This window comes from Amycolatopsis sp. WAC 01375 (assembly GCF_003947325.1).
Lineage (GTDB): Bacteria > Actinomycetota > Actinomycetes > Mycobacteriales > Pseudonocardiaceae > Amycolatopsis.
This window is the reverse complement of sequence record NZ_QHHW01000013.1, coordinates 1-57,671: the sequence shown is the minus strand read 5'-3', so window position 1 is coordinate 57,671 and position 57,671 is coordinate 1. Positions and strand designations below refer to the sequence as shown.

General features: G+C 71.1%; 37 protein-coding genes (1 of these 37 running past the window's edge). 16 read left to right on the top strand and 21 right to left on the bottom strand.

The window, feature by feature from the left end; all coding sequences use genetic code 11:
- The 9 genes from DL991_RS04640 to DL991_RS04600 form a co-directional block, all read right to left on the bottom strand.
- Positions 1 to 5,773, bottom strand: partial view of a non-ribosomal peptide synthetase/MFS transporter gene (locus DL991_RS04640; protein WP_125781285.1) — the 5' portion only. The gene continues 1,142 nt to the left of window position 1, outside the view; 5,773 of the gene's 6,915 nt are visible here — the first part of the coding sequence; it begins with the start codon at positions 5,771 to 5,773; its stop codon lies off the left edge, out of view.
- Entirely contained in the window at positions 5,770 to 7,293 is a 1,524-nt protein-coding gene (locus DL991_RS04635) for a non-ribosomal peptide synthetase (protein ID WP_233598675.1), read from the bottom strand. The genes DL991_RS04640 and DL991_RS04635 overlap by 4 nt, the downstream gene beginning before the upstream one ends.
- Complete coding sequence (locus DL991_RS43200) at positions 7,176 to 13,724, bottom strand: non-ribosomal peptide synthetase (RefSeq protein WP_158634384.1); 6,549 nt, start codon at positions 13,722 to 13,724, stop codon at positions 7,176 to 7,178. The genes DL991_RS04635 and DL991_RS43200 overlap by 118 nt, the downstream gene beginning before the upstream one ends.
- Before the next feature lie 115 nt (positions 13,725 to 13,839).
- Positions 13,840 to 16,287 (bottom strand): tetratricopeptide repeat protein, encoded by a 2,448-nt coding sequence (locus DL991_RS04625; RefSeq protein ID WP_125781279.1) that lies wholly within the window; start codon positions 16,285 to 16,287, stop codon positions 13,840 to 13,842.
- A gap of 133 nt (positions 16,288 to 16,420) precedes the next feature.
- On the bottom strand, positions 16,421 to 19,813 hold the full coding sequence (locus DL991_RS04620; RefSeq protein ID WP_125781277.1) for an ALF repeat-containing protein: 3,393 nt from the start codon (positions 19,811 to 19,813) through the stop codon (positions 16,421 to 16,423).
- 49 nt (positions 19,814 to 19,862) lie between these two features.
- Positions 19,863 to 21,722, bottom strand: coding sequence for a S1 family peptidase (locus DL991_RS04615; RefSeq protein ID WP_125781275.1), 1,860 nt, complete (start codon positions 21,720 to 21,722; stop codon positions 19,863 to 19,865).
- A gap of 38 nt (positions 21,723 to 21,760) precedes the next feature.
- The gene (locus DL991_RS04610) at positions 21,761 to 22,273 is read right to left on the bottom strand and encodes a hypothetical protein (protein ID WP_125781273.1); all 513 of its coding nucleotides are present in this window, start codon (positions 22,271 to 22,273) and stop codon (positions 21,761 to 21,763) included.
- Positions 22,270 to 22,728, bottom strand: coding sequence for a helix-turn-helix transcriptional regulator (locus DL991_RS04605; RefSeq protein WP_233598664.1), 459 nt, complete (start codon positions 22,726 to 22,728; stop codon positions 22,270 to 22,272). The genes DL991_RS04610 and DL991_RS04605 overlap by 4 nt, the downstream gene beginning before the upstream one ends.
- Before the next feature lie 165 nt (positions 22,729 to 22,893).
- On the bottom strand, positions 22,894 to 23,766 hold the full coding sequence (locus tag DL991_RS04600; RefSeq protein WP_233598663.1) for a peptidoglycan DD-metalloendopeptidase family protein: 873 nt from the start codon (positions 23,764 to 23,766) through the stop codon (positions 22,894 to 22,896).
- Positions 23,767 to 24,772: 1,006 nt separating this feature from the next.
- Here DL991_RS04600 and DL991_RS04595 point away from each other — a divergent pair.
- Positions 24,773 to 25,036: a hypothetical protein gene (locus tag DL991_RS04595; RefSeq protein WP_125781272.1), complete on the top strand. Its 264-nt coding sequence runs from the start codon at positions 24,773 to 24,775 to the stop codon at positions 25,034 to 25,036.
- A gap of 139 nt (positions 25,037 to 25,175) precedes the next feature.
- Here the strand turns inward: DL991_RS04595 and DL991_RS04590 are convergent, their stop codons facing one another.
- Genes DL991_RS04590 through DL991_RS04575 form a run of 4 tightly spaced genes read right to left on the bottom strand, consistent with a single transcriptional unit; the run spans position 25,176 to position 28,598 of the window.
- Complete coding sequence (locus tag DL991_RS04590) at positions 25,176 to 26,369, bottom strand: ABC transporter permease (protein WP_125781270.1); 1,194 nt, start codon at positions 26,367 to 26,369, stop codon at positions 25,176 to 25,178.
- The gene (locus DL991_RS04585) at positions 26,369 to 27,031 is read right to left on the bottom strand and encodes an ABC transporter ATP-binding protein (protein ID WP_125781269.1); all 663 of its coding nucleotides are present in this window, start codon (positions 27,029 to 27,031) and stop codon (positions 26,369 to 26,371) included. Before DL991_RS04585 ends, DL991_RS04590 begins: the two co-directional genes overlap by 1 nt.
- Positions 27,028 to 28,095 carry a peptidoglycan-binding protein gene (locus DL991_RS04580; protein WP_199753830.1) on the bottom strand — a complete coding sequence of 356 codons (1,068 nt, stop codon included), beginning with the start codon at positions 28,093 to 28,095 and terminating at the stop codon, positions 27,028 to 27,030. Before DL991_RS04580 ends, DL991_RS04585 begins: the two co-directional genes overlap by 4 nt.
- Positions 28,092 to 28,598 (bottom strand): hypothetical protein, encoded by a 507-nt coding sequence (locus DL991_RS04575; protein WP_125781267.1) that lies wholly within the window; start codon positions 28,596 to 28,598, stop codon positions 28,092 to 28,094. The genes DL991_RS04580 and DL991_RS04575 overlap by 4 nt, the downstream gene beginning before the upstream one ends.
- A gap of 88 nt (positions 28,599 to 28,686) precedes the next feature.
- On the opposite strand from DL991_RS04575, the gene DL991_RS04570 reads away from it, so the two are divergent.
- Positions 28,687 to 29,343: a response regulator transcription factor gene (locus DL991_RS04570; RefSeq protein WP_125781265.1), complete on the top strand. Its 657-nt coding sequence runs from the start codon at positions 28,687 to 28,689 to the stop codon at positions 29,341 to 29,343.
- Positions 29,340 to 30,515, top strand: coding sequence for a HAMP domain-containing sensor histidine kinase (locus tag DL991_RS04565; RefSeq protein ID WP_125781263.1), 1,176 nt, complete (start codon positions 29,340 to 29,342; stop codon positions 30,513 to 30,515). The genes DL991_RS04570 and DL991_RS04565 overlap by 4 nt, the downstream gene beginning before the upstream one ends.
- Positions 30,516 to 30,583: 68 nt before the next feature.
- Here DL991_RS04565 and DL991_RS04560 read toward each other — a convergent pair whose 3' ends face one another.
- The gene (locus DL991_RS04560; protein WP_199746334.1) at positions 30,584 to 30,955 is read right to left on the bottom strand and encodes a helix-turn-helix domain-containing protein; all 372 of its coding nucleotides are present in this window, start codon (positions 30,953 to 30,955) and stop codon (positions 30,584 to 30,586) included.
- 144 nt (positions 30,956 to 31,099) lie between these two features.
- Between DL991_RS04560 and DL991_RS04555 the strand changes: the two genes are divergently transcribed.
- Positions 31,100 to 32,014, top strand: coding sequence for an alpha/beta fold hydrolase (locus tag DL991_RS04555; RefSeq protein WP_125781259.1), 915 nt, complete (start codon positions 31,100 to 31,102; stop codon positions 32,012 to 32,014).
- A 169-nt stretch (positions 32,015 to 32,183) separates the two neighbouring features.
- Here DL991_RS04555 and mftD read toward each other — a convergent pair whose 3' ends face one another.
- The 6 genes from mftD to mftA are packed head-to-tail and all read right to left on the bottom strand — an operon-like array spanning position 32,184 to position 37,061.
- Positions 32,184 to 33,344 (bottom strand): pre-mycofactocin synthase MftD, encoded by a 1,161-nt coding sequence (gene mftD, locus DL991_RS04550; RefSeq protein WP_125781257.1) that lies wholly within the window; start codon positions 33,342 to 33,344, stop codon positions 32,184 to 32,186.
- Positions 33,345 to 33,346: 2 nt separating this feature from the next.
- Positions 33,347 to 34,738: a mycofactocin biosynthesis glycosyltransferase MftF gene (gene mftF, locus DL991_RS04545; protein WP_125781255.1), complete on the bottom strand. Its 1,392-nt coding sequence runs from the start codon at positions 34,736 to 34,738 to the stop codon at positions 33,347 to 33,349.
- A complete protein-coding gene (locus DL991_RS04540; protein WP_125781253.1) occupies positions 34,735 to 35,508 on the bottom strand; it encodes a mycofactocin-coupled SDR family oxidoreductase in 774 nt (257 codons plus the stop codon). The genes mftF and DL991_RS04540 overlap by 4 nt, the downstream gene beginning before the upstream one ends.
- Complete coding sequence (gene mftC / locus DL991_RS04535; RefSeq protein ID WP_125781251.1) at positions 35,505 to 36,698, bottom strand: mycofactocin radical SAM maturase; 1,194 nt, start codon at positions 36,696 to 36,698, stop codon at positions 35,505 to 35,507. Before mftC ends, DL991_RS04540 begins: the two co-directional genes overlap by 4 nt.
- On the bottom strand, positions 36,695 to 36,967 hold the full coding sequence (gene mftB / locus DL991_RS04530) for a mycofactocin biosynthesis chaperone MftB (RefSeq protein WP_370305560.1): 273 nt from the start codon (positions 36,965 to 36,967) through the stop codon (positions 36,695 to 36,697). Before mftB ends, mftC begins: the two co-directional genes overlap by 4 nt.
- On the bottom strand, positions 36,957 to 37,061 hold the full coding sequence (gene mftA, locus DL991_RS04525) for a mycofactocin precursor MftA (protein ID WP_199746336.1): 105 nt from the start codon (positions 37,059 to 37,061) through the stop codon (positions 36,957 to 36,959). The genes mftB and mftA overlap by 11 nt, the downstream gene beginning before the upstream one ends.
- Positions 37,062 to 37,305: 244 nt before the next feature.
- Here mftA and DL991_RS04520 point away from each other — a divergent pair, with 244 nt between their 5' ends.
- The 6 genes from DL991_RS04520 (at position 37,306) to DL991_RS04495 (ending at position 45,309) form a co-directional block, all read left to right on the top strand.
- Positions 37,306 to 38,892 (top strand): acyl-CoA carboxylase subunit beta, encoded by a 1,587-nt coding sequence (locus tag DL991_RS04520; RefSeq protein ID WP_125781246.1) that lies wholly within the window; start codon positions 37,306 to 37,308, stop codon positions 38,890 to 38,892.
- Positions 38,889 to 39,068, top strand: a complete 180-nt coding sequence (locus DL991_RS04515; protein ID WP_125781244.1) for an acyl-CoA carboxylase subunit epsilon — start codon at positions 38,889 to 38,891, stop codon at positions 39,066 to 39,068. The genes DL991_RS04520 and DL991_RS04515 overlap by 4 nt, the downstream gene beginning before the upstream one ends.
- A 30-nt stretch (positions 39,069 to 39,098) precedes the next feature.
- Positions 39,099 to 39,860 (top strand): thioesterase II family protein, encoded by a 762-nt coding sequence (locus tag DL991_RS04510; protein WP_125781242.1) that lies wholly within the window; start codon positions 39,099 to 39,101, stop codon positions 39,858 to 39,860.
- Positions 39,857 to 40,009, top strand: a complete 153-nt coding sequence (locus tag DL991_RS43195) for a hypothetical protein (protein ID WP_158632608.1) — start codon at positions 39,857 to 39,859, stop codon at positions 40,007 to 40,009. The genes DL991_RS04510 and DL991_RS43195 overlap by 4 nt, the downstream gene beginning before the upstream one ends.
- A 1,254-nt stretch (positions 40,010 to 41,263) precedes the next feature.
- Complete coding sequence (locus DL991_RS43935) at positions 41,264 to 41,440, top strand: hypothetical protein (protein ID WP_158632609.1); 177 nt, start codon at positions 41,264 to 41,266, stop codon at positions 41,438 to 41,440.
- Positions 41,441 to 42,588: 1,148 nt separating this feature from the next.
- Positions 42,589 to 45,309, top strand: coding sequence for a LuxR family transcriptional regulator (locus DL991_RS04495; protein WP_125781238.1), 2,721 nt, complete (start codon positions 42,589 to 42,591; stop codon positions 45,307 to 45,309).
- An 18-nt stretch (positions 45,310 to 45,327) separates the two neighbouring features.
- On the opposite strand, the gene DL991_RS04490 is transcribed toward DL991_RS04495, so the two are convergent.
- Positions 45,328 to 45,594 carry a PqqD family protein gene (locus tag DL991_RS04490; protein ID WP_125781236.1) on the bottom strand — a complete coding sequence of 89 codons (267 nt, stop codon included), beginning with the start codon at positions 45,592 to 45,594 and terminating at the stop codon, positions 45,328 to 45,330.
- Positions 45,595 to 45,850: 256 nt separating this feature from the next.
- On the opposite strand from DL991_RS04490, the gene DL991_RS04485 reads away from it, so the two are divergent.
- The 6 genes from DL991_RS04485 to DL991_RS04460 all read left to right on the top strand — a co-directional run.
- Positions 45,851 to 46,720 carry a mycofactocin-coupled SDR family oxidoreductase gene (locus DL991_RS04485; RefSeq protein ID WP_233598662.1) on the top strand — a complete coding sequence of 290 codons (870 nt, stop codon included), beginning with the start codon at positions 45,851 to 45,853 and terminating at the stop codon, positions 46,718 to 46,720.
- A gap of 92 nt (positions 46,721 to 46,812) precedes the next feature.
- Positions 46,813 to 48,321, top strand: coding sequence for an AMP-binding protein (locus DL991_RS04480; RefSeq protein ID WP_199753823.1), 1,509 nt, complete (start codon positions 46,813 to 46,815; stop codon positions 48,319 to 48,321).
- Entirely contained in the window at positions 48,318 to 49,574 is a 1,257-nt protein-coding gene (locus DL991_RS04475) for a type III PLP-dependent enzyme (RefSeq protein ID WP_125781232.1), read from the top strand. Before DL991_RS04480 ends, DL991_RS04475 begins: the two co-directional genes overlap by 4 nt.
- A 26-nt stretch (positions 49,575 to 49,600) precedes the next feature.
- The gene (locus DL991_RS04470) at positions 49,601 to 50,104 is read left to right on the top strand and encodes a cobalamin B12-binding domain-containing protein (RefSeq protein WP_233598661.1); all 504 of its coding nucleotides are present in this window, start codon (positions 49,601 to 49,603) and stop codon (positions 50,102 to 50,104) included.
- Positions 50,101 to 51,420 carry a methylaspartate mutase gene (locus DL991_RS04465; RefSeq protein ID WP_125781230.1) on the top strand — a complete coding sequence of 440 codons (1,320 nt, stop codon included), beginning with the start codon at positions 50,101 to 50,103 and terminating at the stop codon, positions 51,418 to 51,420. Before DL991_RS04470 ends, DL991_RS04465 begins: the two co-directional genes overlap by 4 nt.
- Positions 51,421 to 52,219: 799 nt before the next feature.
- Positions 52,220 to 57,671 (top strand): type I polyketide synthase (locus DL991_RS04460; RefSeq protein WP_125781228.1); only part of this gene is annotated, 5,452 nt, incomplete at its 3' end.

Here is a 57,671-nt window from a genome sequence, read left to right as displayed (position 1 = left end):
AGGCGAGGTCGACGACGCGGCCGCTGAGCTGGTAGGCCCAGACGCCGAGGGCGAACGCGCTCAGTTCGTTGCCGATCATCGACACGGCCTGGCCACCCGCCACGGTGTAGAACGCACGCAGCCCGCGCCGGGTCGCGGTCGCGGCGACCGGGACGTCGTGGACTTCGGGCGGCAGGTCTCCGGCGGCCCACCGGGACAGCCGGTCATGCAGCAGTGCGGCGACCTCGGTGGCCTGGTGGCGCAGGAAGTAGTGCCCGGCCTTGGGCAGCACGGCCAGTTCGACGCGATCGGCGAACACGCCCCACTCGCGGTACCGCTCCTGGTACAGCTCGGTCGCCGGGTCGCTCGACCCGACCACGCACAGGACCGGAGCCGTGAGGCGGGGTTTTCCACCGGCGTCCGGGTCGAGTGCGCGGCCGAACCACGCCTGTGCCTGTCCGGCGTCGTGCCGCAACGCCCGCAGCATCGCCGCGCTCGCGGCCTCGTCCATGTCGTCCAGCAGTCCGCCGGTGGCCCGCAGGGTGTCCCGGTAGAGCCGGTCCGCCACCCAGCGTTCGCGCGGGAATCGGCGTTGCAGCCAGGCAGAAAGCTTGCCCGGCAGGCGTGCGGAGGGGAAGCTGCCCGCCACGACCACTCCGGCCACGGTGCGGCCGTCGGCTTCGAGCCGGGCGGCGAGCGCGGTGGCCACCGCGGAGCCGACGCAGTGCCCGTACAGCGCGACCGGGCCGGTGACGGTCCGGGCGATCTCGTCGGCCAGCAGGTCCACGATCTCGTCGACGGTGCGGAACGCCTCGTCGGGCCGGGCCACGTCGTGGCCGGGCAGTTCGACGGCGAGCAGGTCGATGTCCGGTGTGGCGGCGGCGAGTTCGGTGGCCAGCGGCTGGAACACCGCGGCCGAGCCGCCGCCGTAGGGCACGCAGACGAGCGTCACGTCCGGTGTGCCCGCGCGGGCGGGGGAGAGGCGGTGCAGCAGGCGCCCGTCGGCGGTCTCCTGACCGGCGTCGAGGTGGGCGGCCAGTTCGCGGACGGTCGGGTGCAGGAACAGGTCGATGACCCGAAGCCGCTCGTCGATCAGCCGGACCGCGCGGACCGCGGTGAACGAATGGCCGCCGAGGGCGAAGAAGTCGTCGTCCGCGTGGACTTCGGGCACATCGAGCACCTGTGCCCACACCTGGGCGACGCGGTGCTCGGTCGGCGTTTCCGGCGCACGTGAACCCTTCACCGGCACGGGAATGGGCTCGGTGACCGGGCGGGACCCGGAGCGGGCCGGCCCCACCGCGGCGACCGGCTGGTCCACATCGGACAGTAAACCGGTCAGGAGTGACTGGAAGTCGGCGACGATCCCGTCGGCGGTGCCGGCGTCGAACAGGTCGGCCCGGTAGGCGAGGCCGCCGAGGTAGGTGTCGCCGTCGTTGACCAGCACCATGCTGAGGTCGAACTTCACCTGCTCGCCCGCGTCGCGGACGGCCGTCACCTCGACGCCCGGGATGGCCGGCGGCGTCGCCGGCTGGTCGAGGACGTTCAGCAATACCTGGAAGATCGGCGTCGCGGCCACGGACCGCTCCGGCCGCAGCCGCTCGATGATCCCTTCGAGGGGAGTCTCGGCGTGCGCGAACGCACCGAGCACGGTCTCGCGGGACCGGCCGAGCAACTCCCGCACGGTCGGGTCGCCGCCGAGGTCGGTGCGCAACACGAGCGTGTTCACGAAACAGCCCACCGTCGACTCGGCGTCCGGGTGGTGCCGCCCGGATTCCGGCACGCCGACCGCGACGTCGTCGGTCCCGGCGCGGCGGCCGAGCAATTCCTGCCAGCAGGCCAGCAGCACCATGAACGGCGTCACGCCCGCCTCGGCCGCGACCTGCCGGACGCGTGCGGTGAGCGCGGCGGGGAGGGCGAACCGGACGTGCCCGCCGGACCAGTCGGCCACCGCCGGGCGGGGCCGGTCGGTCGGCAACGTGAGCAGCGGCGGCAGCCCGGACAGGCGGTCGCACCACCAGTCCAGGTCCTCGTCGCGCCCGCGGGCGGCCAGCCAGGCGGCGTAGTCCGCGTACTGGACGGGCAGGGCCGCGGCCGGTGCCGATCCCGCGAGCCGCGCGGCGTACGCGTCGGCGAGGTCCGCGCCGATGACGCCGCGCGACCAGTTGTCGGTCGCGATGTGGTGCACGGTGAGCGCGAGCACGTGCTCACCGGCGGCGATCCGGAACAGCGAGGCCCGCAGCGGCGGCTCCCGGTCGAGCGCGAACGGCCGCGCCAGCTCCGCCCGGCACGCCGCGTCCACCCGGTCGGCGGCCATGTCCACAATGGACACCGGAACGCGGTCGGCGGGAACCGGAACGGCCACCGGGGTACCGTCCCGCTCCTCGATGACGCTGCGCAGGACGGTGTGCCGAGCGGCGACGTCCCGCACCGCGAGCGCCATCGCCGCCGCGTCCAGCGGCCCACGCAGCCGCAGCACGAGATCGGCGTGATAGGCCGACCCCGGACCGAGCAGTTCGAGAAACCACAGCCGCGCCTGCGCGGACGACAACGGCGCGGGCGCTTCGGGGTCCGGCCGCACGGGGATGGGCGCGCCGCCGAACACCCCGCCCGGGTCGGCGGACAGTACGGCGGCGAGATCGGCCAGCACCGGATGCTCGAACACCGTGCGCACGGCGACGTCGCGGCGCAGCGTCTCGCCCAGCCGCCCCGCCACGCGCACCGCGGCGAAGGAATGACCGCCCACGGCGAAGAAGTCGTCGTCAGCGGAGATGTCGGCGTTCCCGAGCACATCGCCCCAGACCCGCGCCACGAGCCGCTCGGCCGGGGTCGCCACCGGCCTCCGCGCGGCGGGCTCCCGCTCGGCGACGTCCGGCAGCGCGGCCCGGTCGATCTTGCCGTTCGCGTTGAGAGGCAAGCGATCCAGCACGGTCAACGAGGCGGGCACCATGTAGTCCGGGAGGCGCTCTCGCAGCGTCCGGCGCACGGTCGCCACATCGAGCCCCGGTCCGACCAGCCAGGCGGCGAGCCTGCGGTCCAGGCCGGTGCCGACCGGCAGCACCACGGCCTCGGCCACCCCGTCGACGTCGCGGAGGGCGGCGGTGACCTCGCCCAGTTCCACCCGGTGGCCGCGCACCTTGACCTGGTCGTCGGCTCGGCCGAGGAACTGCACGGCGCCGTCGGCCCGCACCCGTAACAGATCGCCGCTGCGGAAGCACCGCACGCCGGTGCCCAGCGGGTCGGGCACGAACCGGGCCGCGGTCTGCGTGTCGTCGCCGAGATAGCCGCGGGTGATCTGCGGCCCGCCGATCACCAGTTCACCGGTCATGCCTTCGGGGACGACCGCGCCGCGCGCGTCGGCGAGATGACCGACGACCCCGGGCAGCGGCGTGCCGAGCGGCACGTATCCGGTGCGTTCGTGCGGCGGGACGGCCGCCACGTCGCACGTCATCGAGATCATCGTGCTCTCGGTGTGCCCGTAATGGCTCTGCACCCGAAGGCCGGGACGGGCCGCCTCGACCCGCTCGACGAGCGACCACGGGCACGCCTCACCGGCGAGGATCAGCAGCCGCCTCGGCAGCACGGTGGCCAGATCCCCGTGCCGGGCAAGGAGTTCCAGGTGACTGGGCACGCACTTGAGCACGTCGACCGGGTGCTCGGCCAGGTACCCGGCGAAGGACTCCGGGTCCATCGCGGTGTCCCGCTCGACCAGGTGGACGGTGCCGCCGGTGGTCAGCGCGCCGTACACGCAGGTGAGGCCGAAGTCGGCCGCCGGGGTGGAGACGACCGCGAACGACGCGCCCGCCACGTCGCCGAGCCGGGGCAGCATGCCCGACAGGTAGTGCGCGACGTTGCGGTGCTCGACCGCGACTCCCTTCGGCGCACCGGTCGAACCGGACGTGAAGATCACGTGGATCAGGTCGTGGCCCGCGACCGGGACGTCCGGCCGGGTGCCTGGCCGGGCAGCGACCGCGTCGTCGACCGTCAGGACGGTGACGCCGGGAACGGTGATGTCGAGGCCGGGTTCGGCGAGCAGGATCCGCGCGCCCGCGGTGGCGAGGATGGCGGCCACCCGCGCCTGCGGGTAGGTGGTGTCCATCGGCAGGTACGCGCCGCCGGACTTCATGATGCCCAGTACCGCGCACGCCACGTCCGTGCCCTGTTCGAGCAGCAGTCCGACCGGCTCGTCGGCGCGCACGCCGAGCGCCCGCAGCCGGTGCGCGATCCGGTTGGCGCGTTCGTCGAGCTGCCGGTAGGTGAGCGTGCCGGTCGCGCCGACCACGGCGACCCGGTCCGGGCAGCGGTCGACGGTGTCTTCGATCAGCATGTGCACCGGGCGGAGCTCCGTCCGCTCCGGGGCCGGTCCCGCCAGCACCGGGGCGGTGACGACTTCGATCGGCACCTCGGCCACCGGCCGGTCGAGGTCCGCGGTGATCCCGTCGACGAGCGTGACGAACCAGCGGGCGATCCGGTCCGCGGTGCCCCGGTCGAACAGGTCGGTGCGGTAGGCGAGCCCGCCCGAATAGCCGTCGCCGGATCGGGACAGCGCGAGGTTCAGGTCGAACTTGACGCCGCGCACCGGCGGTTCGGTGACGCGGGTCGCCAGTCCGGGCAGCTCGGGTGCCCGCGACGGTTCGTCGAGCACGTTGAGCATGACCTGGAACACCGGCGACGCGTCGAGCCCCCGTCGGGGCGCGATCCGCTCCACGATCCGCTCGAACGGCACGTCCGTATGCGCGAACGCGTCGAGCACCGTGTCCCGGGCGGCTGCCAGCAGCTCGCGGCCGGTGGCCGCCCCGGCCAGGTCGGTGCGCAGCACCAGCGTGTCGACGAAGCAGCCGACGACCCGTTCGGCGTCCGGGTGGCGCCGTCCGGACTCCGGCACACCCACCGGCACGTCGGTCGTCCCGGCCAGCCTGGAGAGCAGGGTCTGCCAGCACGCCAGGAACACCATGAACGGGGTGGTGCCGGTGGTGCGGCCGATCTCCCGAAGCCGCGCGGTGAGCGCGGCGGGCACCTCGACACGAACCTCGGAGCCCTCGTCCCCGGCCACGGCCGGACGAGGCCGGTCGGTCGCCAGCTCCAGCACCGGTGGGAGCCCGGCGAGCCGTTCGTGCCACCAATCCAGGTCGGCCTCGGCGGTGTCCGGCCTGGAACCGTTCCACGCCACCAGGTCCGCGTACTGAAGAGCCGGTGGCGGCGGCACGTCGCGGACGCCGAGGCGGGCCGCGTAACAGGCGGCGAGGTCGTCGAGCACGACGGCGACCGACGGGGCGTCCATCGCGATGTGGTGGAACGTCAAGGACAGCACCCGCCGATCGGCGGTGACCCGGAACACCACGGCCCGCATCGGTGGCCCGTCCTCGAGCGCGAACGGACGGATGGCCTCGGCGGCCACCGCGGCGTCCAGCTCCTCCGCCGTGACGTCCACAGTGGACACCGGGACGGCGGGCCCGGCGCACCGCATCGGCTCGCCGTCGATCTCCCGGTACACGCCGCGGAGCACGTCGTGGCGGTCGGCGACGTCACGGACCGCGGCGAGCAGAGCGGATTCGTCGGCCGGGCCCGTCAGTTCGAGCACGAGCGGCAGGTTGTAGGCGTGGCCGCCGGGTTCGAAGCGGGCCAGGAACCACAGCCTGGCCTGCGCGGGCGACAGCGGCACCGGCGACCCGTCACGGGGGAGCCGGGGGATGGCGGGCTCCGCGGTGGGGGTGCCGCCACGCAGTGCGGCGGTGGCGCGGTCGGCGAGCAGCTCGCGCAGGCGTCGCTGTGCGGGGGTGACCAGTGAATCCGTCATGCCGTGCTCCCTGCCGGGACATCGGCGCTGTCGTCCGCCAGTGCGGTCATCGCGATCCGTTCCAGTTCCTCGGCGAACTCCCGCAGCACCGGCCGGTCGAACAGGCACCGCACCGGGACGGGGAAACCGAGCGCCTCGCCGAGGCGGCCGACGACCTTGGTCGCGGCGAGCGAATGTCCGCCGAGGCCGAAGAAGTCGTCCAGCGCGCCGACCCGCTCGCGGCCGAGAACGTCCGCCCAGGTCATCGCGATGAGTTCCTCGACCGCCGACGCGGGCGGGCTGTCCGGCCGCGCCGGTGCCGAAGGTGCGGGCAGTGCGGCGCGGTCCACCTTGCCGGTCGCGGTGACCGGGAACGCGCCGAGCGAAACCCACCGATGCGGCACCGCGTAGTCGGGCAATCGGCCGCGCAGCAGGGCCGCCACCGTCTCGGTGTCCACAGTGGACGGGGTGAGGTAGCCGACGAGATGCGGTTCGCCTTCCCCGGCGCGCACGACGACCACCGCGTCGGTCACTCCGGGGACCGTGCGCAGCACGTGTTCCACCTCGCCGAGTTCCACCCGGTTGCCGCGGATCTTCACCTGGTGGTCGGCGCGGCCGTGGAACTCCAGCACGCCGTCGGCGCGCCAGCGGACCAGGTCGCCGGTGCGGTAGGAACGGGCCCCGTGCACCGGGTCGATGCCGAAGGCGGCCGCGGTCAGCTCGGGGCGGTCCCGGTAGCCCGGTGTCACGCCGGCGCCGCCGATGCGCAACTCGCCGACCGCGCCGGGAAGCGCGGCCTGGCCGAACGGGTCGGCCACCGTGAGCAGCGTGCCGCCGATCGGTCCGCCGATCGGGATCGGCCGGTCGGCCGCCAGGTCGGCGGTGGTCACGAGATGGGTGGTCGCGGTGATGGTGGTCTCCGTGGGGCCGTAGCAGTTGCGCAGGCTCGCGACCCGGGCGGTGAGCTGCCGCGCCAGTGCGGCGTCGAGGGCTTCACCGCCGGAGAACACGTGCAGTCCCGGCAGATCGGGAAGTCCGGCGGCGATGAGCATCCGCAAGGTGGTCGGTGTCGGGTTGAACCGGGTCGCGCCGGTCGCGACGAGCCGCTGCACCAGGGCGTGACCGTCGACGGCGCAGTCCCGGTCGGCGATCGCGCAGTGCGCGCCCGCGGTCAGCGTCGTCCAGATCTCGCCGGTGGCCGTGTCGAACACGAGCGGCGCCACCGCGAGCCACGTGTCGGCAGGCCGCACGTCGGTGACTTCGCGGAAGGCGTGGACCAGCGCGGCGAGGTTCCGGTGCGTGACCGCGACGCCCTTCGGCTTGCCGGTCGAGCCGGATGTGTAGAGGACGTAGGCGAGATCGTCCTGGCTTGGCTCACGCAGCGCGCGGGTGTCCGTGCCGGGGGCGTCGAGGTCCACGACGGTCAGGTGCGGCAGCGCGGCGCGGGCGACGTCCAGCGCGTGGCCGCGGGCGGCGACGACCCGGACCCCGGCGTCGGCGGCGAGCGCCGCGATCCGGTCGGCGGGATGGCCGGGATCCAGCGGCAGGGACGCCCCCCCCCCCCCCGCCACACCGCGAGCAGCCCGGCGGGCAGGTATTCGTCGCGGGGCAGGCAAACGCCGACCACATCACCGGTGGTGACACCCGCGGCGAGCAGACCGCGGCCGCCCTGTGCCGACCAGGTGGCCAGTTCCGCATAGGACAGTCGCCCGGCAGGCGACGACGTCGCCACCGCGTCCGGCCGTTGCGCGAGCACATCGGTGACCACGGTTCGCGTGGCGGGCAACGGTTTTCCGGTGCCCCAGGCGAGCAGCGCGGCACGGTCCGCGTCGTCCAGGATGTCCAGTGTGGACAGTGCGGCGCCCGGATCGGCGGTGAGCCGGTCCAGGAGGGTGCCGTACCAGCGGGCCCAGCGTTCGATCGTGGTCCGGTCGAACAGGTCGCTGCGGAACACGAGCCTGCCTGTGTAGCCGTCCCCGGTGCCGGCGAGGTCCAGGTTCAGGTCGTACAGCGCGGTGGCGACCGGTTGCGGCAGCACCGTCACGGCCAGGTCGCCGAGCGCCGCGGTCGCCTGCTCGTCGAGGACGTTCATCATCACCTGGCACACCGGGGTGCTCGCCGCGTCCCGCTCCGGTGCGAGCCGCCGCACGACCTCGTCGAACGGCACGTCGGCGTGCGCGAACGCGTCGAGTACCGCGTCGCGCGCCCTGGCCGCGAGGTCGAGGCCCGACCGGACGCCGGCCCCGAGGTCGGCACGGACGGCCACGGTGTTGACGAAGAAGCCGACCATCCCGGCCAGTTCGGCGGAGCGGCGACCACTGTGCGGCACCGCGACCGCGAGGTCCCGTACTCCGGCCAGCCGTGCGAGCAGCAGCTGCCAGGCCGCGAGCAGGATCGTGAACGGGGTGGTCCCGGCGTCGTTCGCCAGTGCGCGGATCCGGTCCGCGATCGCCGATGGCAGTCGCACCGGGACCTCGTCCGCGGTCCAGTCGGCGATGGCGGGGCGGGGCCGGTGGGCAGGCAGCCGCAGCGCGGGCAGGTCCGCGAGCCGCCGCTCCCACCGGTCGAGCCCCTCGGATCGGTCCCGTTCGCGTTCCCCTGTGGCGTGGTCGGCGTACTGGAGTGCCGGTGGTGCCGGCCAGTCGTCGGGTTCGGTGCGGTAGAAAAGGTCCACTTCGGACAGAAGGAGCTGTTGGGAGACCGCGTCGGTGGCGATGTGGTGGCAGGTGAGGGTCAGCACGTGGTGGTCCGGTGCGAGCCGGAACAGGACCACGCGCAGCGGTGGCGCGGCGTCCAGCGTGAACGGCCGCCGGATCTCGGCCGCCACCGCCGCGTCCGTCTCCGGCTCTCCGATGTCTACAGTGGACACCGGAACGGTATCGACCGGGCCGAGGAGCGCGACCGGCTCCCCGTCGATCTCGGTGAACCGGCTGCGCAGCACGTGGTGGCGCGCCGTGAGCGCACGGACCGCGCGGTACAGCCGCGACTCGTCCAGTGCGCCATGGATCCGCAGCACGGTGGGGGAGTTGTAGGCGGCGCTGCCCGGGTCGAGCTTCGCCGCGAACCACAGCATGCGCTGCGCCGGCGACAACGGTGCGGGCGCGGCCGGGTCCGCGCGGGCGACGAGCGGGCGTTCGTCGAAGGTGACTTCCTTCTCGAGCCGTGCGGTGAAGTCGGTGAGCACCGGGTGGTCGAACACCATGCGGACGGTGATCCGGCGTCTCAGCCGGGTGCGCAGGAGGCCGACCACCCTGGTCGCCGCCAGCGACCGGCCGCCGAGCGCGAAGAAGTCGCTGTCCGGGCCGATCGCCTCGTCGAGTTCGAGGCATTCCCGCCACACCCGCGCGACCACCGCCTCGGCGTCCGACAGCGCCGCGGCCGCGGCCGGTGGGGCGACGGGCACCGGCGGTAGCGCGCGCCGGTCGAGCTTTCCGTTGGGCAGCAAGGGGAGCGCGTCCAGGGTGCACCACGAACTCGGCACCATGTAGACGGGTAGCAGCCGCCGCAGCTGTCGCTCGACGGCCGCCGCGTCGACGGTCGCGGGAGTGAGGTAGCCGATCACGTGCGCGTCCACGCCGTCCGCGTCCACCGCCACCGCCGCGTCGTCCACATCGGACAGTCCACGAAGGATGGACTCGATCTCGCCCGGTTCGAACCGGTTGCCGCGCACCTTCACCTGGTCGTCGGCGCGCCCGAGGAACTCCAGTGTCGCGTCGGGACGCCACCGGACCAGGTCACCGGTGCGGTAGCAGCGCTCGCCCGGCCGCACCGGGTCGGCGACGAACGCGGACGCGGTCAGCTCGGGCCGCTTCCGGTAGCCGGTCGCGACACCGGCGCCACCGATCCACAGCTCACCGATCGCGCCGGGCGGCGCGAGCCTGCCCGCCTCGTCCATGACGTACAGCAGGGCTCCTGGCGTCGGCGAACCGATCGGGACCCGGTCCCGGTCGTGGCCGGTGACCCGGTGCGCGGTCGCCGCGACCGTGGTCTCCGTCGGGCCGTAGCCGTTCCACAGCTCGCCGACCAGCGGCAGGGCCCGCGCGGCGAGGTCGGGGTCGAGCACCTCGCCGCCGAGCAGCAGCCGCAGCCCGGGGTCACCCGGCCAGCCCGCGGCGAGCAGCATCCGCAGGCTCGTGGGGGTCAGGTCGACGACCGTGACGCCGCTCTCGGCGATCCGCCGCGCGAGCCGGTGACCATCGACGGCGGTGTCGCGGTCGGCGACGACGCAGCGCGCGCCGGTGGTGAGCGGCCACCACAGTTCCTCGGCGGACACGTCGAAGGCGAGCGGTGCGAGCGCGAGCATCGCGTCGTCCCGCGTCATGCCGGGGCGGAGTCCGCGGGACCGGACGAACGCGTGCAGGTTCGCGTGGCTGATCTCGACACCCTTGGGCCGCCCCGTCGACCCCGAGGTGTACAGCACGTAGGCGAGCGCGTCGCCGTCCGGCAGCACCGGCTCGAAGGGTGCTCCGTCGGTTCGGTCGGCATCGACCACGCGCAGGTCCTGTACGGCGTCGGCGACCTCTGACGCCATCGGCTGGGCGCTGCCCCGCGTGAGCACGACGCGCAGCCCCGCCTCACTCGCGAGCTGGGCCAGTCTGGCGACGGGTTGCTCGGTGTCGAGTGGCAGATATCCCGCACCCGCCCGCCACACGGCGAGCAACGCGGCGGGCAGGAACTCGTCGCGCGGCAGGCACACTCCGACCGTGTCCCCGGCCGCCACCCCGGACGCGGCGAGTACGCGCGCGATCCGATCGGCGTGGCCCACCAGTTCCGCGTACGTCAGCTGCCCACCCGCAGCCGACACCGCGACCGCGTCCGGTGTCCTCGAAGCGTTGCGCCACACCGCTTCCGGCACGCCACCCGCGTCGTCGGCGGGCAGGGCGGGGCCGGTTCCCCACGTCGTCAGCTCGGCGAGTTCCCCGTCCGCCGCCGGTGCCGGCGCGGACAGGGCGATGTCCGGTGTGGACACCGCGGCGTGCAGAAGGTGCAGCAGGGAACGGGTGAACCAGCGGGCGCGCGCGGGGGCGAGCCACGACGGGTCGTGCTCGACGATCAGCTCGGCGCCACCGGCGTGGGCGTTCACGAACACCGTCAGCGGAGTGTGGCTACCGCCGGTCGGCAGCTCGCCGAGCAGGTCCAGTCGCGTGTCCGGCCCGTGCGCCGACAGCGGGATGCCGTCCGGCTGCACCGCGATCGACACCGGCGTGAGCGGTACCCCGGCGGGCCGGTCGCCGCCCCACAACTCGGCGAGTTCACCGCTGGGCAGGCCCCGATGGTCGATGGCGTGCGCCGCCGTGGTCATGGCCGCGCGCAGCAGGTCGCGGAACGACGTGTCCGCCTCGAGCCGTAACCGGACCGGCAGGACGTCGACCAGCGGCCCGACGGTGTGTTCGAGCTCGGGCAGGTCCCGGTGCGCGGCCGCCATTCCCAGCAGCACGTCCTTGCCCCGCACCAGTTCGCCGACCAGCAGCCCCACCGCCGACAGGTACACCGCGAACGGTGTCACCCCGGTCGATTCGGCGAGCGCACGCACGGCCGACCCCAGCGACTCGGGCAGTGGCGTGCTGATCCGCTCCCCTTCGAAACGCCGCCGACCGTGCACGACGCGGTCGAACAGGGCGTCCGGCGGGATCGCTCCCGCCAGCTCTCCCGACCAGTACGCCGCCAGCCGGTCTCGTTCACCGGGTACCTCGGCGAGCGAGTGTTCCCGCAACGCCACCGCACCGACCTGCGCGAAGGGGGCCGCGGGCGCACCGGCCAGTTCCGCCATGAGCACGCCGATGGACGCGCCGTCGGTGGCGATGTGGTCGGACACGACGACCAGGTCGGCCACGTCGTCAGCGAAGCGGAGCAGCGTGATCCGCAGGAGCGGCGTGTCCTGGGTGAGGTCGAACGCGTGCCGGGCGGCGGCCGCGGCCAGTTCCCCGGCACGGCGGTCCGCGTCGGCGAGCCCACGCAGGTCGTGCACGTCGATCGGGACCCGCACCGGCGGGCCCACCACCATGACCGGTTCGCCGTCGTGGTCACCGATCGTGCCGCGCAGCACCTCGTGCCGCGCCACGACCCCGTCCGCGGCGGCCCGCAGTGCGGGCACCGAAACCCGGCCGCGCAGCCGCAGCCGCCACGCGACCGTCGTCGCGGTGCCGGTCGAGCCGAGCTGGGCGAGCGTCCACAGATCTCGTTGCGTGCTGGTCAGCGGGTAGACCTCCCGGCCCGGATGTGCCTCCAGCGCCACCGAGGGCGCCGCGGCCGGGGCGTCGGCAAGCCGCCGGGCGACCGCCGCCACCGTGCCGTCGGAGAGGAATTCCGCCAGTGTCACCACCCGGCCGGTGCTCTCCCGTAGCCGCGCGACCGCACGCGCCGCGGCGAGGGAGTGCCCGCCCGACTCGGAGAACCGGTCGTGCACACCGATTCCCGGTAGCCCGAACGCGGCCGCGACCACCTCCGCGATCAGCCGCTCGGCCTCGGTGCGCGGGGCGGCGTACTCGGTGTCCCCGCGGTCGAACACCCACGTCGCCAGCGCGGTCCGGTCCGCCTTCCCGGTCGTGCCGAGCGGAATCGCGTCGAGCACGGCGATCCGTGACGGCACCAGGTGCGCGGGCAGCCGAGATCGCAGCCAGCGCAGCAGTTCCGGCTCGGACAGCTCGTCACCGGCCGGTTCGACGAACCCGACGAGCCTGCGCTCCCCGTGTTCGTCGGCAGGGGCGAGCACCACGGCGTTGCCGACGGCCGGATGGGTGAGGAGCGCCGCTTGGACCTGTCCCGGCTCGATCCGGAAGCCGCGCACCTTCACCTGGTCGTCGGCGCGGCCGACGAAGTGGTGCACGCCGTCGCGGCACCGGACCAGGTCACCGGTGCGGTAGTGCCGGACGCCGCGGGAGTCGACCACGAACTTCTCGGCGGTCAGCTCCGGCTGCCCCAGGTACCCGCGGGTCACGAGCGCTCCGCTGACCCACAGCTCACCGACCTCGTCGTCGCCGAGCGCGCGACCGTCGGTGTCCCGCACCGAGAACGCGGCGCCGGGCAGCGGTGTGCCGATCGGCGGGTCGTCCCGCTCGTCCCGGCCGACCTCGTGGCACGAGCAGTTCACCGTCGCCTCGGTCGGGCCGTAGCAGTTCACGATCCGCCGCACGCCCTTGTTGGCGTAAAGGCGGTCGACGAGCGACCGGTGCAGTGCCTCGCCCGCGATCGCGACGGTCCGCACCGAACGCGGCAGCGGTGTGCGCGCCAGCACCGCCAGCACGGACGGCACGCCCTGTACGAACGTCACTTCGTCCCGCGCGGCCAGCCCGGGCAGCGCGAGCAGGTTCTCGGCGAGCACCAGGCTCCCGCCGGTCACCAGCGGCGGGAAGACCTCGGCGACGGACGCGTCGAAGCAGACCGACGCGGCGCCGAGTACGCCACGCAGTTCGTCGTCGCTGTAGGTCGCGACCGCCCACGCCAGCAACGCGAGCACGTTGCGATGCTCGACCTGGACACCCTTCGGCCTGCCGGTGGAACCGGACGTGTAGATCACGTACGCGAGGTCCGCGCCGGAACCCGGGACACCGGGGGAGGTCGTGGGTGATGCGGCGACGTCTGCGACGGCCAGCACCGGCACGTCGGCGTCCGCGAGCGCGGCCGGACCCGGTTCGTCCGCCACCACCAGCGACAGCCCGGAATCCGCGACGACCGACGCGCCGTGCGCCGGGGGAGCGGACGGGTCCAGCGGGACGTACGCACACCCCGCCTTCAGCACCCCCAGCAGCGCGGGCACCAGCCACCGTCCGCGGCGCAGGCACACGCCGACGAGGTCACCGCGTGCCACCCCGCGGCGGAGCAGGGCGTGCGCGACCGTGTTCGCGGCTTCGTCCAGCCGGGCGTAGCTCAGCCGCTCGTCACCCGCGACGAGCGCACAGCGGTGGGGTGTCCTTCTCGCCTGCTCCTCGAACGCCTCGTGTACCCGGTCGAACACACCCAGATCTACCCGCAACCCGCTGAACCCCCTCATGACCCGGCCGGACTTCGCCGGCCTCGGCAGATTGAACTTCCGGTTCGGCGCTTGGTCCAGGAACTCCGACCGGAACAATGCGGACGGCAAGTTCCGGTCACGAAGACACCATCGCGATGCCCATCGCGTCGTACAGCGACCGCGCGCGTTCGCGGTACGGCCTGGCCTTGTCCGGAGCACCGACGTCGTCGTGGGTCGCGGCGATTCCGGTCAGCGCGCGGGCCTCCTCATGCGGTTCGCGGGTGAGCCGGGCGAGTTCGGCGGCCCGCGTGTAGTGCGCCAGCGCGGCCGGCCGGTCGCCGCACGCCAGCGCGCTGTCCGCGAGCCCGTTGTGCACGAGGGTCTCCAGCGGCCGGATGCCGGTCGTCACCGCGATGTCGAGTGCCGCCTCCTGATGCAGGCGGGCCGCTGCCGCGTCGCCCTGCCGGAGGTGCACCAGCCCGAGATAGGCCAGTGCGTACCCTTCGGCCTCCCGGTGGCCCTCGGCCCTGCTGACCGTCAACGACCGCTGGAGGTGGTCGTGGGCTTCCGTCCACCGGCCCAGTGCGCGGTACACGTCCCCGAGATTGTGCAGCGAGATCGCCTCGCTCAACCGGTCACCGATGCGCTGGGAGATGGTCAGGCACTGCCGATAGCAGTCGAGAGCGGCGTCCAGTTCGCCCCGGCGTTCGTGGATGAAGCCGAGGTTGGACAACGAGCGTCCCTCGTTGAGGCGGTCACCGGTCTCTTGGGAAACCGTGACCGCCCTGCTCAAGTGGTCGGCCGCGGCGGCGTAGCGGCCCAGCTGCGCGTACACGGTGCCGAGGGTGTTCAGCGCGCGGCCGGCGACGACCGGGCTCCCGTCGACGTCGAGGCAGCGGGTCAAGTGCGTCACCGCCTCGTCGAAATGGCCGAGCCTGGCGCAGATCGCGGCCAGATCGACGAGCGCCTGCTGGGTACCGATGGCGTCGCGCGCCTGCTGCGCCTCGGTGAGCGCGAGACGGTGCAGTGTGCGCAGGGCGCCGTAGTGACCGTGCATCCGCAATGCCTGCCACAGCACGGTCGAGAGGTCGCGGGCGTAGGTGTCGCCGGTGGCCGACGACTGTTCCGCGATGGCGATCAAGGTGGGCAGCTCCGCCGCCAGCCAGGTCGCCGCGTCCTCGGCGCCGGTGAACACGACGTTCTCGGTGATCGGGGTGAGCAGGGGTCTTCGGTTGGGATCGCCCGCCGTCATCGACCCGGCCGCGTCGACCGCCCTGGCCACACAGTGTTCGGCGAGGCGGCGCAGGGCCGCCGATCGCCGCTCCACCGGTTCCTCGTCGGCACGGCTGCGCGCGTAGTCGCGGACCAGGTCGTGGAATTCGAACCTGCCGTCCGCGCGGTGCGCGAGCAGCAGGTGGCTGTCGACGAGCGCGTCGAGGAGCCGGTGGGTCGCCGGCGGATCCGTGCCCAGCAGCGCCGCCGCGGCGGCGGTATCCCAGTGCGGCCCGGGATGGAGTCCGAGCAGACGCAGGCCAGAGGCCACATCGCCGGGCAGCGCGTCGTAGGACCAGGACAGCACGGAGGGCAGTGAGGTGGTCTTCTCTTCGGTGGTCAGTGCGGCGAGCCGGTCCCCGGCCGGGCGCATCGAGGACGCCACGTTCGCCAGGTTCCGGTTGTGCGCGAGCCGCTCACCGACGATGCGCAGGGCGAGTGGCAGGCCGCCGCATCCCGACACCATGTCGGCGAGCGTGCCGCGGTCGGCGAATCTTCGTCCGGGACCCGCCAGCCGGTCGAGCAGGGAGAACGACTCCTGCTCGGTCAGCAGCGGCACCGGCACCCGGTGCGCGTCGGCGCTGATCGTCAGCCCGTGCAGTGCCGAGCGGCTCGTCACCACCACCGCGCAGCCCGCGTGGCCGGGCAGGAGCGGCCGGACCTGGTCCGCCGAGCGGGCGTTGTCCAGCACGATGAGGACCGAGCGGCTCGCCAGCTCACTGCGCAGCAACGCGGCCCGGTCGTCGAGGTCGGCGGGCACGTCCGCCACGGGCACGCCGAGCGCCCGCAGGAACGACCGCAGCACCTCGCCAGGGTCGGCGGGCGCGCCCGGCCCGTACCCACGCAGGTTCGCGAACAACTGCCCGTCGGGGAAGTCCTGTTTGACCCGCTGCGCCCACTGCACGGCCAAGGAGGTCTTGCCGACCCCGGCCATGCCTTCCAGTACCGCCACGACAACGCCCCTGCCGTCCCCTTCGCCTAGGAGGGCGTCGAGCGCGTCGATCTCCCGCTGCCGCCCGATGAACGACGTGATGCCCGAGGGCAGCTGCGCGGGCACAGAAGCGACCGGCGTTCTCGGGGACGACACCGCGTCCGGGCAATAGTGCCGAACGAACCGGCTCGCTTGCTCGCCCTGGAGACCCAGCCCCAGCGCCAGTGCCTCCACCGAATGGCGCCGTGGCCGGGCGACCCGGCCGCGCTCGATGTTGCTGATGCTGCGCACCGTGAGCCCGGTGCGTTCCGCCAACTCCTCCTGGGTGAGCCCGGCGTTCCGCCGCGCCTCACTCAGTAGCGAACTCGGACGAGGGTCCATTTCGCGGATGATAGAGCGGGTTCGACGCCGAAATCCGTGGTTCGCCGACGATTTTGATCGAAATTGGTCGAAAACGCCCGGCGGGCCGGGTCCTTCGATGAGTGAGGGACCCGGCCTGTCCGGTCACCGGAGATCAGGGGTTGAAGAGGCGGTGCAGCCAGCCGAAGGTGCCTTCGAACGCGTCCCACGTCACTGAGCCGATTTTTTCGTAATGGCGCTCGATCAGTTGCTTCGGGACGCCCGACCAGCCTGGCGGCAGGACGCCGCTGATGATCTTGATCGCGCCGACTCCGGTGAGGACGGTGTTCACCATCGCCTTGCCGAGAGCCGTGTGGAACTCCGTGCTTTCCCAGCCATAACGCATGCCGGACGAGCCTGCCGCGAGGAATCCGGAAGCGACGGACACGACCTTGGCGGCGGTGCCGATGACGGCGAGAGTGCCGGCGAGTGGCAGGTTCAACGCGAAGACCATCGCGCCGAGACTGGCGCCTGTGGAGATCAGGCCGGCCCAGTCCGAGAGGTTGTCGAAGAACTTCGCCGATTCTTCCAGGAGCCGATCAGGGTTGTTCTGCCACATCCCGATGATCGACGAGTCGCCGTGCGCGTTGGGATCCTCGCTGTCGTCCCTCGCCGCTCTCTGCGCCGCGAGCGCGGCCTCGGCTTCCGCGGCCAGGATGACGATGTGCCGGGCGCGGCTCGCCTCCTCCGCCGCCGCCGCGGCGTCTCGACCGGCCTGGATGGCGGACGCGCGGGCGCTGTTCGCGGAGGCCTGGGCTTTGTAGGCGAAGCTGACCGCTCGGTCGGCACAGTCGAACGCGCGCAGCATCGAGGAGTTCGCCGACCGCCGCGCCTTGTTCGCGACGGCGGCCGCGGCCGCCGCCTGGTCGGCGGAGCGCCGGGCGTCCGCGGCGGACTGCTCGGCGGCGGCGGCGTTGTTCGCGGCTTCGGTGGCCGAGCGCTGGGCGTCCGCCGCGTACCCGGCTGCCCGGTTGGCCCAGGTGACCGCTTCGGCGGCGGCCTTCCTGGCCTCGGCGGCGGCTTTGGAGGCGAGGGCGGCGTTCGCCAGCGCATCCGACGCGATCCTGGCCGCGTGGGCGATGGCCGCCCGGATCGCGGCGACGTGCGTAGCCCAGTCGTGGTCGAGCTGGGTGGTGTCGAACTGGGTACCGGCGACGAAACCGCGGCGCATGTTCGTGGTGCCCGCGAGCGCGATCTTCGCCGCCGCTTTCGTGTACGGGCCGCCCTCGTTGAGCAGCCGGTACGCCTCGACCTGGTCGTCCTCGGCGGCCGCGTCGACGATGGTCACCTTGAGGAACCGGTGCGACGCCGCGGCCGATCCGTCGTTCAGCGCCGCCTCCGCGGCGGTACGCACCGCTGTCCCGGGATTGTCGGCGAGAATGGCGAAGATCGTCCGTCTGTTGTCCTCCGCCGCGGCGTTGATCGCGCCGGTCGTGAGGAATTCGGTGACCGCCCCGGGATTGTCGGCCTCCAGCGCCTGGGCGGCGGCGGTGGCCACCGGCATCGTCGACACACCGGCCACGGCGGCGACGGATTCGGCGTCGTCCTGCCGCTGTGACAGCAGCCGGTCGGCGCTCAGCCAGACCAGCACGTCCTCGTCACCGCCCGCGACGGCGAACTCCGCCGCCGACCTGGTCCAGCTTCTGGTGAGCCCGTTCGTGATCAACTGGAGCGCGGCCTGCCGTCCCAGCGTGGCCGCGCGGCCGGTGTCGCCGGCGCGCATCACGGTTTCGGCGTCGGCGATCAAGGTGCGGATCGCCTCGTCGGTCAGTGCGTTCTGCGTCTGCTGCCGGGCGATCCTGGCCCGTTCGTCCGCCTCCTCCCGCGCGTCCCGCTGGGCGAGTTCGACGCCGAGTTCGGTCTCCTCGGCCAGCGAGGCGGTCTCGGCGTCCCTGGCCGCCTGCTCGACGGCCCGCGCCTGGTTGACCGTGTCCATGGCCAGGTTGGCCGCGGTGACGGCACGCTGGGCGGCCGCCGTGGACCTGTTGGCGTAGTCGATCGCTTGACCGGCGTGGTTGGCGGCCTCCTCGGCGGCGGCCGCTGCGGCATCCGCGTGGTCGGCCGCGCTGTTCGCGGCGTCGCGTGCGGCAGCGGCCGCCGATGAGGCCTGCTGGGCGAATGACCGTGCGGCGGCCGCCGCACGGTTGGCGCGCGCCGCCGCGGCCGTGGCCTCGGCCGCGGCCTGACGGGCTTCCGCGGCTTCGGCCTGTGCCACCCCGGCGGCCGACGCGGCATCGGCCGACGCGTTCGCCGCCGAAGCCGCGTCGGTGGCGGCGGCCGCGGCCGAGGTCCCTGCCGAGACCGCGCTCCAGCTGGCGATCCGTGCCTGCTCGGCGGCCCGCGCGGCGTTCCGCGCCTGCCCGGCGGCGTTGCGGGCGGTGGCGGCGGCCTGCCGTGCGGCGGCCGCCGCGCTCGCGTTCTTGGACGCGGAAATAGCGGCGTTGTACGCGCGAGCGGCCGCCTGGCCCGCCGCGGCGGTGGCGTGCGCGGCGGCCTGGGAGGCGTACGCGGCGCGGCGCGCGGCCTGCTGGGCGGCACGGGAGGCGCTGATCGCGGTGGCCGCGCAGGAGGCCGCGTTCTTCGCCGCGCGGGCGGCGGCGTTGGCCGCCTTCGCCGAGCGGCGCACGTCGTTCTGCGCGGCGCGGGCTTCGTCCAGCGCGGCGAGCGCGGCCTGTTTCGCCTTGGCCGCGGCCTCCTTCGCGGCGTTGGACAGGGCAACGGCCTGATCCGTGCATCGCTGCGCGATACGGCCTTCCCGTTCGACGATCCCGACCAGCTGCTGGATGGTGGCGGACTCTTCGTCGCGGGCGCGGGCGATGTACTGGCCGGTGCGCAGGAACCAGTCGACGGCTTCGGGGGTACCGGCGTCGAGCGCCCGCTGGGCGTAGAGCTTCACCTGCGGTGACCCGGTGTTGAGCATGGTGAAGACGAGGAGCCTGGCGTCCTCGTCGTGGGCCGGGTACTGGCCGGTCTCGATGAACGCGGTGAAGGCGGCCAGGGTGTTGGTGTTCAGTGCGCTGGTCGCCGCCCGCTGCACCGCGGTCCCACCCGTGTTCTTGATGGTCAGTACCTCGACCCGTTTGTCCTCGGTGACCGCGGCGCCGTAGCCGTCCCGCAGAAAGGCCGACATCGCGGCGCTGCCGCCGGACAGGGCGGTGCCGATCCCGGTGGTGGCCGCGCGGCCCGCGAAAGGCAGCGCGGCGAAGAGGGCGAACCGGTTGTCCTCGTCGATGGCGTACTGGAGCCGGTTGTTCAGGAAATCCGTGATGTCCGCGTCCGAACCGAGCAGCGCGGTCTTCCCCTCACGGCGGACCGCCTTGCCGCCGATCTTGTACTGCCATACCGCCCGCCCCCTGGCGGTGTCCGGCAGTCCCGTTTCCGGCGGGCCGGTCTCGGCGAAGGCCGGGCCCGCGTTGGCGAGCACGAACCCGGCAGGCAGTGCGGTCAGCGCGGCGGCCCCTCCGAGCACACGGAGCGCTTGGCGTCTGGACCATTCGTTCGAGGACATCACGGATTCCTTTCCAGAGCGGAGCTTGCTTCAGGGTGAAGGCGGGGCCTTACCAGCCGAAATTGCTCAGGCCGGTGCCGTACTGGATCTGGTTGAACCCGGCCGTGTTGACCGTCTTGGTGTGGGTCAGCGTGATCGCACCGACCGGATCGACGGCCACGGCGGGCTCGACGTCGGGGCCGGAGTTGGCCACGGGGGTGGTTCGCAGCGTCGGCAGCCTGCCGGTGGTGGTGCCGTCCGCGTTGACGCCTCGCACGTACACCTCGCCGCCGTACCGCCAGGCGACGACGGCGCGCCGCTGGCCGTCGATGCCGACCGTCGGTTCCGCCCCGTTCGGGCCGTAGCTGATGGCGCCCCCGGCACCCGCCGCGGTGTACGACCGGACCGCGACCTGCCTGTTGCCCGCGCTGTCGTTCTGCCAGCCGACGACGAAGTTGCCCGCGAAGTCGGCGGCGACGCTCGGGTCCCGCTGATCCCCGGTGCCGCCGGGGGCGCGGTATCCCAGTGACTCCGAGCCGCCCGGGGCGAACCCGCGAATGCGGATGGCGAACACCCCGCTGCCGGTGTCCATCTCCCAGACCACGACCGCGTTCCCGTTCGCGCCCATCGCCACGTCGGGGCTCTGGCTGGGACCCGCGCCGGGGCTGATGATCTTTTCCCACTTCTTGAGCGTGATGGCGGAATAGAAGGCCAGGTGCACCTGTTTCGGGGCGCCGTTCCAGGTTTCGAAGGCGATGGCGAAGCCCGTGCCGTCCGGGTCGGCGGCGATCCGGGGGTTCTGCTGCTGTCCGGCCGTGTTCGCGTTGACCGTGGTCGCGCCGGTCTCGCGTGCGATGGAGTCGAACGTCTTCACCTTGACGTCGTAGTACCCGTTACCGTCGCGGTCGTCCGCGTAGGTGACGATGGTCGTGCCGTCGTCGCGGACCTCGACGTCCGGCTGGATGTGCTTCCAGTTCGCCGCTCCGGCCGAGGTGACCGCGCGGGTGAACTTGGGCTGCCCGTTCTGGTACAGCCGAAGGTAGACGTTCGTGCCGACGGTGTCGGCGGGATTGGTGCCCAGCCGGTCGTCCTCCCACACCACCGCGGTCATCGCGCCGTTGCGCGAGGTCGCGACCGCCGAATCGGTCTGGTTGTCGCCGGTGACCGGGGCCGCGTCGGTCCAGTGGACGCCCAGTGCGACGTTCGCGATCCACGGCCGGACGTCGTCGACGCGGGTGTCGACGGCCCCGGTCCGGGTCTCGGTCGACGGCGTGCCGAAACAGCCGCCTTGCCAGGAGCGGCTGTTCACCGCGGCCACCTCGACGCCGGAGCCGGTGGTGCGCAGCGCGGGACCGCCGGTGTCACCGGCGCATACGGCGGCGCCGTTCTGCCCGGTGAGCGCGAGGTTCCCACCGGTGACCGCGTCGACCGTGAAGGTGCCCACGTGCTGGCGCAGCGGCGCCCACTCGGTGGCGGTACGGCCGTAGGCGGGGAGTGTCAGTTGCTCGCCTGCCGTCGGTGCGGTCGAGCTGACCGCGACCGGGGTGACACCCGGGACGGAAAGGTTGAGCTGGGCCATCATCAGGTCCCGCGACTCGTGTGGCACCAGGCGGAGCACGTTCCGCACCACGCCGGCGGTGGTCGTGAGGTCGGGGCGGCCGATGGTCGCGGTGACGGGCTGGGGAGGTGTACCCGACGGCGGGAGGCTCGTGCCGGGAGTGGCCGCGAAACAGCTCGCGGCGGTGAGCACCCAGCCAGGCGCGACCAGCGCGCCCGTGCAGGCGCGGGCGCCGTTGCCGATGTCCAGCCGCACGACGAACGCGTGGTCGGCGTTGCCTCCGACGACGGCCGCCGCTGGTGCGGTCGTCACCGCGGTGGCGGCCAGGGCCAGGCCGGACACCAGGGCCAGCCTTCTGGTGGGTCTTGTCATGACTGAGTTCCTCACACGGTGCTGGAAGCGGGGGCCGGTCAACGGGAGACCTTGATTTCCAGGAGCATGTACTCGCCGCCGGTGCCCTCCGGGTCGGTCTCGCCGACGCCCGCGTAGCTGTTCGGCGGCACCTTGTACGTCTTCGTCGCCCCGTCGTCGGGGGTCAGTACGACGTCGCTGGTGAAGTTCCCGGTGCTCACGCCGTAAACGGACGGCATCTCGACGGTCAGGTGCCCAGTCTTCCCGGAGACGCGGAAGCACACGTAACCGGAGCCGGGCTGGCCCCGCTCGGCGATCCGCAGCAGATCCGGATCCGTCGTGTCGGCAGGACAGGTGGCGAGCAGCACGATGTGGCCGTCGCCGCGTTTGAGCAGAAACCCGCGCTCCGCCTGGATTTGCGCGGCCTGCGGGTAGTTGAAGTCCTCGATCGCGAGTGGTGGCGGATCGTCGGCCTGCGGGGTCACGTCGGCCCCGGCGGGCACGGCGCCGAGGGCGAAGGCGGCGAGAGCGGCGAGCGTGGCGGCCATCGCCGCTCTCCACGGATGCTTCATTCGGGTCTCCTCTTGCGGTGGGTTCCCGGCGCTGACGTGCCGGTGGTCGGTCGATACGAAACCGCTGCTCGTTCGAAGTCGGCGCGAGCCTGGCCGGACAGGCCGAGCCCGGCCGCGATGAGCCGGACCGTGTCGCGGCGGGGCCTGCCGACCCGGCCGTGCTCGAGGTCTCTGATCGCTCGGACGCTGACGGTGGAGCGGGCGGCGAGAACCCGCTGGGTCGTGCCGAGACTGTGCCGGTGGCTCCGCAGCAATTCGCCGAAGCGGGTCGGACCCTCATCCGCCGGGATCACCGCCTCCAGCGTCGACACGCAGATCCGCATCTGGGTGCGCGCGGTGGCAGGCGGCTCGGTGTCCCAGAGGTCGACGCCGACCACCCGGTTCGCGTCGAGCAGCGATACGTACAGCACGGTCGCTTGCCTGTCAGGCAGGATGGTGTGAACACCTTGAGTCACTGGCGTCCTCCGCGTTCGCTCAGCGACTCGCGTCACCGATGCCGCATCATGGTCGGAAAGCGGCAGGGCACGGACAACCGGAAACTTCCACGAAGAAGTACCGGTTCACCGTCAGGACGTCGGGTACGTGACCGCGGAAGCCCGCTCGGCTCGGGCTCGGCGACGTTATCCGCAGCAGATGTTGTAGCCGTGGTTCCGCCAGAACAGCGACGGGCTCGGGTTGTCGAGAACCGGATCGCCGGTGCTGTCCGACGCGCTCTCGTGCCTGCCCGGCCGGTACTCGACGTGCGTGTGCGTGGAGCTGGCGCCGCGGTACTCCTCGGTACCGATCTGCTGGCCACGGTTGACGAACTCACCGACCGCGAGCCCGTTCGACGGGTTGAGATGCAGGTAGATGATGGTGAAATCCTGATCCCGGTTGTAGATCGCCAACGTGGACAGGCCGCCGCTGCCGTTGCTGCCCTCGGTCTTCCTGATCACGGAGCCCTGAGTCATCGAGTACACGGGAACGCCGAAGCCGCGCGCGAAGTCGATCCCCTCGTGCCTGCCCGACGTATTCACGTAGCCGTCGAAATAGGAGGTGATGCGGCCGGAGTCGCTGTGGTACAGCCCGGTTTCGAGCCAGTCGTTCCCCACCAGACCGAGCAGGTGCCCGACGTTTTCGTTGTACGTCGAGGTCAAATTGCCTTTGGCGCCGTGCGTGAACGAGTCGATCGGCCCCGTCCAGCCGCCCTTGAAGAACACGGTGACCACCGCGTCCCTCCGGTTCCACACCGAGGCCGCGTTGCCCTTCACGCACAGGCCCTTCCCCGCACCCGCGCCGAGGAAGTGATAGCAGTCGGAGCCCGTGCCGTAGTTACCGACCGACGCGTCGAAATCGCTGACCGATCCCTGCTGATTGCTGTTGTAGTACAAGCAGAACTCGCCGTCCTCGCAGACGCCGTTCCGTGCCGTCGCGGCCAGCGCCGACGGGGTTACCAGGAGAGTGCTTCCCAACGCCAATGCCACGCCGAGCAGTACGACCATCAATCTTCTCAACGACGTTCCCTTTCTCCTTGAATGCGGCGAATCAGCCAATGCGCGACGGTACGGACGTGCTGGAGTCCAGGGAAGCGATAAAGGGCAAACTGCCGCTCGTTCGATGGCCGGCGTGGCAAGGGAAGTGGTGCCGGTCATCCACGACCAAGGGCGCGTCGGCGGTAGGGCACGGTGCTCGGCGTGGGTTGCCTCGTCGAGGCGGCGTTGTGCGCGGAACAGTCGGACGACGCGGGCTCGCATGCGGTCGTCTTCGGCCGTGTCGCCGCTCGCGGCCTGTGCGTCGGACAGCCTGGTAAGCACGTCGATGTCCAGGTGGGCTGCGGAAGGCCACGATTGGGACGTTGCATCCCGGGAGCGTTCGACGACGACCCGAGTGTGTGTCAAGGCCCCGGCAGCCGTCACGGCGGCAGTAAAGGGCGTCGCTTCAGGAACTATCTGCGCTTCTGAGTAACTGCAGCAGTGCGTGAGGCCGCAGGATCCGGAGTGGCCGGTGCTGACGGACGGGCCGAAGAATCCTGTTGAGCGGAGACCTCACGGGCCATTGCGATAACTGCGAAGGGCGATGGCGAACCGTTCCTGAAGTTCGGGTTCTGCTTTGCGTCCAGGCAGGACTCCGAACTCGTATTTCCGTGCTCGACCCTCTAAGAGATGTACAACCGACTGACTGGCGACCGTAGCCGCCATGATTGTGGTTGCTCTTTCCGATGACAGCGACACCCGTGTGCGCCTCGAGCGGGCTCTTCGACGTCCCCGGGAGACTCGGCGCCGCGTGAGTGAAGTCGCCAGTCGGCAGCCGTCCAGGACTGCGCCGCAGCCGGAACTCGCTCGATGACCGTCCATCGGTTTGCCGAAAATCCACGACGTAGCCCTCCCTCTTCGCGGCTCGAAGAACAAGAGCAAACAGAAAGGCCTCGAATGCTCCTGGCGATGACGAAGTGGTCGAAGGCTTCTACGAGCGAACAGAGGACTGGTTCGCTGGGCACGGCGCCTGTCGCAGGGTAGGCAGGTGCTCTATATCCACAGTGAGTTCTTCGGCGGTACGGCATTGCAGGCTGCCGTGGGATGGGCAGACGGAGAGGTGTTCTTCGGCCCGTCCTTCACCTGCACTAATGGCATGGAAGATCCACCATACCGACTGATGCCGCCAGCGGAGATGGCCATCAATGCCGGCTTGCGGACGCTCGGAGTTACCGCTGCGCCGGGCCAGGACGAGTACGTGACCGTCGGTCTGGAAGCGCATCGCTGGAGCGACGATTCGATCAGCGGGTAATCGGCGTGCACGCGTTTGGGACTGCGCGCATAGCGGCATGAGCGTGCGTTTGGGCTGGGGAGCTTCCGACGAGTACGGCAGATCAACTGATGCGCCGGTGGCTGGGTCCCGTAACCCCGGCCACCGGCGCCGGAATGGCTCATGGCGTCGCGAGCGCCTCGGTCGGTGGCAGGCGGGCGGCGCGGATGGCGGGGTAGAGGCCGGCGATCGCACCGATCACCAGTGTCGCGGCGACGCCGCCGAGCGTCGCCCACGCCGGCACCACGGTCGGCCAGTTCTGGGTTGCCGCGTAGCCGCCTGTGGCCGCGACGCCGAGCAGCACCCCGCCGACACCGCCGAGCGCGGACAGCAGCAGTGACTCGGCCACGAACTGGAGCCGCACCTGGCCGCGGGTGGCGCCGAGTGAGCGGCGCAGGCCGATCTCGGCACGCCGCTCCAGCACGGAGATCACCATCGTGTTGGCCACTCCGACTCCGCCGACCAGCAGCGCCACCGCACCGAGTCCCAGCAGCAAACCCGTGAACGCGCGGTCGGCCGCCTGGCGGGCGGCCAGCGCGTCGGACGGGCGGGACACCCGAACCTCGTTGGGTGCCTGGGGGTTCGCGGTCGCGGCGAGCACGCCGCGCGTCGCTTCGACGGACACGTCGGACACTCGCGTGTAGACGGTCGTCGGGTGACCATCGAAGTCCAAATAGGACTCCGCGGCAGGCCAGCCGACCAGTGCGGCGGTGTCCAGCTTGGGCGCGAGCAGTGCCGTGTCGAGAATGCCGACCACGGTGAACCACTGGCCGCCGAGATAGACCTGGACACCCTCGCGTGCCGAGATGACGCCGAGCAGCGACGCGGCCTCCGAGCCGAGCACCACGGCCGGGTATCGAGCAGTGGCCGCGTTCAGCCACGTGCCGTCGGCCACCGTCACGCCCACCGCCTCCGGCAGGTCGAGGTGTGCGGCCTGAACCGACAGGCCCCTGGTCTCGACCTCCGGGATCCGGTCCGTGCGGTACACCTTCGTGTCCGGCACCTCGCCGAGCGCCGCCACCTCCTGTACCGGCTCGATGCGGCGGATCATGTCGACGGACTCGGTCGGCAGCGTGGAGGTGCCGCCCGCCATCGTGTTGCCGGGCGCGACGGTGAGCAGGTTCGTGCCGAGCGCGGCGAGTTGCCGGTCCAGCTCGGCGCGGCTCGACGACGACACCCCCACCACCGCGATCATCGCGGCGATCCCGATCGCGATGCCCAGCGCGGAAAGGAAAACCCGCAGTGGGCGGGTCCGCAGGCCGGCGCCTCCGACACGGAGCACGTCACGCGGGCGAAGTCGCGCTGACGACAGCATCACACCACCACCCCGTCACGCAGCCGGATCTGGCTGGGCAGGCTGCCGGCGATCTCCCGGTCGTGCGTGATCACCAGGACCGTGGTGCCGCTCTCGTGCAGTTCCCACAGCAGGTCCATCACGCCCGCACCGGAAGCGGAGTCCAGGTTCCCGGTCGGCTCGTCGGCCAGCAGCAGCGCCGGCTCCCCGACGACCGCTCGAGCGATCGCCACTCGCTGCCGCTCCCCACCGGACAACTCGTGCGGCCGGTGGTCGAGCCGTTCGGCGAGGCCGACGCGGATCAGCGCCGTCTCGGCCCGCCGGGCCCGTTCGCGGGCAGGCACGCCCGCGTACAGCAGGCCGTCCGCCACGTTGTCCACAGCGGACTGTCCGGGTGTGAGGTGGAACTGCTGGAACACGAATCCGATCCGGGTGGCCCGCAACGCGGACAGCTGCCGGTCGGTCAATGCCGCGATGTCGTGGCCGTCGATCCGTACCGTGCCGGCCGACGGCCGGTCGAGTGTGCCGATCAGGTGCAGCATGGTCGACTTGCCCGATCCGGACGGCCCGACGATCGCGACCAGCTCGCCGTACCCCACGGACAGCGACACGTCGCGCAGCGCGGCGACCCCGCCGGCGTAGGACTTGCCGACCCCGTCCAGTTCCACGACCGCCCCGCTCATGACGGCATCCCCACCGTCATGCCCTCGTCCAGCCCTTCGCCGGAGATCTCGACGCGGCCGGCGGAGAACAGGCCGGTCTCCACCGCGACGATCTTGGTGGTCGTCCCGTTCACGACCTCGACGCCGTACCCGCCCTCGGACCGCGCGAGCAGTGCGGCCACCGGCACGGTCAGCACGTTCTCTCGCCGCGAGGCGCTGAACGCGACCTTCACCGACGCCTCGTCGAGGCCGGTGAGCGCGTTCTGGTCGGCGACCGCGACAGTGACCTCGATGATGGTCGTCGCCTGGCTGCCGGGGGTCCCGCTGGCGGGGACGAGGACGGTCGCGGTGCCGGTGATCGAGCCCGGCGTGGTCCTGTCGTCCGGCAGGGTGACGGTCACCGGGGCGGCCTTCACCGCGAGCCGCTGGTCGGCCACGCCCAGTTCGACCGTGATCAGCCGCGCCGACCCGGTGCAGGAGAGCAGGGGCGCGTCCGGCGCGACGTCGGCGCCGACGGTCGCCTTCTGGCCGTCCACCCGCACCGGCCCGGCCGCGTAGTGGATCCGGCCTTGCTCGATCGTGCCGGTCTCCGGCAGGCCGAGGTCCTTCTGCCACTTCTTCACCGCGGCGGCCGTCTGCGCGGTGTACTTCCTGTCCGCCGTGAACCCGCGGTAGCCGAGCGCGGCGAGGTTGTTCTCGAACTGCTCCACGTCGGTGCCCTCGGTGTCCGGCACGAGCGGACGATAGACCGGCAGCGTGCCGTACAGCAGCACGACCGGTGTGTCGTCGACCCAGTAGATCGCCTGGCCACGCTCCACCGTGTGCCCGACGGCCGGCAGCGCGGTCAACGTCCCGGCGAGCTTGCCGGTCACGTCGACCGGGACGCCGTGGCCGAGCTTGCCGTTTTCGGTCCGCGTGTCGACGAGCGTCTGCCTGGTCACCTTCGCCGTCGCCGCGGGCAGATCGTTGCCGGTCTCGGTGGGCTTCTCACCACCCCAGAAGCCGGTCGCGGCGGTGACCGCGGCTCCGGTGGCGAGCACGGCGACGAGCACGATCACCACCCTGCCGACCCCGCGCCGGCTCATTTGCCGCCCCCCGGGATCACGAGACCACCACCGCCGCCGCCCGGCAGGTGCTCGCCGCACTTCTCGTGCGCCGTCTTGAGGCCGGGGTCGTTCGGGTCGGGCGCCTTACCGCTCTCGAACCGGCTGCGCCCCTCCGCGTCCGGGTCGGGGTAGTCCGGCATGCCGTTCTCCCGCATGCATTTGGCGTACGCCTGGAACTTCTTCACATCCTCCGCGTTCATCTTCTCCGGCTCACCGCCGTTGGGCAGGTACCTCTTGCACTTCTCCTGCGTCGGCTTCACCGCGTTCGGGTCGGTGCCCGGCGGGAAGCGCAGCTCCATCTCGCCGTTCTCGTCGAACGTCGGGTCCTCGAAGTCCGGCACGCCGTTCTCCCGCATGCACTGGGCGAACTTCAGCCCCGCCTGCTTGTCCTCCACCGTGGCCGCGCCGGAATCGGTGGCTGACGAGCAGCCGGCGAGTCCGACGAGCAGCAACGACGCGAGCACGTACATGAGTCGTTTCATGCGCCGAAGTACAGCGAGCGTGATGTCACTCGGCCGTCTCCGGAAACGTTGACACGGAAGTGACACGACCGTGCGTCACCATGGACCCATGCGGATCTTGGTGGTCGAGGACGAGCCACTCCTCGCGGACGCGGTGGCCGAAGGGCTGCGGGCGGAAACACACGCGGTGGACGTGGTGCACGACGGCGCCGCCGCGCTGGAGCGAACCGGCGTCAACGACTACGACGTGGTGGTGCTCGACCGGGACCTGCCGGTCATCCATGGCGACGAGGTGTGCCGGGTGCTCGTCGCCAGCGGCGGCGATACCCGGGTACTGATGCTGACCGCCGCAGCCGACGTCGACGACCGGGTCGCCGGTCTCGCCCTCGGCGCCGACGACTACCTCCCCAAGCCGTTCGCGTTCCGTGAACTGGCCGCGCGGGTGACCGCGCTGGGCCGGCGCTCCCGGCCTGCCGCGCCGCCGGTGCTCGCCCGAGCGGGCATCCGGCTCGACCCGCACCGCCGCGAGGTGTATCGCGACGGCCGCTACGTCCCGCTGTCCCGCAAGGAGTTCGCGGTCCTCACCGAACTGCTGCGCGCCGACGGCGGCGCGGTGTCCACCGAGCAGCTCCTGGAGAAGGCATGGGACGAGCACGCCGACCCCTTCACCCACACCGTGCGGATGGCGATCCTCAAGCTGCGCCGCAAGCTCGGCGACCCACCGGTCGTCGTGACCGAGCCGGGAGCGGGGTACCGCATTCCGTGAAACGCCTGACCATCCGGACCCGCCTGACGCTCGTGTACGGCGGCTTGTTCCTGCTCGCCGGCATCCTGTTGCTCGGCGCGACGTACGTGCTGATGTCCAGGCAGCTGTCCAACCGCGAATCGACCGCCGTGCTCGATGCCCAGACCTTCACGCCAGAGGTCGACATCCTCAAGGAGGTCGCCGAGGAAACCCGGACCGACGCTCTCATGGCTCTGCTCGTTCAGGGCGGCCTCGCACTCGGCCTGGTCGCGGCCGCGGCGATCGCGATCGGCTGGCTGATCGCCGGCCGGATGCTGCAGCCGATCGACCAGATGACCCGGGCCGCGCGGCGCATCGCCGATTCTCCCGGCAGCGACCGCGGCCTGCACGAACGCATCGCCCTCGACGGGCCGCCGGACGAGGTGAAGCGGCTCGCCGACACGTTCGACCTGATGCTCGAACGGCTCGACCACTCCTTCGACGGGCAGCGCCGGTTCATCGCCAACGCCTCCCACGAGCTACGCACCCCACTGACGCTCAACCGCACCCTGCTCGAGATCGCGGTGCGGCGTCGCGATGTCTCGGTGGAAGTCCGACAGCTCGGCGAGACACTGCTGGAGATCAACAGTCGGCACGAGCGGCTGATCGACGGCCTGCTAACGCTGGCAAAATCGGACCGCGAGCTGGGCGAACTGTCCTATGTGGACCTCGCGGACGTCGTGACGCACGTGGCCGCACAGCACCCGACCGTGGCCACGTCCGCCGGCGAAGCCCCGACCATGGGCAACGCGGTCCTGCTGGAACGGCTCGTGCAGAACCTGGTGGAGAACGGCGTGCGCTACAACGTGCCGGACGGCTGGGTCCAGGTCACCAGCGGCACCCGGCCGGACGGGCTGGTCGAACTGGTGGTCACCAATACAGGGCCGGTGGTGCCGCCTTATGAGCTGCCCGGCCTGTTCGAGCCGTTCCGCCGACTCGCGACGGATCGGCTGGCCACCCGGATGGGTGCCGGGCTCGGGCTGTCGATCGTCCGTGCGTTGGCGCACGCCCACGGCGGCCACGTGCACGCAGAGCCCCGCGGCGGCGGCGGCCTGGTCGTGACAGTGTCGCTGCCGGTGGCCGGACTCCCGCGGAAGCAGGCCAGCGGAGTCGTAACCGGCCAAGACCTCCGCGACCACCGCTCTTCGACATGACCGCGTGCGTGGTCGCCGCCCGTATCGACCGCCTCGCGGCGTGTGCGTGTGTTTCGCGGACGACACCCTCACCGTCTGTCGGCGGGGCCGGCTTGGGCGTCGCTGATCGCGTTGGTGCGGTCGATCTGGGGCATGTGGTCCTCGGCCCATGATCGGAGCGCCGCCAGTGGGACCTCGAGCGACGAGCCCAGATCGGTGAGCCGGTAATGCACGCGTGGTGGCACGGTGGGCTCCACCCGGCGGGCGACGAGGCCGTCGCGGGTCAAGCTCTGCAGGGTCACCGACAGCATCTTCTGTGAGACACCGGGCATCCGCCGCCGCAACTCGGCGAAACGCACCTCGTGTGGAGCCGCCTCCGCGAGGATCTTGACCGCCATCGACGTCCATTTCGTGCCGATGCGGTCCAGCAGACGGCGGGTCGGGCACTCGGCGTCGAACAAGTCACCGCGCCCACTTTCTGCCGAGCGCGCCGGCTGGGAGGTCACCTGGAACTCACCACCTGTGGGGAAGGTGCCGTCTTGGCGGCACAACCGAAGTTACCTATCGTTTTCTAGTAACCAATGGTAACCGCATCGGAGGCAACCGTGCCCGGCACACCACCCGCAACCACTTCTCCACGACACAAAGCCGACATCGTGCTACGGCGGATCACCACCAACGGCATCCAAGCCAACGTGGCTGTCACCGGCACCGGGCCGGCAGTCCTGCTGCTGCACGGCTTCCCACACACCTGGCGGCTCTGGACCGAGATCATCGGCCCGCTTGCCGAGCACCACCGGGTCATCGCCCCAGATCTGCGTGGGCTCGGGGCCAGCACCCGCGCGGCGGATGGCTATGACGCGGGCACGCTGACCGCCGACGCCGAAGGAATCATCGATGCCCTCGGCGAACCCACCGCGGCCGTGGTCGCCATTGACGCCGGCACCCCGGTCGCCTTCCTTCTCGCCATGCGACGGCCGGACCTGGTGCGACGACTCGTCTTGATGGAGTCCTTGCTGGGTCCATTGCCCGGCGCCGAGGACTTCCTCGCCGACGGCCCACCGTGGTGGTTCGGGTTCCACTCTGTTCCTGGTCTAGGCGAAACAGTCCTGATCGGACACGAGGAGGAGTACCTCGACTGGTTCCTCGCCGCAGGCACCCACGGTCGCGGTGTACCGCCGGAGATCCGCAACGCCTTCGCCAGCGCCTACACCGGACACGACGCCCTGCGCTGTGCCTTCTCCTACTACCGCGCCCAGCCGACCAGCGCGCGTCAAATCAGCGAAGCCGTGGCAGGTAGCCGGCTCACCATGCCCACGATGGCGATCGGCGCCCACCCGGTCGGCCGCGCACTGGAACAGCAGTTACGCCCCGTCACCGACGACCTCGTCGGGCACCTCGTCCAGGATTGCGGCCACATCATTCCGCTGGACCGGCCCCAGGAACTGCTCCGCCTCCTGGCACCTTTTCTTGCCGCCGACCAGCCCGCCGGATCACGCGGTCACACACTTCCGCAGTAGCCGAGTCATCCCCACATCGGCATGAGCGGTCCTGCTCGTCTGTCGACCGATTCGCGGCATGGGCGGACGACGCATCTGCCTCGGCATCGGGAGTCACGAACTCGCGGGCGCCGGAGTCCGGCAGAGCTGGCCACCGGACTACCGAGCACCGGAATGGCTCTGCGAAGCCTCAGATGCGGAAGTGGGGGGCGACGAGGACGTCGTCCGGGGTCAGGTCGTGGATGGTGGAGTGGCCGATGGCCAGGAGGGTGGAGTCGATGCCGTTGCGGAGGATGTCCAGGACGTTCTCCACGCCCGCCTGGCCGTTGGCGGCCAGGCCCCACAGGTAGGCGCGGCCGATCATGACGGCGCGGGCGCCCAGCGCGATGGCCTTGACGACGTCGGAGCCGCGGCGGATGCCGCCGTCCAGTAGCACCTCGACCTGCTCGCCCACGGCGTCCGCGACGGCGGGGAGGGCGCGGATGGCGGCGGGGGTGCCGTCGAGGTTGTTGCCGCCGTGGTTGGACACCGAGATCGCCGTGACGCCCGCGTCGACGGCGCGGCGGGCCTCGTCCGGGCGGTAGACGCCCTTGAGCATGAACGGGCCGTCCCACTGCTCGCGCAGCCAGCGGACGTCTTCCCAAGTGGGGGGCGGGGTCTGCAGCCACTGGCCGTACGCGCCGAAGAAGGTCGGCGGGGTCTCGCCGCGGGTGACCATGTTCGGGACGGTGAGATCCGGGACGCTGCCGGACCGCAGGTACGACAGCAGCCAGCGCGGACGGGCGATGGCCTCCGGGGCGAAGCGCAGCGCCTCGCGGAGGGTGATGCGCTCGGGGATGTGCGGGCTGCCCCAGTCGCGGGCATGGGAGAACGACCAGTCCAGGGTGGCGATGACGCCCGCCGCACCCGCGTCCCTCGCCCGGTCGAGGCGCTGGGCCATCTCATCGCGGGTGCCGCACCAGTACACCTGGATGAAGGTCATCGGGTTGGCGGCGACGACGTCCTCGACGGGCTTGCTCGCGAACGAGCTCAGCCCCATCGCCACACTCCGGGTGGCGGCCGCACGCGCGACCGCGACCTCGCCGTCGGGGCAGACAGCCTGGACACCGGTGGGGGAGATGAGCACGGGCAGGTCCACCGGCTGGCCCATCACCGTGGTGCCCAACTCACGCTTGGCGGCCAGGCCGGCTGTCCGCGGAGCGAAGCCGACGTCGTCGAACGCGGACTGGTTGGCGCGCAGGGTGACGCCCTTCTCCGAGCCCGCGATCAAGGCGCTGTAGACAGACCGCGGCAGGCGTTTGCGGGCGCGGCGCTGGGCTTCGGCGACTGTCTCGAACCAGGAGTTTGCCATGATCACTCTTTCCGGTGGCGTCCGATGGCGGGGCGTAGGGGGAGCGTCGTGCGGTGGGTCACGCATCCGGCCAGGACACCGCTGCCGTACGCGAGGTCGTCGGCGAGATGGCCGGCGACATAGCGCGCGGGGTCGATGGCGGGGCGTCGTCGTGCCCACTCGGTGAGCGCGGGACCGAGCGCAAGGGTCGCGACGGCCGTGCGTCGGCGCCAGCCATGGCGGAGGGCTTGAGCGGCCAGAAGGGGGAGGGCGAACTGGGTGCTGTACCGGCCGATTCCGAGCCAGGTTTTGACAGCAGCGTCCGTCATCGCCCGCGGCACGGTGTCGACCGGCTGGCCGCCTCGGCGCAGCGCCCGGGCGGTGCTCAGTACTGAGCAGGCGTACGCGGCCGCAGCGAGGCGCGGGCGACCGGCGAGCGCGGCGGCAACGGTCAGCGTCGGCCATCCGTGGAGGACCAGGGGTGGTAGGGAGCCGGGGTGGCGCAGGGTGAGTGGCGCCGCCGAAGTGCCGTAGCGATACCGCCTGGTCAGGAGGCCTACCCAGGTTTCGGGTTCGAGGTGGCGGACGCGCACCGTGGGGTCGTACCGGACGCGCCAGCCCGCCTTCTGCATGCGCCACACGAAGTCGACGTCCTCACCCGCGACGGACAGGGCGGGGTCGAATCCGTCGGCGACGGCCTCGCGCCGGACGATCATGGCTGTGGTCGGTACCCAAGCGACCCGGGTGTTGGGGGCGACCGACGCGGGGGTGTCGCCGAGGTCGAGACAGCAGGTCGCTCGGGTGTACCGGCCTGCCCAGGTGGTGCCGGCGGCCGGGACCACGCGCGGCGCGACCGCGCCGACGAGCGGGTCGGCGAAATGCGCTGCCAGCGTGTCGATCCAGCCATTCGGCGGTACGCAATCACTGTCCACAAAGGCCACCAGCTCGGTATCCGTCGCGGCGAGTCCAGTGTTGCGGGCGGCGGGCGGCCCGCCGTTCTCTTGTCGCACCACCAGTCGCACGCCGAATCGTTCGGCCAGCTCGGCCACGGCGGGTCCGTTGCGGGACGCGTCATCGACGAGGACGACCGGGTATCGGTCCCCGGTGACCTCGGCCAGGCACCGGGCGAGTTTGTCGAGGCGGTCGTGCACTGGGATCACGACGGTCACATCCGGGGCAGCGGTGAGGGGCGGAGGTTCTGGGTGGGCGACGCCCGCGTCGGTGAGTTTGCGCGCGAGCACGCCGGCCGCTTGGGAGCGGACAGGGCCGGTGCGAAGCGCGGCCCAGACGGTCAGGCCCGCCGGAGTGAGGCGGAAGACGCGCGCGGGTGACCCACCGGCCCACCGGTGCGCGTCGATGCGGCGGGCGGAGTGGTCGAGGGCGATCCGGAAACCAGCGGGAAGTGGTGTCGTCACAGGGAAAGTCCTCCGTCCACCGGCACCACCGCGCCGGTCACCCCGCCGCGGTCCCCCTCGGCGAGGAAGGCGATCACCGAGGCGACCTCGGCGGGGTCGAGCAGGCGGCCGATCGGCGCTCCGGAGGCGAACTCCTGTGGTCCGGCCAGGTCGTACAGGCGGGCGCTTTCGGCCAGCATCGCGGTGTCGGTCGAGCCCGGGCTGACGGCGTTCGCGGTGATGCCGGTGCCGCCCAGCTCTACCGCCAACGCACGGATCAGGCCGGTGACCCCGGCCTTGGCGGCGCAGTAGGCGGCCAGCGATGGCAATCCTCGGGTCGCGGCGGCGGAGGCTACGGCGACGATACGGCCGGTTCGCGGCGTCGGGCGGCGGAGGAGGGCCGGGATCGCGGCGCGTGCCAGGTTCGCGACGCCGCCCAGGTTGACATCCAGGACCGTCTGCTCCGCTTCGACCGGCACTTCCCACTGTGGTACGCCACCCGCGATCACGCCTGCGGCGGCGATGGCGACGTCAAGGCCGCCCCACCGGCCTTCCGCCGAGGCGACCGCGCCTTCCAGGCTGCCGAGGTCGCGGACGTCGGCGATGTGCCATGCGACGCGGTCGGCGGTGAGGGAGACCAACTCGTTCTCGGTGCCCATGGGGTACGGAAGGGTCGGGTCGTCCTTGGCTCGGTCGACCGCCAGCACCGCCCAGCCTCGGTCGGCCAGCGCGCGCACGGTGGCCGCGCCGATTCCCCTGGCTGCCCCGGTCACCAGCGCCACCCTGGTCATGGCGCGAACCCTGCCAGTGGGCTCTCGTCGCAGGCGCGGTCCGGCCCGCGCGTCTCGATCGCCACGGCCTGGTCTCGCCCACGCATGCCGATCGTCACTGGCACCGGGCCGCGGCGGGAGTGGTCGGGAGACGAGCGCGGCCTACTGTCCACAGTCGACAGGGCCGCCTCGGCATGGCCCTTGACGCACTCGGGGTCCGGGCCGTCCAGGGGGAGTCCGGTGAAGAACTTGGCCGCCATGCAGCCGCCCCGGCACGAGTCGTACGCCGAACACGACGTGCACGCCCCGCCGGTCTGTGGCCCGCGGAGGTCGGCGAACAGCTCGGAGGCCCGCCACACCTCGGCGAAGCCGCCCGGGGAGCGGACGTTGCCCGCACGGAAGGTGTCGTGAATGGCGAACGGGCAGGCGTACACGTCGCCCACCGGGTCGATGAGGCACACCACTCGGCCCGCGCCGCACATGTTCAGGCCGGGCAGCGCCTTGCCGAAGGCGGCCAGGTGGAAGAACGAGTCGCCGGTCAGCACGTTCTCCCCGTTGGCGAGCAGCCAGTCGTAGATCCTCCGCTGCTGCTCGGCGGTCGGGTGAAGGTCATCCCACACGTCCGCGCCGCGGCCGGACGGGCGCAGACGGGTCAGGCGCAGCTGTGCGCCGAAGCGGTCGGCCAGTGCCTTGAACTCGTCCAGCTGGCCCACGTTCTGCCGGGTCGCCACGACCGAGATCTTGAACCCGGCGAACCCGGCCGCGGCCAGGTTCTCCATCGCCAGAAGAGCCGTCCGGTACGAGCCCGGTCCGCGCACCGCGTCGTTGACCGACTCGCTGGCGCCGTCCAGGGAGATCTGCACGTCGACGTACTCACTGGCCGCGAGGCGCTCAGCGGCGGCGGAGTCGATCCGGATGCCGTTGGTGGAGAACTTGACCCCGACCTGATTGCCGGTCGCGTAGTCGACCAGCTCCCAGAAGTCCGGGCGCACGGTCGGTTCCCCGCCGCCGACGTTGACATAGAACACGCCCATCCGGCGCAGCTCGTCGATGACAGCCTTGCACTCCACTGTGGACAGTTCGCGTGGGTCGCGCCTGCCCGAGCTGGACAGGCAGTGCACGCACGCGAGGTTGCAGGCGTACGTCAGCTCCCAGGTCAGGCAGATCGGTGCGGACAGGCCATGCTGGAATTGGTCGACCAGACTTGTCACGGCGTCCTTTCCCGGATCATGTCGGACGAGGCGAGTGCCGCCAGGGCGGTTCGGTAGGCGGGCAGCTCGGCCGGGGGCACCTCGGCCAGCGCGTCCCGGGCGCTCGGTCGCTCATCAAGGCGGCGCACCACTTCTAGCAGCGTGCGGTTCTTGAGGAACGACAGCCGCCGGGTACCGAAGTGGTACAGCAGCGCGCCGAAAGGCTCCTGCCGGACCGATACCTGTGGCGCCAGGCCCCAGGCCGCGTCCAAGTCGAAGTCAGTAGACACCGCACATCGCATCGATCGACACCTCTTCGACAAGAAGATCCTCGATCAGTGCCTCTTCGATGACCGCCGTGCCTGCCAGATCGCCTTGCTCCACGGGTCGTCTCCTCCCTCGTGCACCGGATGTCGATGCCGGTCACGCTATCGGCGCGCGCGGCGATAGCACCCGCATCGTGGGCGACGTAGGGGGTCCCGAGGGGCGGTTTAGGGGGCGTCACGGCCCAAGCGGCGTGGTTGCATGAGTCACCGTCGGCCTGTCCGTGACCCGTCGCGGCCGACAAGCGCCTCGCATCCGGCGCTTCGCTTCCCGGCTCGGGCGGGCCGAGTGGATTGGGTGAACAATGACAGAGACCACGACGTCGGACGCCCCGGTGCGCACCGACCTGCGGTGCCGGATCGACGAGCTCGAAGCCACCCGTGCCGCGCTGCGCGCTGGACCGTCAGAGCAGGCAACCGAGGCCCAGCACGCCAAGGGCAAGTCCACCGTGCGCGAGCGGCTGGATCTGCTGTTCGATCCGGGCACCTTCCGCGAGATCGAGGCGTTCCGCAGGCACCGGGCCACCGGGTTCGGCCTGGAGGACCGCCGCCCGCACACCGACGGCGTCGTGACCGGCTGGGGTTTGGTGCACGGCCGCACCGTGTTCGTCTACGCCCACGACTTCCGCATCTTCGGCGGCTCCCTCGGCGAGGCACACGCCGAGAAGATCCACAAGGTGATGGACATGGCCGAGGCAGCCGGCGCCCCGCTGGTCAGCCTCAGTGATGGGGCGGGCGCGCGCATCCAAGAGGGCGTGACCGCGCTCGCGGGCTACGGCGGCATCTTCCGCCGCAACGTGCGCGCCTCCGGGGTGATCCCGCAGATCAGCGTGATGCTCGGCCCGTGCGCGGGCGGCGCGACGTACTCGCCCGCGCTGACCGACTTCGTGTTCATGGTGCGCGGGACCGCGCAGATGTACATCACCGGGCCCGACGTGGTGCAGTCGGTCACCGGCGAGCAGATCACCCACGAGGCGCTCGGCGGCGCGGACGTGCACGTGTCAGTGTCGGGCGCGGCCGGCTTCGTATACGACACCGAGCAGGAGTGCCTTGATGAGGTGCGGTACCTGCTCTCCCTGCTGCCGTCGAACAACCGGGAGCTGCCGCCGGTCGCGCCCACGGACGACCCGGCGGACCGGCCGTCGTCGGCGCTGCTGGACATCGTGCCCGCCGACGGCAACCGCGCCTACGACATGCGTGAGGTGATCGCCGAGATCACTGACGACGGCGACATGTTCGAGGTGCACGCCAACTGGGCCACCAACATCGTGTGTGGCCTCGCCCGCCTCGACGGGCACGTGGTGGGCATCGTCGCCAACCAGCCGTCGTCGCTGGCGGGCGTGCTGGACATCCACGCGTCGGAGAAGGCCGCCCGGTTCGTGCAGATGTGCGACGCCTTCAGCATCCCGCTGGTCACCCTGGTCGACGTGCCCGGCTTCCTGCCCGGCCGGGAGCAGGAGCACGGCGGGATCATCCGGCACGGCGCGAAGCTGCTCTACGCCTACTGCAACGCCACTGTGCCGCGCGTGCAGGTGATCCTGCGCAAGGCTTACGGCGGCGCGTACATCGTCATGGACTCGCGCTCGATCGGCTGCGACCTCTCCATCGCGTGGCCCACCAACGAGATCGCGGTGATGGGCGCCGAGGGCGCGGCCAACGTGGTGTTCCGGCGGGAGATCGCCGCGGCCCCGGACCCCGGAACCGCAAGGCTCCAGCGGATCAAGGAGTACCAGCAGGAGCTGATGCACCCCTTCTACGCCGCGGAGCGCGGGCTCGTCGACGACGTCATCGACCCGGCGCGGACCCGCGCCGTCCTCATTGACGCTCTGGCGATGCTGCGCGCCAAGCACGCCACGACGCCCGCCCGCAAGCACGGGAACCCGCCCACGTGACCGGCCAGGAGCCGCTGTTCTCGGTTGTGTGCGGGAATCCGACCGCCGAGGAACTCGCCGCGGTCACCGTCGTTCTGCTCGCCATGACTTCCGTCGAGTCGTCCGGCGACGGTGATCGCGCCCGGCCGTCCTGGTCGGGCACCGGCTACCGCCCGCCCGGCGCGTGGGCGCACTGACCCCGTCCATCGACCGAAAGGCCATGACCAATGCGCGCCAGCGACACCACCGCGAGCCCGTGGATCCGGCGGTTCGCACCCGCCCCCGACGCAGCCGTCCGGCTGGTGTGCTTGCCGCACGCTGGTGGCTCCGCGCCGTTCTACCTGCCGGTGGCCAGGGCGCTCGCGCCCGAGGTCGATGTGCTGGCCGTGCAGTACCCGGGCAGACAGGACCGACGCGGTGAGACCTGCGTCGACGACCTCGGCGTGCTGGCCGACCTCGTCGCCGAGCAGTTGCGGCCGTGGCTGGACCGGCCGTTCGCGCTGTTCGGCCACAGCCTGGGAGCCACCCTCGGGTTCGAGGTGGCACGCAGGCTCGCCGCCGACGACATGGTCCCGCTGGCCCTGTTCGCCTCTGCCCGCCGAGCGCCGTCCTGCCACCGCGACGAGCGGGTGCACCTGGCCGACGACGACGACGTGATCGCCGAGATGCGGCTGCTGAGCGGTACCAGCCCCGAGGTGCTGGCCGACGAGGAGATCCTGCGCATGGCCCTGCCCGCCATCCGCGCGGACTACCGGGCGATCGAGACCTACCGGTATCCGGCCGGGCCCGGCCTCACCTGCCCGGTAGTCGTGCTGACCGGCGACGATGACCCGCAGGTGACCATCGCCGAAGCCGAGGCGTGGCGTGGCCACACCACCGGGCCGTTCACGATGCGAGTCTTCCCCGGGGGGCACTTCTATCTGACCGGGCACGTCGCCGCCGTGCTCGACCAGGTCTCCGAGAGCCTGCGCGCGGCGACGCCATCATGAACTCGACGACGGACCAGGAGGGCGGCCGGGCGCGGATCCGACTGGAGTTCGGTGTGCGGGTCACCATCGGCACCGGCGGCGACACCCTGGTGGCGGCGGACATGCTCGTCCCATCTGGCGCATGGACGCCGCGACCGTCGCGAGCATGAGGGAGCTGCCCTACCGGCAGCTCGATCATGGGAGCGCTTCCCGGCCTGTAAATACCCTGGGACTCCGAGAAAGTGTACGTCAGTATGATACTAAAGTATGTATGAATCGCCGGCCCGCGAGGTGGTCGGCGACGCCACGCAGCACGGCTACTCGCGGGTGTGATCGTCTGTTCTGGCGCCGTGCCGGCAACCCTCTTGTTTGTGGTTGGCGTCAGGGGTTTCCCGGCAGTCGTGCCGAGTGGAGGCCGGTTCCACTGACAGGGGGGTAGGCAGCTTTCGCTGTAGCTGCCAAGGATCGCTCGTGTCAAACAGGGGCTGAATATCCCGATGGAGGAGTGCCGACGCTCGGTGTTGTGCCACTCGATCCATTTGTCAACCGCAGCGATGAGTTCCGCTTTGGTGACATAGGAATGCCGGTAGTGGTGTTCGTGCTCGAACGACGACCAGAATGATTCCGCAGGACTGTTGTCTCAGCAGATTCCCGTGTCGCCCATTGATCGTTTCAAGTCGTGCGCGGCGCAGGATTTCATGGTCAGCGTTGCGGCGAACTCGCCGCCGTGGTCGGAATGCAACATATCCCAGCATGCGGCGTGAGTGCTCATCCCTGACCGCACACAAGTACCTTTCGCCTTCGCCGCAGGTGAGGTGGGTGATGCCGGTCAGCCAGACCGCGTCGAGCCGCCCTTGGTCGAAGTGTCGCCGCGCCAGGTCTGGCGGGAACGATGCCGTCGGATCGCTTACGGTGGTGCGGACAGTGAACGTGCGGGGGCCGATGCCCTCGATTCCGATCCCGGCCGTGATCGCGGCGACGGTTTTCTCGTTCACCGTCTCGCCGTGTTCCCGCAGTTCACTGATCGGCGCGCCGCTGCTGCCGCGACGTCAGTTCCGTTGTCATTGCACGCTTTTTCCACGTGTAGTAGCCGGAGGTGGACACCTCCAGTGGCCGGACCATGCGGGTGATGCCGAACAGTTCGGCTGTGGCGGTGATTCCGGCCCGGGTGGCGTCGGGGGGCAGGTGCGGCGTACTTCATCATCAGTTCGAATCGTTCCGGTTGTCCTGCATCGCAGCAAAGTACGCCGACCTTTTCAGGAACGAGATATCCCTGTCCTGATCGGCGACCCGTTCCCGCAACGCCTGTAGTTCGGCCCGCTCCGATGCCGACGACGGCTCGTCTCAGACCACTGTGGCCGCGTCCACTCGGCGGCGTTCTTCGACGACCCAGCCACTCGGCATTCCAGGGTCGATCCCCGCTCATGGGTGACTTCGGTAATCGTGCGGCCGGTATCGATCACACGATGCGCAGCCTCGACCTTGTACTCGCCGGTGTCCTTGCCGCAGCGGATACCGTCTTCGACGCGGGCCTGGGCGCGGTGGCGGGCTTCGAGAAACGCGATCTGCCGGTGGGAGTGTCGGTGACCGGCAACGGGTAGCGCCGGCCGTGGTGTTGTTCGAACAGCGACATCTATGTCCCGGGATGTGGTTCTCGCGGCGCACGATCACCCGCGTCTCTGTGGCCCAGCAGACCCGTCAAGTCGGCGACCGCGGCCTGCCATCCCTGTTCGGGCATCGTGTTAATCGTGGCACGGGCGTCCAGATCCAGCCCGATCGAGCAGTGCGCCTGAAACCCGGACCTGTGCATTGTCCGCGGTCTTCAGGGTGGCGTCCAGGCGATCACGACCGTCGCACCGAGATCGCCACCGGTGATCCGTGCAGGCTTTGAGTCTGGCAGGGGTGACCACCTGGCCACGATCATGTGTCCGGGTGAATCCCTCGCGTCGCACGCGGTTGACAGACCTGTGGTCAAGCCGACCTTGGTGGGCAGCAGCCGTAGTGCCGCCGCACCGACATGCGAGACGATCCCCGTCTTGCTGACCTCCACAGCTAGCCCACGCGTCCACTCTGGCGTGGTATTCACTCGAAAGTGCTCCCTGGACGGCATAGGCCAAAGGAGCCCGAAATCCTCATCTTTCCAGCTCAGGAGTACTTTTATATCGTCGGACAAAAACACACTCCCTTAGCTGTGAGTGTCGAACTAACCCCATCGTGTTAATCGACGTCTGCGGGCGTCGCCCCTGATCAGACGTCCGTCACAGTCCGCTCTCCTGGGGGTCGGGAGCCGATCGAGCGGCGCACGGCATGCGCCGGCAGCCGAATCCGATATCTGGCGTGACTGAAGTAGATCGAAATCGTGTCGCGATATTCGAGTGCGTTTCCGAACCATTTTACAAGCCCTCCTTTGATTTGTTCCGGCACTGCTGACCTTGCGGAAAGATAAAGGTAGTTTTTTAAAGGAGTCACGCGGCTTCGTCCGATTCGTCCCACCTGGTTAACAGCTGGTGTCTACTGGACGTTTGCGCGTCGCTACCCACGTTGGCCTGGTACGACGGTTTGGGCTACGCGGAGTGTGCGGGGCGGGCTGAAGGCGGATGTGAATTTGCCTGGACAGTGGTAGACCTTTGAATCGTCCTTGGGTACATTCGTCCTTACGGGGGCTGGTCCGTTTCCGACCGATGCGGACAAATATGGGGGCCACCGAACGACCTACAGGCGGCGACACCTGATTGAGAGCGTGCTGGGGATGGGTCTGATCGAACGTGAGGCGGAATGGGATACGCTGGTCGGGGGCTTAGCTGCCGCCGATCGCGGAGAGGGACGGGTCGTCCTGGTTAGTGGACCGGGCGGCGCGGGTAGAAGCGAGCTGTTGGCGGCATTCGGGGCGCACGCGGGGGACCAGGCTCTCGTGTTGACCGCGACCTGCGGCCGCAGTGAGCGCCACTTCGGCCTGGGAGTAATCAGACAGCTGTTCGGATCGGGCGCACTGCCCGCAGGGTGGCGAGGCCGGATCGATGAGCTGCTCGGCCGTGCCGAGTCCGACCTCATGGCGCCCGCTCGCGACCTGGCGGAGGTCGTGCTCGAACTGGCTGCGGCACAACCACTGGTGCTTATCGTGGACGACCTGCACGAGGCGGACAGCCCGAGTCTGGACGTGCTGCTGTACCTGCAGCGGCGGATCGCGACCGCGCCGGTGCTGATCGTGCTCTCCGAGGTGCGGTGCCGCCGGGTCGCGCACCCGCGCTTCCATGCCGAGCTGACCAAGGCCCCGTGGTTACGCCAGGTTCGGCTGTCGACACTGTCGGAGTCCGGCGTCGCCGAACTGCTGCGAGACCGGGTGCCGGATCGCGAGGCGGCCGAGTTGGCTCCGCGCTGCCACCGGCTCACCGGCGGCAGCCCGGTGCTGCTGCACGCGCTTATCGACGACCTGATCGAATCCGGGGCCGCCCCGGTGGATGAGGACGAGCCGGTCCAGGTCGGTACTGCGGTCATCGCGGTTGTGCTGAGCTGTCTGCACCGCTGGGCGCCCGAGCACCTCGCCGTCGCGCGCGGGCTCGCGCTGCTCGGCGACAACACGCCTGCGTCGGTTGTCGCGCGGCTGCTGGACATCGAGCCCGTCGTGGTCGACCAGGTGCTCGACGAACTGTCGGCGACCGGACTGCTCGACGACGGCCGCTTCCGGCACCCTGCCGTTCCCGCGGCCATCCGCGACGACCTCGCTCTCGAGGGGCGGGCAGGACTGCACCTCGCGGCCGCCCAGCTCCTGCACGAGGAGGGCGCGCCCAGCAGAGAGATCGCCGCCCAGCTGCTCGCCGCCGGGGACCCGGGGGGCGCGACGTGGGCCGCCGCGGTGCTGCGCGCCGCCGCGCTCGAGGCCCTTGGCGGGCATGCGCTGGTCGACGCGACCGCGTGCCTGGAGCTGGCGCTGCGGTCGCCGTCGGGGGACCGCGATCGGGCGGCCACGGTCGCGCTGCTGGTCCGGGTGCGCTGGCTGACCAACCCCTCGGCCATCAACCGCCTGCTTGATCCGCTGCACGACGCGCTGGACGCGGGACACCTTGGCGACCGGGACGCCATCGTCCTGTCGAACTACCTGCTGTGGCGCGGCGACGATCGCGGCGTGCGCCGGTCGGCAATCGTCGACCGGCTGGCGGAGCACGCCAGCGACCCTCGGTCGGAGGCCGAGCTGTACTTCACCCGGCAGTGGCTGAGCTTCTCCCACCCGGTGCGCTTCCCGGAGCCCCTTCAGGACAGTGCGCGGAGTGCGCCAACCGCGATGCGGCGGACCAGGCGCGGGCTGCGGCTGACCGACATCATGGTCCACGGCGCGTCCAACGAGGTGTTGGACAAGGCCGAGCAGGTGCTGCTGTGCTGCTCGGTTACCGACACGATGCTGGAGTCCGTGCTCGCCGCGCTCCTGACCCTGGTGCACGGCGACCGCACCAACCGGGCTCTGCACTGGTGCTCCGTGCTCGATGCCGAGGCGCGCACCCTGCTGGCCAAACCCTGGATCGCGGCGCTGGCCGACATCCGCGCGCACATCGCGCTGCGCCGTGGCGACCTGGCGGCCGCCGAGCGCTTCGCCCGCGACGCCCTGCAGACGATGTCGCCGGACAGCTGGGGTGTGGCGATCGGCTCGCCGATGTCCACGCTGATGCTCGCCACCACCGGGATGGGCAAGCTCGACGAAGCCGACCGCCTGGTGAAGCAGCCAGTGGCGGAGTCCATGATGGACGCTCCGTTTTGGGGGCAGTACCTGCGCGGCCGCGGTTACTACTACCTGGCCAGCAATCGGCTGCACGCCGCGCTTGCCGACTTCCAGGCCTGCGGTGACCTGTGTGCGGGCTGGGGCCTTGACCTGCCTGAGTTCCTGCCGTGGCGTAGCGACGCCGCCCAGGCGCATCTGGCGATGAACCAGCCGAACAAGGCCCGCGAGCTGCTCAGTGCTCAGCTCGACCGTCCCGGAGGCAAGTCGCTCCGGGTGGCCGGGGTGTCGCTTCGGGTGCTGGCGGGCACGTGCAATCTGCCCCGGCGGCCGGCTGTGCTTGGCGAGGCGATCGCGAAGCTGCAGGAGACCGGCGCCCAGTTGGAGCTTGCCTTGGCGCTGGCCGAACTCGGTCGCGCCCAGCACGCCCTCGGCGACTCGACCAGGGCCCGGCTGACGGCTCGGCGCGCGAAGCAGGTGGCCAAGAGCTGCTTCGCGGAGTGGCTGTGCGAGAAGGTGTTACCCGCCGACGAGCCCACGCTGGTGGAGGAGCCCGACACCTTCGCCACGCTGAGCGAGGCGGAGCGCAGGGTGGCGACGCTGGCCGCGGGCGGCTACACCAACCGCGATATCAGCCAGAAGCTGTTCGTCACGGTGAGCACGGTCGAGCAGCATCTGACGCGCGTCTATCGCAAGCTCAACGTCAACCGGCGCGCGGACCTACCCGCGGACCTGCCGCTGGTGGCGATCGACTCGGCGTGAAGCAGGCGGGCTCGGCCCCTACAGCTCTTCGAGCAGGCCCGCCGAACGCATCTCGTCGATCCACAGGTGGAAGTCGGCTCGCATGGCGGCCGGGTCGACTTCCCAGATGCCGGCCAGCATGTCCGCGGCGGCGGTCTGGTCGCCGTTGTGCTGGCTCAGTGCGATCCACATGGCCGCTTGGCGGGGCGGACAGTGCACGACGACCCCGGTCCGCCGGGAGCGCAGTCGCAGTCTGCCATCCGGCAGCACCTTGGCAGTCACCCCTGCGACCGCGTGCACGCTCACGAACTCCTCCTCGTCGCGACTTGATGCGACCGTCGGGTCTTGCAGCCCGCTTAAGGCTCTTGGTTTTACGCCTGCCAGTAACACAGGGCAAGTATACGATTGTATATGACGTAAGTCTAGTACGTTGGTATAGATTCCGATGCTGCGGTTCGCGCCGCAGGTGTAGGGGTCGTCCAGGGCTCACTCGTGGCCCATTCGCACGGTAGTTATATCCGATCTGACCCCCACAACCCCTTTGGAGCCGAACATGGGTCGCATGACCGGCAAAGTCGTCGTCGTCACCGGGGCGGCACGCGGGCAGGGCCGTAGCCACGCGGCGCGGTTGGCCGAGGAAGGCGCCGACGTCATCGCGCTGGACGTGTGCGCCGACATCGAGTCCGCCGGCTATCCGATGGCCACTATGGACGACCTGGCTGAGACCGAACGCTTGGTACGCAACGCGGGCCGCAACGCGGTCACCGCGCAGGTCGACGTGCGCGACCGCGCCGCGCTTGCGGCCGCTATCGCCGATGCGGTCACCGAACTGGGCGGACTGCACGCCGTCGTCGCCAACGCCGGGATTCTGCCGATGGGCGCGCACCGGCCGATGACGGCGTTCGCCGATACCGTCGACATCAACCTGGGTGGTGTTTTCAATACGGTGCACGCCGCGTTGCCGCACCTCGGCGATGGCGCGAGCGTCGTGGTGGTCGGCTCGGGAGCGGGCCTGATGCCGCGCACGCCCGAGGACTCCGGCGCGGGTCCGGGCTTTGTCGCGTACAAGTTCGCCAAGCGCGCGCTGGTCGACTACGTGAGCACGTTGGCCGTGGAACTGGCCTCGCGCGGCATGCGGATCAACGCGGTACACCCGACCAATGTCGCCACCGACATGCTGCTCAACGACTCCATGTTCGGCGCGTTCCGCCCGGACCTGGAGACCCCGACGGCCGACGACATCGTCCCGGTGCTGACGGGCATGCACGCCCAGCCGGTCGCCTGGGTCTCGCCCGAGGACGTCTCGCACGCCGTGCTGTTCCTGGCTGGCGACGAATCCCGGCACGTCACAGGCATGCAGCTGCGGGTCGACGCGGGTATGGCGGTCAAGGCGGGGGGGTGGATCCCGCCTCGAAAGCCGCATTCCGGGTAGGGGAACGTAGGGGTGGGCTGAACAAGCGTCTGAGACTAGCGTTCATAACTGGCGATGAACCTTCACATTTCGTCCTGATCAGGGAGTTTCTCGTGCGTATCCAGCCGAACCCGACCTGCCCGGGCGAACTCGTCCACCACCTGCTCGACGCGGCGGTGTCCGAGTCGCCGGACGTTCCCGCCATCACCGATGCGACCGGCACCTGGAGTTACCGGGAACTCGACGCGCACAGCCACGCCATCGCGGTGTGGCTGCGCGCGCGGGGTGTCCGCCCCGGTGACCGGGTGGTCGCGCGGTTGGCGACCACCCGGCACCTGGTGGCCCTGTTCTTCGGCGTCCTGCGGTGCGGCGCGGTGTTCGTCCCGCTCAACCCGGCGATGAAGCTGTTTCACTTGACCACGGTGCTCGCCAACGCCGAGCCCGCGGTCGTGCTCGTCCCCGCCGACGCAGTGGCGGGGCTGCCCGATCCGGCCCGCGCGTGCGCGGCGGAGGAGATGTGGGCGGAGGTCGAAAGCCTGGTCGGCAGGCGAGTGCCGGATGCGGATATCGCTCCGGCCGCGGTGGCCGCGTTGGTGTACACCTCCGGCAGCACGGCCACGCCGAAGGCGGTCATCCTCCCGCACGCGCAGGTTGTGTTCGCCAGCCGCACGCTGGCGGTCGAACTCGGCTACCGCGACAGCGACGTCGTGTTCTGCCGGTTCCCGCTGTCCTGGGACTACGGGCTCAACAAGGTCCTGATGACGTGCGCCGTGCGATGCGAGATCGTCCTCGCGGGCGAGGAGTCCGATCTGGCGCTGCTCAGGCGCATGCGCGAGACCCGGGCCACCGTGGTGCCGATCGTCCCGTCACTCGGCACGATGATCGCCACGCTCGCGCGCCGGGAGACCGACCTGCCGCCGGTCCGGCTGATCACCAACACCGGGGCGGCGTTGCCCGCGGCGACGATCGACGCCCTGCGGGAGTGCTTTCCCGGGGTGCGCGTCGTGCGCCAGTTCGGGCAGACCGAGTGTAAGCGGATCTCGGTGATGCCGGTGGACGAGGACCAGGACCGCTCGCTGTCGGTGGGCAGGCCGCTGTCCGGGACCCGGGTGCTGATCCTCGGCGCGGACGGCGGGGAGCTGCCGGTCGGCGAGATCGGCGAGATCGTCGTCACCGGCCCGCACGTGACGGGCGGGTACTGGCGTGATCCGGAGGCGACCGCTCGGGTGTTCCGACCCGATCCGGGCGGCGCGGGTACCCGGCTGCACACCGGCGACTACGGCTACCTCGATGCCGACGGCTACCTGTACTTCGCGGGAAGGCGGGACGACATGTTCAAGCGCAAGGGAATCCGGATGAGCACGCTGGAGATCGAGGGCGCCGCGATGGACATCGCGGGTGTGAGCGCGGCCGCCGCGCTGCCGCCCGCAGGCGACCGCGACCTCGCCGTCGTGGTCGCGGGCGACCTCGAGCCGCACGTGGTGCTCAAGGAGCTGGCCCAGCGGCTGGAGCCGCAGAAGGTGCCCGCGCGCTGTCACGTCGTCGACGAGGTCCCGCTCACCCAGCACGGCAAGAACTCGCGCCAGGCCTTGGAGGAAATGTTCTACGGAGGCTCCCGGTGATCGACCACACCGCGCTCGCCGAGCGGTTCGGCACGCCCTTGTACGTCTACGACCTCGACGACGTGCGCGCCGCCCGCCGACAGCTGTTCGACGCGCTCCCCAGCGAGGTGGAGGTCTACTACGCGCTCAAGGCGAACCCGCACCCCGGGCTGGTCAAGGCGTTGTGCTCGGAAGAGGGCGGCGCGGGAGCAGGAAAGGTCTGCCGCGCGGAGATCAGTTCGACCGGCGAGCTGGCCAATGCGCTGGCCGCCGGCGTCCCTGCGGCGGACATCCTCTACACCGGCCCCGGCAAGACCGTAGAGGAACTGCGCACGGCGCTGACCCAGGGCGTGCGAACCTTCTCCACAGACTCGGTGACCGACGTGCGGCGGGTCGGCGAGGTGGCCACCGACCTCGGCGTCGTCGCCGAGTGCCTGCTGCGGATCAACAGTGCCACCGCGAGCGCGACGACGGGCATCCGGATGACCGGAACGCCGTCGCAGTTCGGCTTCGACAGCGAGGTGCTGGGCGAGGTGCTACCCGCGCTGCGCGCCGTCAAGGGCGTCGAGATCGCCGGGATGCACTTCTTCCCGCTGAGCAACGCCCAGGACGAGGAGAACCTCGTCGGGGAGTTCCGGCACACCATCGAGCTGGCCGCACATCTGCGCGACCAGCACGGCATCCCGCTGCGGCTGCTGGACATCGGTGGCGGCTTCACTGTCCCTTATGGACAACCAGGTCCGCGCGGCGGGTATCCGAAGCTGCGCGGCGAACTGGCCGCCGCCCTGGACACCCACTTCCCGCGCTGGCGCGATGGCGATCCGACGATCGCCTGCGAGTCCGGCCGCTACCTGGCCGGCGGCAGCGGAGTGCTGGTGACGCGGGTGGCCAACGTCAAGATGAGCAGAGGCCGCGGGTACGTGATCCTCGACGCGGGGATCAACACCTTCGGCGGCATGTCCGGGCTCGGCAGGCTGCTGCCGGTCAGCGTCGCGGTCACCGACGGCGCCGACGGCAGGGCGTCCCTGGTCGGTCCACTGTGCACACCGGGCGACGTGCTCGGCCGCGATGTCGCCGTGCCCGACCTCGGCCCGGACGACCTGGTCGTCATCCCCAACACCGGCGCCTACGGCCCGACCGCGAGCCTGCTGATGTTCCTCGGCAGGCCCGCCCCGGCCGAGGTGCTGATCCGCGGCGGCGACGTTGTGTCGGTGTCCCGGATCGAACACGAGCGGGTGTACGTGTTCGGCGACGGCCCCAGCGCCCGCCAGTAGCTGACACCCCATGGAGGATTTTCAGCGTGCGTGACAGCGATTTTCAGTCCACTGTGGTCCGCGGCTCGGCCGTCGCGGCGGCGAGCCTGGGCACCGTGGTGGTGAGTAGCACGGCATCGGATTCGCACACCTGGAATCTGGTGTACCTCGAGCTGCTCATCCGCGAGCTCGGTTACGATGTGGTCAACCTCGGCCCGTGCGTGCCCGATGAGCTCTTGGCCGAGCACTGCCGGGAGATTCAGCCCGTGCTGGTCGTGATCAGCAGTGTCAACGGCCACGGCCATCAGGACGGCCTGCGGGTGATCAAGCAGCTACGTGGGTGTGCCCGGCTGCGTGCCACGCCCGTGGTGATCGGCGGCAAGCTGGGCATCGCGGCCGGGCTGGACGACGCCCAGGTCCGCGAGCTGATGGCCGCCGGGTTCGACATGGTGTTCCAGGAAGGCGCGGACGCGGGCGAGTTCCGCCGGTTCGTCGGTGCGATCCCGCGCCCCGCCGCCTGGCTGCCGGACGGAGTCGGGGCCTGGGTATGAGCGTCCGCCCGCCGAGCGCCGCATCGGTCGACTTCGGTGAGCACGTGCTCCGGGTGGCGGCGGCGGGAGGGCTCGTCGTCCAGCCGAGGATGGGGGTCAGCGACCCGGCGCGGATGCGCGCGGGTCTGCTGGCCACTCGGGGCGCCGCCGCGCACACGGTCGGCACCGTCACCCTCGACAGCTACACCCGGGTCGGCGCGACCGAGAGCGTGGCGATGGCGCTGCGCAAGGGCGAGTCACTCAACGGCTATCCCATCCTCGGGCACGACCGGACGACGACGTCGGCGATGCTGAATGGCGTGCTGGGCCTGGACTTCCCGGTCCAGGTGCGGCACGGGTCCGCGGCCCCGCTGGATATCTTCGCCGCGATGGCCGCCGTCGGCCTGGCCGCCACCGAGGGGGGCCCGGTCTCGTACTGCCTGCCGTACGGCCGCGTCCCGCTGGCCGAGGCGGTGGCCAACTGGGCGCGCTGCTGCCAGTTTCTCGCGGCGATAGGGCAAACCGGGCTCCGTCCGCACCTGGAGACCTTCGGCGGCTGCATGCTCGGCCAGCTCTGCCCGCCCAGCCAGCTCGTCGCGATGAGCGTGCTGGAGGCGCTGTTCTTCCAACAGCACGGCGTGCGATCGGTGTCGGTCAGCTACGCCCAGCAGACCGACATGGACCAGGACACCGAAGCCGTTCTGGCGCTGCGCCGGTTGTGCCGCGACCTGCTGCCGTATCCGGGCTGGCATGTCGTGGTCTACACCTATATGGGCGTCTACCCCACGACCGAGGATGGCGCCTTCCGGCTGCTTGGGCTGGCCGTCGAGCTGGCCCGCCGCACCGGAGCCGAACGGCTGATCGTCAAGACCGCCGTCGAGTCGGCCAGAATCCCGTCGTTCGCCGAGAACGTCGAGGCGCTGGAGTACGCCGCGCTGATCGCAGAGCGCGCCCCAGGGCCGGTGGACGCGGTGGAAAGCCTTGATTCCCAGACCTACCAGGAAGCGCGTGCGCTCGTGCACGCGGTGCTCGACCTTGACGACGACATCGGTCGCGCTTTGCTCGCCGCGTTCCGTATCGGGTTCCTCGACATCCCGTACTGTCTGCACCCCGACAACGCGGGCCGCACCCAAGCCGTCATCGACGACCGGGGATGGCTGCGCTGGGCCGAGACCGGCGCGCTGCCGATCGGACATCTGGTCGAGCGCGGGGGCAGGCGCTCGATGTCGTCGTCGGGACTGCTGTCCAACCTCAACCACGTGCGCGACCGGTTCGACACGGCGGGCTGGGATCCCGCCGCGCTGCACCGCGACCGCACGCCGGAGCTGCCCCGCTGATGTCCCGCGCCGGAAATTCGCGCCGTGAATCCGTATCCGGCCGTTGCGCCCCTGGTCCGGGTTAATGAGCGTTCTAGTGAGGGGTAAGGCGAAGGTGGCGTGATGCCAAGGTGTGTCGCGAAAGCCACTTTCGCGACGTCAGATGTCCTGAAAGTGGCTTTCGCGACGCGGCCGCTGGGTGGTCGTGAGTGTTTCGGGTCGTTAGAACGCAATGCCACTCAGCTTGAGTTGATCATGAGCGGGGGTCTTCAGTGGCCGCCGGTCTGCTTGATCAAGTCGGATAAGTCACCGGCAGCGGACCCGGCGTGCGACTGTCCACACGGGACACCGATCGGGATCCGTGTGCCCGATTTGGGTGCTTTGCGCGGCTGCGTGCAGGGGTCGTGAGTGGCAATGAGCGTTAGAACGACATTTCCCACTCACGACCCCTTGGCAGAATCCCCCATTTCGTTATCAATCGGACATTCAGTCAGTGAAATGTGTCCACAATGGACGCTCAGGGACGTAACGGCTCCCGTCGGCCAGGGCAACCGAGCGCTTGACCTGCGGCAACCGTCGCCATACATGACACTCACGACCACCCAGCGGTCCCCTGTCCCTTGTGTCCCGCGCCGGGAATTCGCGCCGTAAGTATGTGGGTAAGCACGGTGCCCGGCCGGTTCGCCGGATTCGCACACCCCAGTCCCGCGACCCGGCCTAAGGGCGTCTAGGGGTGGGGCCGGTGTGCGGCCGGCCATACCGTGCGGGGGAGTGGTCCGTGCTGTCCGTTGTACCGCCGAAACCTTCGTGGAGTGCGTTGATGAGCGAGTCCGGAAGCCCAGAAGCCGCCCGGCGGGCCGAGCTGGTCCACCGGCTCGCGGATCTGCCGGTGTCCGAGCAGATCCGAATCCTGCTGGACATCGTCACCGAGCAGGCAACCGCCGCGCTGCACAAGGTGCGCCCGGACGCCGACGCCGCGGTCGGACCGGACGCGGCGTTCCGCGATATCGGCCTTGACTCGCTGATCCTGGTCGACCTGCACCGCCGGCTCGGCGCGGCCACCGGGCTCGCGCTGCCGCCCACGGTCGGGTTCGACTACCCCACCGCGGCCCAGCTGGCCGGGCACCTGCGCGCTGAGTTGCTTGGCGAAGACGGGGACACGGATTGGCCCGACATGGCCTCGCCGCGGTCCGGGGCCGACGAGGACGACCCGATCGCCATCGTCGGGATCGCCTGCCGCTTCCCCGGCGGCATCCGTTCCGCCGAGGACCTCTGGCGGCTGGTCGCGGATGGCGGCGAGGTGCTGTCGGATTTCCCCGACGACCGCGGCTGGGACATCGATACGATGTTCGACCGCGACCCGGACGTCGCAGGCAAGTCCTATGTGGACAAAGGTGGGTTCCTGGCCGACTCCACCGAGTTCGACGCGGACTTCTTCGGCATCAGCCCGCGTGAGGCGCTGGCGATGGACCCGCAGCAGCGGCTCATGCTGGAAACTTCGTGGGAGGCGCTGGAGCGCGCGGGTGTCAACCCGGCCGGGCTGCGCGGCAGCCGCACCGGCGTGTTCATCGGCGCCGAGGTGCACGAGTACGGCCTACGGGTGCACGAAGCCCCGGATGGGCTCGACGGCTACCTGATGACAGGCAACGCGCCGAGCGTCGTTTCCGGCCGCGTCGCCTACGTGCTGGGACTGGAAGGCCCCGCGGTCACCGTCGACACGGCCTGCTCGGGCTCGATCGTCTCCCTGCACCTGGCTTCCCAGTCGCTGCGTCGCGACGAGTGCGACCTCGCGCTGGTGGGTGGCGTCGCCGTGATGGGCAGCCCCGGCATGTTCACCGCGTTCAGCAGGCAGCGCGGGCTGGCCCCGGATGGGCGGGTCAAGGCGTTCGCCGAGGCCGCCGATGGAACCGGCTTCTCCGAGGGCATCGGCCTGCTTGTCGTCGAGCGCCTCTCTGACGCACGCCGTAACGGGCACACGGTCCTCGCGCTCGTGCGCGGATCGTCGATCAACCAGGACGGCGCGAGCAACGGGCTCACCGCGCCCAGCGGGCGGGCTCAGCGCAAACTGATCCGTGCGGCGCTGGCTGACGCCGGTTACCGGCCCGCCGATGTCGACGCGATGGACGCGCACGGCACCGGCACCCGGCTCGGCGACCCGATCGAGGCCGCCGCCATCCTGGCCACCTACGGCCGGGACCGGGAGCGCCCGCTGTGGCTGGGCTCGGTCAAGTCCAACCTTGGCCACACCCAGGCGGCAGGCGGCGTGGCGAGCGTGATCAAGATGATCATGGCGATGCGGCAGGAGACCCTGCCGAAGACCCTGCACGTCGACGCACCGAGCACGGCCGTGGACTGGTCGGCAGGCAACGTGCGGCTGCTCACCGAGGAGATCCCGTGGGAGCGCGCGGAACGTCCGCGCCGCGCCGCGGTCTCCGCGTTCGGCATCAGCGGGACCAACGCGCACGTCATCATCGAGGAGCCGCCTGCGGTCGACGAGGCCGCCGTCGAGCCGGACACCACGCCGCGGGCGCTGGTCCCGCTGGTGCTCTCGGCCAAGAACCCCGCTGCCCTGCGCGAACTGGCCGGGTCGCTACTGCCGGTGCTGGAGGACGGCGCGCGGCCGGTGGACGTCGGGTACTCGCTGGCAGACACCCGTGCCCGGCTCGGCAGCCGCGCCGTCGTGGTCGGTCAGGATGCCGAGACGCTCGGCCGCGGGCTGCGCTTGCTCGCCGACGGCGGAAACGGGCCGGACACCGTAGCCGGGGACTCTGACGGCGGCCGGTTCGCCGTGCTGTTCACCGGGCAGGGCAGCCAGCGCCTTGGCATGGGGCTGGCCCTGTGCGCGGAGTTCCCGGTGTTCGCCGACGCCTTCTCCGACGCCATCGCGCAGGTGGACATCCAGTTGGACCGGTCGCTGTGGGACGTGCTGGAGGCGGAGCCCGGCTCGCCTGACGCGCTCCTGCTCGACCAGACCGGATACGCCCAGCCCGCGCTGTTCGCCCTTGAGGTCGCGCTGTACCGGCTGCTCGAATCCTGGGGGATGCGCCCGGACTACCTGGCAGGCCACTCCATCGGCGAACTGGCCGCCGCGCACGTAGCGGGCGTGCTGACCCTGGCGGACGCCGCCACGCTGGTCGCCGCGCGCGGCAGGCTCATGCAGGCGCTGCCATCGGGCGGGGTGATGATCTCCGTGCGCGCCACCGAGGACGAGGTGCGCGCGCTGCTCGGCGACGCGGCCGACGTCGGCATCGCGGCGGTCAACGGGCGAGACGCCGTCGTGATCTCCGGGGCGGCGGAGTCCGCGCTGCGGATCGAGGAGACGCTGCGCGCGCAGGGCCGCAAGACCAAGCGGCTGCGGGTGAGCCACGCGTTCCACTCGCCGCTGATGGAGCCGATTCTCGGTGAGTTCCTGCGGGTCGCGCGGGTGCTGACCTACTCGGCGCCGACCATTCCGATCGTGTCCACTGTGTCCGGTCGCATCGCCACGGCAGACGAGCTGTGCTCCCCGGAGTACTGGGTCGAGCACGTGCGTGCGAACGTCCGATTCGCCGACGCCGCCGCGGCTCTTGGCGAGCTGGGCGTCGGCACCTTCCTGGAATTGGGCCCGGACGCCGTGCTCACCGCGATGGGCAAGGAGTGCCTGCCGGACGGCGAGTTCCTGGCCGCGCTGCGCCGGGACCGCGACGAGACCCGCGAGGTCGTCACCGCCGTGGCCGCCGCGCACGTGCGGGGCGTCGCCGTCGACTGGTCCGCGTACTTCGCCCGCTCCGGTGCGCGCCGGGTAGACCTGCCCACGTATCCGTTTCAGCGGCGCCGCTTCTGGCTTGAGCGTGCTCGCGTTCTCGACGACGTCAGCGGAGTCGGGCAGGTTGCCGCCGGCCACCCCCTGCTGGGCGCGGTCGTGCCGCTCGGTGGCGACGGCGGTGTCGTGCTGACCGGGCGACTCTCCACGCGGTCGCACCCGTGGCTTGCCGACCATGTGATCTCGGGGGTGCCCCTGCTGGCGGGCACCGCGTTCGTCGAGCTGGCCCTGCGCGCGGGCGAGGAAATCGACTGCCCCGCGCTGGAGGAGCTGACGCTGCAGACTCCGCTGGCGCTGCCCCCGTCCGGCGGCGTCGCGGTCCAGATCGTCGTCGGGCCGCCGGACAGCACGGGGCGGCGCGCGGTCGACGTGCACTCGCGCGTGGATGACGCGGCCTGGGTGTGCCACGCCACCGGTACGCTCGGGCCTTTCGCGGGCGCGTCGGCGGACACCGCGTGGGCGAGCCAGTGGCCGCCCGCGGGGGCCGAGCCGCTCGACGTGTCCGGCCTGTATACCGAGATCGTCGACCATGGCTACGAGTACGGACCGGCGTTCCGGGGCCTGCGGGCGGTCTGGCGTCGCGACGGTGAGGTGTTCGCCGAGGTCAGGCTGCCGGAGGAGGTCGCGGACGCGGGCGCGTACGGCTTGCACCCTGCCCTGTTGGACTCCGTGCTGCACGCCACCGACTTCGCCGGTCCCGAGCGGATGCCCGGACGGACGCGGCTGCCGTTCGCCTGGACGGGTGTCGCCCTGCACGCCACCGGCGCGTCGGCGCTGCGCGTGCGGATCACCGCGACCGGCTCCGACGCGGTGGCCATCGGCCTGGCCGACGCCGCGGGTGCGCCGGTCGCCGAGATCGGGGGGTTCGTGCTCCGCGAGGTCGCCGCGGGCGGGCTCGCCGCCGCCCGGACCGACCTGCCCTACCGGATCGAGTGGGTCCCGGTTTCCGCCATGGCGCCGGTCGGGACGTGGGCGGACTGGGACAGCGTCGACGAGACCGTGCCCGATCTCGTGATCGCTCGGGTGGCGGGCGCGTCCGGAGACCTGCCCGCCGCGGTGCGGCAGACGACCTCCCACACGCTGTCGTTGCTGCGCGACTGGCTCGCCGACGACCGGTTCGCTCGCTCCACCCTCGTCATCGCGACGTCCGGCGCGGCGGGCCCGGACATCACCGACCTGGCCGCCGCTCCCGTCTGGGGCCTGGTGCGCTCGGCACAGGCCGAGCACCCCGGGCGGTTCGTGCTCGTCGACACCGACCGGGCACCGCTCGATGAGGTCGCGGCCGCCGCGGCCTCGGGCGAGCCCGAGGTGATCCTGCGCGACGGCGAGGCCCGCGTGCCCCGGCTCGTCGCGGTCAGCGGGGACGCGGGATCGCCGCCGTGGCCGGTCGATGGCACCGTGCTGATCACCGGCGGCACCGGCGGGCTCGGCGCGTTGCTGGCCCGGCACCTGGTGACCGGGCACGGCGTGCGCGACCTGTTGCTGACCAGCAGGCGTGGCCGGTCGGCGCCCGGCGTGGACGTGCTTGTCGAGGAGCTGGCGGCGGCGGGCGCGCGGGTCCGCGTCGCCGCCTGCGACACCGCCGACCGCCCGGCGCTCGCCGAACTTCTCTCCACAGTGGACGATCTCACCGCGGTCGTACACACCGCGGGCGTGCTCGACGACGGACTGGTCGCCACCCTCGATGAAGACCGGCTGGCCTCGGTCCTCGCGCCCAAGGTCGACGGCGCTTGGCACCTGCACGAGCTGACCGCCGACCGCGAGCTCGTCGCGTTCGTGCTGTACTCGTCCACCGCCGGCTTCCTCGACGGCGCGGGCCAGGGCAACTATGCCGCCGCCAACGTCTTCCTCGACGCCCTCGCCACCCACCGGCGCGCCCACGGCCTGCCGGCCACGGCCCTGGCCTGGGGCCTGTGGCCGGACGCGGGTATGGCGGCCGGCCTCGACCCGGCCGCGATCGGCCGCATCCGCCGCCTCGGCCTCGACGTGCTGAGCCCGGGGGAGAACCTGCGCCTGCTGGACGCCGCTGTCGCCCGCCCCGAACCGGCCCTCGTCCCGGTCCGCATCGACCGTACCGCCCTGCGCTTGCGGGCCGACCTGCCGCACGTGCTGCGCGGCTTGGTGCGCGCCCCGGCGCGTCGGGCCGCGGCCGGACCGGCGTCGACCGAGTCCACAATGGACAGCCGGCTCGCCGCCCTGTCGGCCGCCGACCGGGCAGAGGCCGTGCTCGACCTGGTGCGGTCCGAGGTCGCGGGCGTGCTCGGCCACGACGGCCCGGCGGCGATCACGCCGTCGCGGGCGTTCAGTGACATCGGCTTCGACTCGCTGTCGGCCGTCGAGTTGCGCAACCGGCTGAACTCGGCCACCGGGTTGCGGTTGAGCTCGACGTTGGTGTTCGACTACCCGACGCCGACACACCTGAGCGCGCATATCGCGGAGAAGCTGCGCGGCTCCGCCCCCACCCCCACCC

What these genes read in the sequence shown, in the direction of transcription:
- DL991_RS04570 (WP_125781265.1), top strand. Translation starts at nt 28,687, where the DNA reads ATGCGGATCTTGGTGGTCGAGGACGAGCCACTCCTCGCGGACGCGGTG.
- DL991_RS04575 (WP_125781267.1), bottom strand. Translation starts at nt 28,598, where the DNA reads ATGAAACGACTCATGTACGTGCTCGCGTCGTTGCTGCTCGTCGGACTC.
- DL991_RS04625 (WP_125781279.1), bottom strand. Translation starts at nt 16,287, where the DNA reads ATGGACCCTCGTCCGAGTTCGCTACTGAGTGAGGCGCGGCGGAACGCC.
- DL991_RS04495 (WP_125781238.1), top strand. Translation starts at nt 42,589, where the DNA reads ATGGGTCTGATCGAACGTGAGGCGGAATGGGATACGCTGGTCGGGGGC.
- DL991_RS04585 (WP_125781269.1), bottom strand. Translation starts at nt 27,031, where the DNA reads ATGAGCGGGGCGGTCGTGGAACTGGACGGGGTCGGCAAGTCCTACGCC.
- DL991_RS43195 (WP_158632608.1), top strand. Translation starts at nt 39,857, where the DNA reads ATGAACTCGACGACGGACCAGGAGGGCGGCCGGGCGCGGATCCGACTG.
- DL991_RS04620 (WP_125781277.1), bottom strand. Translation starts at nt 19,813, where the DNA reads ATGTCCTCGAACGAATGGTCCAGACGCCAAGCGCTCCGTGTGCTCGGA.
- DL991_RS04520 (WP_125781246.1), top strand. Translation starts at nt 37,306, where the DNA reads ATGACAGAGACCACGACGTCGGACGCCCCGGTGCGCACCGACCTGCGG.
- DL991_RS04485 (WP_233598662.1), top strand. Translation starts at nt 45,851, where the DNA reads ATGACCGGCAAAGTCGTCGTCGTCACCGGGGCGGCACGCGGGCAGGGC.
- DL991_RS04615 (WP_125781275.1), bottom strand. Translation starts at nt 21,722, where the DNA reads ATGACAAGACCCACCAGAAGGCTGGCCCTGGTGTCCGGCCTGGCCCTG.
- DL991_RS04465 (WP_125781230.1), top strand. Translation starts at nt 50,101, where the DNA reads ATGAGCGTCCGCCCGCCGAGCGCCGCATCGGTCGACTTCGGTGAGCAC.
- DL991_RS04580 (WP_199753830.1), bottom strand. Translation starts at nt 28,095, where the DNA reads ATGAGCCGGCGCGGGGTCGGCAGGGTGGTGATCGTGCTCGTCGCCGTG.
- DL991_RS04540 (WP_125781253.1), bottom strand. Translation starts at nt 35,508, where the DNA reads ATGACCAGGGTGGCGCTGGTGACCGGGGCAGCCAGGGGAATCGGCGCG.
- DL991_RS04610 (WP_125781273.1), bottom strand. Translation starts at nt 22,273, where the DNA reads ATGAAGCATCCGTGGAGAGCGGCGATGGCCGCCACGCTCGCCGCTCTC.
- DL991_RS04590 (WP_125781270.1), bottom strand. Translation starts at nt 26,369, where the DNA reads ATGCTGTCGTCAGCGCGACTTCGCCCGCGTGACGTGCTCCGTGTCGGA.
- DL991_RS43935 (WP_158632609.1), top strand. Translation starts at nt 41,264, where the DNA reads ATGGGTGACTTCGGTAATCGTGCGGCCGGTATCGATCACACGATGCGC.
- DL991_RS04510 (WP_125781242.1), top strand. Translation starts at nt 39,099, where the DNA reads ATGCGCGCCAGCGACACCACCGCGAGCCCGTGGATCCGGCGGTTCGCA.
- mftD (WP_125781257.1), bottom strand. Translation starts at nt 33,344, where the DNA reads ATGGCAAACTCCTGGTTCGAGACAGTCGCCGAAGCCCAGCGCCGCGCC.